This window comes from Streptococcus dentasini (genome assembly GCF_053206945.1).
In genome coordinates, this window is sequence record NZ_JBRUHS010000005.1 from 1 (window position 1) to 57,671 (window position 57,671).

Annotated in this window: 50 protein-coding genes, 1 tRNA gene, 1 other RNA gene and 2 pseudogenes (1 of these 54 running past the window's edge); 10 read left to right on the plus strand and 44 right to left on the minus strand. The window is 41.0% G+C overall.

Going from position 1 to position 57,671, the window contains the following annotated elements; translation table 11 throughout:
• A pseudogene (locus ACVR1G_RS05100) lies at positions 1–216 on the plus strand (IS982 family transposase); the annotation flags it as partial.
• A gap of 217 nt (positions 217–433) precedes the next feature.
• Here ACVR1G_RS05100 and ACVR1G_RS05105 read toward each other — a convergent pair.
• From ACVR1G_RS05105 to ACVR1G_RS05115, 3 genes are read right to left on the minus strand one after another with little or no spacing between them, the layout of a single operon-like run.
• The gene (locus tag ACVR1G_RS05105; protein WP_447452121.1) at positions 434–1,288 is read right to left on the minus strand and encodes an amino acid ABC transporter substrate-binding protein; all 855 of its coding nucleotides are present in this window, start codon (positions 1,286–1,288) and stop codon (positions 434–436) included.
• Positions 1,289–1,304: 16 nt separating this feature from the next.
• Positions 1,305–1,934 (minus strand): amino acid ABC transporter ATP-binding protein, encoded by a 630-nt coding sequence (locus tag ACVR1G_RS05110; RefSeq protein ID WP_447452122.1) that lies wholly within the window; start codon positions 1,932–1,934, stop codon positions 1,305–1,307.
• Between the two features lie 8 nt (positions 1,935–1,942).
• Positions 1,943–2,584 carry an amino acid ABC transporter permease gene (locus tag ACVR1G_RS05115; RefSeq protein ID WP_447452123.1) on the minus strand — a complete coding sequence of 214 codons (642 nt, stop codon included), beginning with the start codon at positions 2,582–2,584 and terminating at the stop codon, positions 1,943–1,945.
• A 227-nt stretch (positions 2,585–2,811) separates the two neighbouring features.
• On the opposite strand from ACVR1G_RS05115, the gene ACVR1G_RS05120 reads away from it, so the two are divergent.
• Positions 2,812–3,837: a S66 family peptidase gene (locus tag ACVR1G_RS05120; RefSeq protein ID WP_447452124.1), complete on the plus strand. Its 1,026-nt coding sequence runs from the start codon at positions 2,812–2,814 to the stop codon at positions 3,835–3,837.
• An 81-nt stretch (positions 3,838–3,918) separates the two neighbouring features.
• Here the strand turns inward: ACVR1G_RS05120 and ACVR1G_RS05125 are convergent, their stop codons facing one another.
• The 14 genes and pseudogenes from ACVR1G_RS05125 to ACVR1G_RS05190 all read right to left on the minus strand — a co-directional run bounded on the left by ACVR1G_RS05125 (position 3,919) and on the right by ACVR1G_RS05190 (position 23,175).
• Positions 3,919–4,251, minus strand: a complete 333-nt coding sequence (locus ACVR1G_RS05125; protein ID WP_447452125.1) for a zinc ribbon domain-containing protein YjdM — start codon at positions 4,249–4,251, stop codon at positions 3,919–3,921.
• Positions 4,252–4,326: 75 nt separating this feature from the next.
• Positions 4,327–4,545, minus strand: coding sequence for a hypothetical protein (locus tag ACVR1G_RS05130; protein ID WP_447452126.1), 219 nt, complete (start codon positions 4,543–4,545; stop codon positions 4,327–4,329).
• A 419-nt stretch (positions 4,546–4,964) separates the two neighbouring features.
• Positions 4,965–5,354 carry a hypothetical protein gene (locus ACVR1G_RS05135; protein ID WP_447452127.1) on the minus strand — a complete coding sequence of 130 codons (390 nt, stop codon included), beginning with the start codon at positions 5,352–5,354 and terminating at the stop codon, positions 4,965–4,967.
• A gap of 448 nt (positions 5,355–5,802) precedes the next feature.
• The gene (locus ACVR1G_RS05140; protein WP_447452128.1) at positions 5,803–7,113 is read right to left on the minus strand and encodes an McrC family protein; all 1,311 of its coding nucleotides are present in this window, start codon (positions 7,111–7,113) and stop codon (positions 5,803–5,805) included.
• Positions 7,097–8,749, minus strand: coding sequence for an McrB family protein (locus ACVR1G_RS05145; protein WP_447452129.1), 1,653 nt, complete (start codon positions 8,747–8,749; stop codon positions 7,097–7,099). Before ACVR1G_RS05145 ends, ACVR1G_RS05140 begins: the two co-directional genes overlap by 17 nt.
• 216 nt (positions 8,750–8,965) lie before the next feature.
• The gene (locus ACVR1G_RS05150) at positions 8,966–10,111 is read right to left on the minus strand and encodes a mannitol-1-phosphate 5-dehydrogenase (RefSeq protein WP_447452130.1); all 1,146 of its coding nucleotides are present in this window, start codon (positions 10,109–10,111) and stop codon (positions 8,966–8,968) included.
• Between the two features lie 17 nt (positions 10,112–10,128).
• The gene (locus tag ACVR1G_RS05155; RefSeq protein WP_447452131.1) at positions 10,129–10,566 is read right to left on the minus strand and encodes a PTS mannitol transporter subunit IIA; all 438 of its coding nucleotides are present in this window, start codon (positions 10,564–10,566) and stop codon (positions 10,129–10,131) included.
• 2 nt (positions 10,567–10,568) lie between these two features.
• Positions 10,569–12,518, minus strand: coding sequence for a BglG family transcription antiterminator (locus ACVR1G_RS05160; RefSeq protein ID WP_447452132.1), 1,950 nt, complete (start codon positions 12,516–12,518; stop codon positions 10,569–10,571).
• Between the two features lie 410 nt (positions 12,519–12,928).
• A pseudogene (locus tag ACVR1G_RS05165) lies at positions 12,929–14,438 on the minus strand (PTS mannitol transporter subunit IIBC); the annotation flags it as partial.
• Positions 14,439–14,586: 148 nt separating this feature from the next.
• Positions 14,587–16,398 (minus strand): glutamine--fructose-6-phosphate transaminase (isomerizing), encoded by a 1,812-nt coding sequence (gene glmS, locus ACVR1G_RS05170; RefSeq protein ID WP_447452133.1) that lies wholly within the window; start codon positions 16,396–16,398, stop codon positions 14,587–14,589.
• Positions 16,399–16,576: 178 nt separating this feature from the next.
• A complete protein-coding gene (lepB, locus tag ACVR1G_RS05175; RefSeq protein WP_447452134.1) occupies positions 16,577–17,137 on the minus strand; it encodes a signal peptidase I in 561 nt (186 codons plus the stop codon).
• A 264-nt stretch (positions 17,138–17,401) separates the two neighbouring features.
• Positions 17,402–18,904 carry a pyruvate kinase gene (gene pyk / locus ACVR1G_RS05180; protein WP_447452135.1) on the minus strand — a complete coding sequence of 501 codons (1,503 nt, stop codon included), beginning with the start codon at positions 18,902–18,904 and terminating at the stop codon, positions 17,402–17,404.
• 68 nt (positions 18,905–18,972) lie between these two features.
• Positions 18,973–19,986, minus strand: a complete 1,014-nt coding sequence (gene pfkA / locus ACVR1G_RS05185) for a 6-phosphofructokinase (RefSeq protein ID WP_447452136.1) — start codon at positions 19,984–19,986, stop codon at positions 18,973–18,975.
• 81 nt (positions 19,987–20,067) lie between these two features.
• Positions 20,068–23,175, minus strand: coding sequence for a DNA polymerase III subunit alpha (locus ACVR1G_RS05190; protein WP_447452137.1), 3,108 nt, complete (start codon positions 23,173–23,175; stop codon positions 20,068–20,070).
• A 179-nt stretch (positions 23,176–23,354) separates the two neighbouring features.
• Between ACVR1G_RS05190 and ACVR1G_RS05195 the strand changes: the two genes are divergently transcribed.
• The 3 genes from ACVR1G_RS05195 (at position 23,355) to ACVR1G_RS05205 (ending at position 25,314) form a co-directional block, all read left to right on the plus strand.
• On the plus strand, positions 23,355–23,729 hold the full coding sequence (locus ACVR1G_RS05195) for a GntR family transcriptional regulator (RefSeq protein ID WP_447452138.1): 375 nt from the start codon (positions 23,355–23,357) through the stop codon (positions 23,727–23,729).
• A 106-nt stretch (positions 23,730–23,835) separates the two neighbouring features.
• Positions 23,836–24,534, plus strand: a complete 699-nt coding sequence (locus ACVR1G_RS05200; RefSeq protein WP_447452139.1) for an ABC transporter ATP-binding protein — start codon at positions 23,836–23,838, stop codon at positions 24,532–24,534.
• Between the two features lie 9 nt (positions 24,535–24,543).
• The gene (locus ACVR1G_RS05205) at positions 24,544–25,314 is read left to right on the plus strand and encodes a hypothetical protein (RefSeq protein WP_447452140.1); all 771 of its coding nucleotides are present in this window, start codon (positions 24,544–24,546) and stop codon (positions 25,312–25,314) included.
• Positions 25,315–25,589: 275 nt separating this feature from the next.
• Here ACVR1G_RS05205 and ACVR1G_RS05210 read toward each other — a convergent pair whose 3' ends face one another.
• A complete protein-coding gene (locus ACVR1G_RS05210) occupies positions 25,590–26,228 on the minus strand; it encodes a DUF3862 domain-containing protein (RefSeq protein WP_447452141.1) in 639 nt (212 codons plus the stop codon).
• Between the two features lie 33 nt (positions 26,229–26,261).
• Positions 26,262–26,610, minus strand: a transfer-messenger RNA (tmRNA) gene (gene ssrA, locus ACVR1G_RS05215).
• A gap of 77 nt (positions 26,611–26,687) precedes the next feature.
• Here ssrA and ACVR1G_RS05220 point away from each other — a divergent pair.
• Positions 26,688–27,290, plus strand: coding sequence for a TVP38/TMEM64 family protein (locus ACVR1G_RS05220; protein ID WP_447452142.1), 603 nt, complete (start codon positions 26,688–26,690; stop codon positions 27,288–27,290).
• A gap of 48 nt (positions 27,291–27,338) precedes the next feature.
• Here ACVR1G_RS05220 and ACVR1G_RS05225 read toward each other — a convergent pair whose 3' ends face one another.
• The 12 genes from ACVR1G_RS05225 to eno all read right to left on the minus strand — a co-directional run bounded on the left by ACVR1G_RS05225 (position 27,339) and on the right by eno (position 44,727).
• Complete coding sequence (locus ACVR1G_RS05225; RefSeq protein ID WP_447452143.1) at positions 27,339–28,430, minus strand: glycerol dehydrogenase; 1,092 nt, start codon at positions 28,428–28,430, stop codon at positions 27,339–27,341.
• A 21-nt stretch (positions 28,431–28,451) separates the two neighbouring features.
• Entirely contained in the window at positions 28,452–29,120 is a 669-nt protein-coding gene (locus tag ACVR1G_RS05230; protein ID WP_447452144.1) for a fructose-6-phosphate aldolase, read from the minus strand.
• Positions 29,121–29,622: 502 nt separating this feature from the next.
• Positions 29,623–29,694: transfer RNA gene (locus ACVR1G_RS05235), tRNA-Arg, on the minus strand.
• A 161-nt stretch (positions 29,695–29,855) separates the two neighbouring features.
• Positions 29,856–31,208, minus strand: a complete 1,353-nt coding sequence (locus ACVR1G_RS05240) for an Nramp family divalent metal transporter (RefSeq protein WP_447452145.1) — start codon at positions 31,206–31,208, stop codon at positions 29,856–29,858.
• Positions 31,209–31,411: 203 nt separating this feature from the next.
• On the minus strand, positions 31,412–36,019 hold the full coding sequence (locus ACVR1G_RS05245) for a glycoside hydrolase family 70 protein (protein WP_447452146.1): 4,608 nt from the start codon (positions 36,017–36,019) through the stop codon (positions 31,412–31,414).
• 485 nt (positions 36,020–36,504) lie between these two features.
• Positions 36,505–37,098, minus strand: a complete 594-nt coding sequence (locus ACVR1G_RS05250) for a restriction endonuclease subunit S (RefSeq protein WP_447452147.1) — start codon at positions 37,096–37,098, stop codon at positions 36,505–36,507.
• 172 nt (positions 37,099–37,270) lie between these two features.
• Positions 37,271–37,762, minus strand: a complete 492-nt coding sequence (gene tpx / locus ACVR1G_RS05255) for a thiol peroxidase (protein WP_447452148.1) — start codon at positions 37,760–37,762, stop codon at positions 37,271–37,273.
• 85 nt (positions 37,763–37,847) lie between these two features.
• Positions 37,848–38,615 carry an HAD-IIB family hydrolase gene (locus ACVR1G_RS05260; protein WP_447452149.1) on the minus strand — a complete coding sequence of 256 codons (768 nt, stop codon included), beginning with the start codon at positions 38,613–38,615 and terminating at the stop codon, positions 37,848–37,850.
• Between the two features lie 77 nt (positions 38,616–38,692).
• Positions 38,693–39,625 (minus strand): CPBP family intramembrane glutamic endopeptidase, encoded by a 933-nt coding sequence (locus tag ACVR1G_RS05265; RefSeq protein ID WP_447452150.1) that lies wholly within the window; start codon positions 39,623–39,625, stop codon positions 38,693–38,695.
• Positions 39,626–39,987: 362 nt separating this feature from the next.
• Entirely contained in the window at positions 39,988–42,399 is a 2,412-nt protein-coding gene (locus ACVR1G_RS05270) for a flavocytochrome c (protein WP_447452151.1), read from the minus strand.
• 10 nt (positions 42,400–42,409) lie between these two features.
• Positions 42,410–43,009 (minus strand): NADPH-dependent FMN reductase, encoded by a 600-nt coding sequence (locus tag ACVR1G_RS05275; RefSeq protein WP_447452152.1) that lies wholly within the window; start codon positions 43,007–43,009, stop codon positions 42,410–42,412.
• Positions 43,010–43,425: 416 nt separating this feature from the next.
• Complete coding sequence (eno, locus tag ACVR1G_RS05280; protein WP_447452153.1) at positions 43,426–44,727, minus strand: surface-displayed alpha-enolase; 1,302 nt, start codon at positions 44,725–44,727, stop codon at positions 43,426–43,428.
• A 201-nt stretch (positions 44,728–44,928) separates the two neighbouring features.
• Here eno and ACVR1G_RS05285 point away from each other — a divergent pair, with 201 nt between their 5' ends.
• The 3 genes from ACVR1G_RS05285 (at position 44,929) to ACVR1G_RS05295 (ending at position 46,282) form a co-directional block, all read left to right on the plus strand.
• Positions 44,929–45,375 (plus strand): DUF1694 domain-containing protein, encoded by a 447-nt coding sequence (locus tag ACVR1G_RS05285; RefSeq protein ID WP_447452154.1) that lies wholly within the window; start codon positions 44,929–44,931, stop codon positions 45,373–45,375.
• A gap of 128 nt (positions 45,376–45,503) precedes the next feature.
• Positions 45,504–45,869, plus strand: coding sequence for a thioesterase family protein (locus ACVR1G_RS05290; protein ID WP_447452155.1), 366 nt, complete (start codon positions 45,504–45,506; stop codon positions 45,867–45,869).
• A gap of 11 nt (positions 45,870–45,880) precedes the next feature.
• A complete protein-coding gene (locus ACVR1G_RS05295; RefSeq protein WP_447452156.1) occupies positions 45,881–46,282 on the plus strand; it encodes a PaaI family thioesterase in 402 nt (133 codons plus the stop codon).
• Between the two features lie 249 nt (positions 46,283–46,531).
• On the opposite strand, the gene ACVR1G_RS05300 is transcribed toward ACVR1G_RS05295, so the two are convergent.
• From ACVR1G_RS05300 to ACVR1G_RS05330, 7 genes are all read right to left on the minus strand, one after another.
• Positions 46,532–47,251, minus strand: a complete 720-nt coding sequence (locus ACVR1G_RS05300) for a Sir2 family NAD-dependent protein deacetylase (protein WP_447452157.1) — start codon at positions 47,249–47,251, stop codon at positions 46,532–46,534.
• A gap of 307 nt (positions 47,252–47,558) precedes the next feature.
• On the minus strand, positions 47,559–47,879 hold the full coding sequence (locus ACVR1G_RS05305; RefSeq protein WP_447452158.1) for a hypothetical protein: 321 nt from the start codon (positions 47,877–47,879) through the stop codon (positions 47,559–47,561).
• A gap of 25 nt (positions 47,880–47,904) precedes the next feature.
• Positions 47,905–48,201, minus strand: coding sequence for a hypothetical protein (locus ACVR1G_RS05310; RefSeq protein ID WP_447452159.1), 297 nt, complete (start codon positions 48,199–48,201; stop codon positions 47,905–47,907).
• Positions 48,202–48,209: 8 nt separating this feature from the next.
• The gene (locus ACVR1G_RS05315; protein WP_447452160.1) at positions 48,210–49,514 is read right to left on the minus strand and encodes a hypothetical protein; all 1,305 of its coding nucleotides are present in this window, start codon (positions 49,512–49,514) and stop codon (positions 48,210–48,212) included.
• Complete coding sequence (locus ACVR1G_RS05320; protein ID WP_447452161.1) at positions 49,505–50,020, minus strand: hypothetical protein; 516 nt, start codon at positions 50,018–50,020, stop codon at positions 49,505–49,507. Before ACVR1G_RS05320 ends, ACVR1G_RS05315 begins: the two co-directional genes overlap by 10 nt.
• 241 nt (positions 50,021–50,261) lie before the next feature.
• Positions 50,262–51,119, minus strand: a complete 858-nt coding sequence (locus ACVR1G_RS05325) for a hypothetical protein (RefSeq protein WP_447452162.1) — start codon at positions 51,117–51,119, stop codon at positions 50,262–50,264.
• On the minus strand, positions 51,106–51,702 hold the full coding sequence (locus ACVR1G_RS05330; protein WP_447452163.1) for a hypothetical protein: 597 nt from the start codon (positions 51,700–51,702) through the stop codon (positions 51,106–51,108). Before ACVR1G_RS05330 ends, ACVR1G_RS05325 begins: the two co-directional genes overlap by 14 nt.
• Before the next feature lie 377 nt (positions 51,703–52,079).
• Here ACVR1G_RS05330 and ACVR1G_RS05335 point away from each other — a divergent pair, with 377 nt between their 5' ends.
• Entirely contained in the window at positions 52,080–52,280 is a 201-nt protein-coding gene (locus ACVR1G_RS05335) for a helix-turn-helix domain-containing protein (protein ID WP_447452164.1), read from the plus strand.
• A 93-nt stretch (positions 52,281–52,373) separates the two neighbouring features.
• On the opposite strand, the gene ACVR1G_RS05340 is transcribed toward ACVR1G_RS05335, so the two are convergent.
• From ACVR1G_RS05340 to lacD, 6 genes are all read right to left on the minus strand, one after another.
• On the minus strand, positions 52,374–52,643 hold the full coding sequence (locus ACVR1G_RS05340) for a DUF3884 family protein (protein WP_447452165.1): 270 nt from the start codon (positions 52,641–52,643) through the stop codon (positions 52,374–52,376).
• A 16-nt stretch (positions 52,644–52,659) separates the two neighbouring features.
• Positions 52,660–53,556, minus strand: coding sequence for an aldose 1-epimerase family protein (locus ACVR1G_RS05345; RefSeq protein WP_447452166.1), 897 nt, complete (start codon positions 53,554–53,556; stop codon positions 52,660–52,662).
• Between the two features lie 193 nt (positions 53,557–53,749).
• Positions 53,750–55,156 (minus strand): 6-phospho-beta-galactosidase, encoded by a 1,407-nt coding sequence (gene lacG / locus ACVR1G_RS05350; protein WP_447452167.1) that lies wholly within the window; start codon positions 55,154–55,156, stop codon positions 53,750–53,752.
• Between the two features lie 11 nt (positions 55,157–55,167).
• Complete coding sequence (locus tag ACVR1G_RS05355) at positions 55,168–56,874, minus strand: lactose-specific PTS transporter subunit EIIC (protein ID WP_447452168.1); 1,707 nt, start codon at positions 56,872–56,874, stop codon at positions 55,168–55,170.
• Positions 56,875–56,876: 2 nt separating this feature from the next.
• Positions 56,877–57,191: a PTS lactose transporter subunit IIA gene (gene lacF / locus ACVR1G_RS05360; RefSeq protein ID WP_447452169.1), complete on the minus strand. Its 315-nt coding sequence runs from the start codon at positions 57,189–57,191 to the stop codon at positions 56,877–56,879.
• Between the two features lie 24 nt (positions 57,192–57,215).
• On the minus strand, positions 57,216–57,671 hold the final stretch of the coding sequence (gene lacD, locus ACVR1G_RS05365; protein ID WP_447452170.1) for a tagatose-bisphosphate aldolase. It continues 525 nt past the right edge of the window; only the last 456 of its 981 coding nucleotides appear in the window; its start codon lies beyond the right edge, outside the window; the stop codon is at positions 57,216–57,218.

Sequence of the window (57,671 nt, forward strand, 5' to 3'; positions counted from 1 at the left end):
GGCTATCACCTTTGGACACCTTGGAGGGAGAATATGGCAGGTGCCAAAGACCATAATCATTGGAAGCTGATAGCTGAACGAAGAACTATTGAAACCAGATTTTCGTCACTTTGTCGTTTATTTGATATTGAAAGACCACTAGCTAGAAGTCTTACTGGAATGGAATTGTTTTTACAGCAAGCCTTCTTTGCACATAACTGCAGATATTTCAACTAGCACCACAGGTATCCAATATAAACCCCTATTATTCCAAAGTGGATTTGTCCACTACAGAAATTAGAGAGTCAAATAAAATCGCATGAAATCAGGTTTAAACCTGGAAATTCATGCGATTTTTATATAGTTTAAAAAATGAAAACAAGTTATTTGTTTTTCAGTGATCAAATGAATCAGAAAGTTCACTAATAATGATTGTCGTGGGACTGAAAGCAGCCTATCGAGCTTCGCTCTTTACTTGTTCTGTAGCAACATCGTCACCAAACCATTTGTGCGAAATCTTCTGGAATTCCCCTGTCCGATAGAGTTCAGTGAAGGCCTGATTAACCTTCTTGACCAGCTTTTTATCAGCCTTTCGAGCACCAACTGCAAAATTTTCAGCTTCATAGCCCGCTGGCATAATATTATAGTCTGCCAGCTTGCCTTCCTGCTCCAGATAGTAATTAGCATAGACACGATCAATCAAGAGAGCATCTATCCGTCCAGCATCAAGGTCAATTAAGGCTTGGGTAAAGGTGGAGTATTGTATAGCCTTCTGGTCTTTAACCTGATTTTTCAAAATATCGGGTTCTGCTGTGAAAGCATCATAACCTGAGGAACCAGCCTGAGCTCCCAGAGTTTTTCCAGACAGTTGCGTGAGGCTATTAATCTCAGAAGATTTTTTGGTTACAACAACCTGCTGGTTAATCATATAAGGTTCTGTAAATAAAACCGACTGCTTGCGCTCATCAGTCATGGAATAGCCATTCCAAATCAAATCAATTGTACCGTTTTTAAGCTCAGTCTCTTTCATATCCCAGTCAATAGCCTGCCACTCTACCTTAATCCCATACTTTTTGAAGACTGCATTAGCCAGATCAACATCAAAACCTGTGTAGGAACCATCTTTTTCCTCAAACCCCATAGGTACAAAGGTAGCATCAAATCCAATTTTGATCGTCTTCTCTCTGGTATATGTTGACCATTGATCAGTCTGGGTGGCAAAGTTCGACCTAGAACTGCAGGCACCGAGAGTTAGGACCGATAAGAGGACAAGTATCAAGAGAGAAAGGAAATATTTTGCTAATCTCATCTATATACTCCCTCTGCTATTTAGGATTTATGCTCAGAATATCGTCAGCAACATTCTGGGCGAACTGCATATCATGGGTAATCACGATTTGTGTGATGCCCAGCTCACGGTTCTGCAAGATCAATTTTTCTACTTCCTGGCGCAGCTCCGGATCCAAGGCTGAGGTTGGCTCATCATAACCAATGATTTTAGGGTCAATCATCATCGCACGCGCAAAGGCAACTCGCTGCTTTTGACCGCCAGACAAGGAGAAAGGGTAGGCATCCGCATGCTCCTCTAAGCCAAGTTTGGCTAAGAGTTCTCTAGCCTTCTTAACAGCTTCATCCTTGGAAGCCCCCATTGTTTTCGTCGGTGACAAAATCAAATTTTCTAATACTGTCAAATGTGGGAAAAGCTGAAAATCCTGAAAAACAAAACCGAGGATATTTTCTGACTCTAGATGATTCAAAGGTACTTCTTTTTCCTGATAGATGACCTGGCCCGAATCGATTTTCTCAAGTCCTGCCAGCATACGTAGCAGGGTCGTTTTACCACCGCCAGAGGGCCCAACAACAGCAAGAATTTTCCCTTCTTCTACATTGAGATTGAAATCCTTAAAAATTTGCTTATGGCCGAATTGTTTAGAAATATTCTTTAATGTTAACATACGACCTCCTATTTATAAAAATTAAATTTTTTCTCGATACGTTTAGACGCAAGGGTTACAAGCCCAACTAAGATGAGATAAATAGCCCCAGCAACAAACATAGGTGCTAAGGTCGCATCGCGGTTGGCCGCCGTTCGACTTTCCAAAAGCAGATCACCAACTCCCAGCACATAAACCAACGAGGAATCTTTCACAAGATTAATCACCTCATTAAAGACACTCGGCAGCACAATCTTAATAACCTGCGGCAAGATAATATAACGAATCGTCTGCAGTTGATTAAATTTTAAAACCTTAGCTGCCTCATACTGTCCCTTAGGAATGGCAGCAATACCGCCACGGAAAATTTCTGCAAAGTAAGCCGCGTAGTTAAGAGTGAAGGCTAAAATCGCTGCTGGTAGACGATCAAAGACAATCCCCACACTGGGCAGTACATAATAAACAAAAATAAGCTGCAATAAGAGGGGAGTTCCTCGCATGATCCATATATAAATGGTCAGCAGCCAATTCAAAGGCTTGAATTTCAACTGCATGAGAAAGGCCAGAACAATCCCCAGTGGAATGGATAAAATAATAACGATGCAGAAAACCTGCAGGGTAACCCAAGCACCATTTAAAAGGGCTGGGAGAATTTCCAAAACGTACGACATAAATGCTCCTAGTGAGTTGATATGCTTTATTATATCAAATTTTCAGACACTTTGAAATATTATTTATTTTTATTCATATAAAAATGAAAAAAATACATTTGTCTGCTTCTCTTTGGAATTTCCAAAATCACTTATCGGCAAAACACATCCATAGCCATTTTCATCCTTTCCTAGCAAAATTTACTATGCTATAATGCTGGTAATTTTAAAAAAAGGAGACACCCTTTATGGTTAAAAGGATCGGGATTGTCAGTCTGTCCAGCGGTATCCTCGGAGAGGACTTTATTAAGTTTGAAGTGGACTTAGGGGTTAAACGCTTGGAGCAGTTAGGAGTGGAGGTCGTGTTTTTAGACCATGCCCTCAAAGGTATTGACTATCTGCGGGAGAATCCTCAAGCCAGAGCTCAAGATCTGCTCACTGCTTTTAAAGACCCCGCCATTGATATGATTTTATGCGCTATTGGCGGTGATGATACCCACCGTCTCCTGCCTTATTTATTTGACCATAACGAACTGCAGCAAGCGCTCCAGCAGAAAATCTTTTTAGGCTTTTCCGACACCACTATGAATCACTTGATGTTACATAAGCTGGGACTCACGACCTTTTACGGTCAGGCTTTTTTGCCAGATATTTGCGAATTGGATCACGAGATGCTGCCCTACTCCTTTCATTACTTTAAAGAGCTGATCAAGACAGGCCGTATCTCAGAAATCAGACCCAGTGCTATCTGGTATGAGGAGCGGACAGATTTTAGTCCCAAGGCCTTAGGAACCAGTCGAATTATGCATAAAAATGAGGGCTTTGAGTTATTGAAGGGAAATCCCCGATTTGAAGGAGCCATCCTAGGCGGATGTTTGGAATCTCTCTATCAAATTTTTGATTCATCACGCTATGAAGACAGCAGTGCCCTCTGTCAGCGTTATCAGCTCTTCCCCAGTTTGAGTGATTGGCAGGGAAAAATTCTCCTGCTGGAATCTAGTGAAGAAAAACCTGAACCTGCCCTTTATCGTACCATGCTGGAAACATTAAAAGCTACTGGTATTTTTGAGGTTCTGAATGGTGTGATTGTCGGTAAGCCTATGGATGAGACCTACTATGATGACTATAAACAAATCCTGCTAGAAGTGATTGATACGGATATTTCCCTCCTCTACAATGTCAATGTCGGGCACGCTACCCCTAGAGCCATCATTCCTTTGGGTGTCCCAGCCAAAGTGGATGCGGCCGCATCTGTCATTAGCTTTCAATCATAGTAGAAGACGAGAGCGAATTTTTGTCGCTCTCGTTTTTTCAGTAAAAAAGCCCAAGGCCCTTGCCTTGAACTTTATAGGGATTTATATTTTTTTAACAAACTCTGACTTGAGTTTCATGGCTCCAAAGCCGTCAATCTTACAGTCAATATTGTGATCCCCTTCAACCAAGCGGATATTCTTAACGCGAGTTCCCTGCTTAATGTCCTTTGGAGCCCCTTTAACCTTGAGATCCTTGATAACCGTAACGGTATCGCCATCAGCAAGACGAACACCATTGCTATCAAGAACGACTAAGCCCTCTTCTTCAGCAGCTTCGTTTGGATCCCATTCATAGGCACATTCTGGGCAGACTAAGAGGATACCGTCCTCATAGACATACTCCGAGTTACATTTAGGGCAATTTGGTAAAGACATACATTTTTCCTTTTCTAAAAATACTTACTAAGCTATTTTACCTTAATTCTGATGACTGGGCAAGCTCGTTTTGAACTATGGGTAACTGCCAGAAATCCTCACAGGTAAGGGGCTGCTACTCTTTAGAATAGTTCTTTTCTTTAACGTATACTGTCTGCCATTGTTTTGTGTAGAGTTTATAGTTACTTGATAAGGCTCTTTGCTGCCATAGCCGTTTGTATAGGTTACCGCAAACTCTAGTCTAAGATCGCCAGACTGAGGAAAGTAATTTTCTTCTGGATATTCCAATTTCATAATGATAGAGCGATAACTCTCTTTTCCTTGACCGCTGTACTATCCCAACTTGAAGGGTTATATACTTGATTTTCTAGAAAGAGCCCTCAGCTTCCTCTTGGATCTTAAAATCCTAATTTCCCAACTACCTAATGATTTGCAGGTAGGCTAGTAGTCTTTATCTTTCTTATCAACACTCAGGTAGACATGTTTATCCAATTTGTCTGGATTAGGCAATAACACAAACGCAGGCTAGTATAGGAATGTGATACTCTTCTTTCCCCTATTGATTGACAATCTTATCAATATCCGTTTCTTTTACTGAAGTCCTCTGTCTATAAGAACTACTCCCTTTCAAACTCTGAAGTTCCTGATAAGTCCAAGTATAGGCTCTTGCTCCTTTAGTTAGGCCATACTGAAATTGTGCAGTCAGATCAAAACTATCTATTCATTATAAAAACAACTAACACGATTAAAAATGTGAACCCGATAGCTCCACCAAAGGCTAGTATGAGCCCTTTTTTAAAGCTTTTGGCGTCTATCTTTTCAGGCACTGGCTTTGGATCTCGGCCTGAAAAGATCGGAGAATTATTTTCCTTGCCCGTCGAAAAAGCTGATTCAAATTCATTATCCTCTTCCATGCTTGCTACCTTTCTCTTTAGTGGATATCTAATTTGCTGACCATTGTTATCAGACTGTGACAATATTTTTTCTATCCTACCTAAGGACTTTCTCTTTAGCCCTGAGATAATATCGACCATCTTCGCACTTGTTAAATTGCAGTTCTTGCTCGTAATAGCCATCGCCATCATTCCGGGGTAATCAACCATTAAGCTTGTGCTCTAGTTTAAAGCTACCCAATTTTGATAGGAACAGTGGTGAGGCTCTTTCCCATTTCCCACTGAAATTCTTTTTTGCAAGATAGAGAACATCTTCAACAGGGCAAACCATATAAACAAAAAAACAGACGGCAAATCCAGCAGCAACTCATATCTGGCTCAGGGGAACATCCAGTTTGGCACGGATTCTTTCAGACGAACTTAAATAATCTGTTTTACTAGTGTCAAAGGCCCTATCAGCATTCTTATCTTTGGTCCTTACTCCATGCCCTTATCTATCAGTTAGCAGTCACGTCGATTATAGCATTTTTTAAGCTGTGCTAAATTACAATTCTATTAAGTCCCATAGGATTAAAATTAAAGGACAGCAAAAAAGAGAACAGATTTTACTCTATCCTCTAATCTCATCAAGGTTAATGTATGACTATTCTAAAATTTCTTACCGATTACAATATAAATGACTTCGAAAGGCCTCTTCTGCTTCCTTCATGGCGCTAATGAAATCCTGATAGCTAGTGCAGCCTTGGGGAATGGCGAGGCCGAGTTTTTCGACATTTACTGAATATTCTCGTTTTTCTTTTCTGCCCTGTAAGAGTTGATATTGGGTCGGTTCTGATTTTTTCTTATCTGGAAAGAGATAAAATCCTACTTTGGCGTCAAAGCGATACATATAGGCTACTACCTGCAAATAATCTCGTCCATTGATATTATCCATAGGCTTATATTTAGCATCCGCAACAACTGGTGAACCTGATAAGGAGAGAAAGTCTGGATAAATTCTTCCATTTCCATTTTGAAATAAGGAATAGCCGCCTGTCCTGTTCTTATTTTGAGGATGTTCAAATTCAGGCAGCAAGGTCGCTAGATATTCTTCCCAGAGCCAGGCGACATCAAAGAGAAGGCCGTGGATTTTTTGATTGGATTGATCCAGTCCATGCTTTTCTTGACTCAAAATCATCAGGCAAAGCCGCTGCAAAGTCCGATACTCATGATAGTAAGTATGACGGATAGGTTTATTTTGATTTTCTCTGATAATCTTAGTCCTATCTGACAATCGATAACTAGGTGTTACCCGTACAATTTCAGCTATATTTTCCTTAACTGAAGATGAGCTAGACAAAAGCGCTCTGCCATTGGGAACAGTATGCTGAATAAAGGCAATGGTGTGGCGAACCAGCTGCATGAGGACATTATCAAAGGAAAATTCCCTAGTTGAATAAGCTATTTTTCCTGTAAAAGGTGTGTTCTGCTTAATATGTCGGGCAACTTCTATTGTCCCTTTGACATGACTGTCATTGTAGAAAAAGTGCTGGTATTCCTTATAAAGCCCCTTGCGCAAGGCTGCCTCAAGATATTTGGGAAAAAGATAGATTAAAAGCTGGTACCAGCTGTCTTCCTGAGACAGGCCGACATCAAGGCTAGTCAGATTGAGCTGTAGAACCTTTTGCAGCATGTAATGCAGAAAGTAATCATCATCTCCATTGGCAAAACGAGAATGAATGCTCAAGCGCTCCTCCCCACAGCCTAGAAAACCGATGATATTTTGCGTTTTAATCTGGTCATTGACTGTCTCCAGCACCTTGCCATCTTTTTCCAAATCAAGAGAATCCAGCAAATCATGCGGGAAAATAAAGAGATTGTCCTCTTTGGAAAGACTTTCCAGCCTTCTATCCGGCAATTTTTCTGACAGCTGAGGGTAAGAAGTTTCAAATTTAGACTTAACTACTGAATCATTATCCGTCAGTCTCATCTGACTCTTCCTTTTCTATTAAGTTGTAAGCATTTTTTAGCTCTTTCAGTTTTTCTACCTCATCATAGGAACCACGCAGATAGTCCTCTAAAAGCGGCTGCAAATAATCGAACCAAAGCTCAGCTGCAGTTACTTCTCCCTTATCTAGATCCATAAAGTAAGATGGACCGATTTGATAATGCCGCCCAAGTTCCTCATTACTTTCAATAGCAGCATTCAATCGACTTAATCTACCTTTAACCTCTTCATCACTAAGCATCTCATCCGCTCTATCCTCTGCCGTCACCTCGACAAACCTGAAACGTCGGCGCATGGCAAAATCAAAAGTATCAACAGAGCGATCAATATCATTCATGGTACCAATGATATAGACATTCTCAGGAATATAAAATTTCTCATCCGTTTCATGTAAATTAGCGTATTGGGTTGATACTGCACCATCCTTACCGCGATAACCCGGATCAATGGCGAAAAACAACTCTCCAAAAATCTTGGAAATTTCCCCACGATTGATTTCGTCGATGATGAAGACGAAGGTTTTATCAGTAGTTGTTGCCGTTGGTTTAATATAATCGACAAGACCATACTTTTCTTTCAAATGTTTAACAATAGCTTTACGATAATTGTCTAATCCCCCCTTTGGAACACCTGAATCACCTTTGTAGATATTATAGCATTGTGCTTTATTATAAAAGAGACTAGCAGAACCTTTCTCCATAACACCAGACATTTCATTACGCATATATGCTATAAGGTGCATTGGTTTCCCAGTTAACGTCGTAATGTCATAAGAACTATCCGCATCAACATCGTTTACTGCCTCAAAAAATTTGTCCCAAGCCTCATCAAAATTATCTTGTCCACCAGATTCAGTAGCTTTCTTCGCTCTCTTACAAAATTTCTTGAAAACACCATCCTTCAACTCAAAGCCAATTTGACCATCAGCACTTGAGACAGGACGCAGCCCTTCCACAAAATCTGTGTAATCATAGGATGGGTGAAATTGAACAAAGCCAATTTGGTCATCATTTCCCCCAGTCAGTTCCTCAGCAATCTGCTTGGCAAGGTAGGTTTTCCCAGTCCCCGGTGCACCGCGGAGGATGAGGTTTTTAGATTTTTTCAAAATCTGAGCGTATTTACTATCATAAATATAACTAGATAGTGGTTCCTCTACAACATTTTGTTCTTTTTTATTATCTTTCTTAAAACTCACAAATGTATCATAAAATTGTTTTAGGGCTGAATTAGGTTCTTGTTCTGAATCCAATTCTAAGTCTTTAACTAAGTATTGAATATTCAAATCAGTATCGTGTCCATCAGGATGCCATTTAGCAACTTTAAATCCAGTAACTTCAAAATTTTCAAATATAGTACGAATATTAATCCAAGTGTTTTTGATATTACTATATTCATATCCAAAATAGGGTAACTTATTACAGCCGCTTCCATTCTTAGGTCCATAGCCTCTATTGAACATCTCAATTTTATAGGGAATATCATCAATAGTTACTGCAGGATATATTTCAGTTACCCCTTCTAATTTTGTTCTCTTCCCTTCTCCCCCCTTAATATTAATGTTTGCCTGTTCTACAAATCTCTTAAGTAACTGTTTAAATTCCATATAACTATTGGACATATCAAATATTCCCTCTGGCTTTCTTCTAGCAAATTTTGCTGTTATATTTAAAAGTTTCTATCTTACTGGTAGGCTGACATAGCTCATTTTAGCAGCTCTTCTTTAATTATACACCAATTTCAGAAAATTTAATAATCAATCTTCAGAGCTATAAAAAACGCCACAAAAAAGCAAGCTACCAATTTAGCTTGCTTTTGACATGACTGCTATCTGTCTCTAGATTGAAGTGACTGCATTTTCAATCTCTTTAATGAGATCTTGATCGTTAAGGCCTGTGACTTGGGCAATAACTTCTGGCAGTGGTTTGCTAGCCAAGAGGTCTTGCAATTCAACAGATTGCGGGTCTTCTGGATCATTGTATTTGAAGACAAAGGCAACGGTTTTTAAAAGATTATCATAGGAAAGACCGCGCTCTTTCAATTCACGAATAGGGCGGATAAAGCGCTCATCAAAGCCCAGTTTACGAATTGGTGTGCGAGCAACACGGGTCACATCGTCGACAATATAAGGATTTTCAAAGCGAGAGATAATGACCTTATGATAATCAACCAAGGCTGTTTCATCAAAGCCCCATTTAGCTATCAAGAGACTGCGGATTTCTCCCAAAACTGCTTCGACATTGGCTTTAACGGTTTCGTTTTTAAGCGCTTCGAGGATTGTCTGGGCACCATAGAAAGCACCTGTATAGGCAGATGTGGCGTGACCAGAGTTGACGGAGAAGAGCTTGCGCTCAATGAAAGGTGTCAATTCTTCTTCATAATGAACACCGTCCAGTTTTAACGCCTTATTTTTCATGCGGCCTGTTTCAACAACCCATTCTCTGAAGGGCTCAACAACCACAAAGAGAGGATCTTCATGACTCTGAGCTGGAACAATGCGGTCGACAGCAGCATTAGGGAAGCCCACATACTCTCTAGCATAGGCTAAGCCTGCTTCAGACAGGTATTTTTGAACTTCCACCCAGAGAAATTCGGACCCGCCAATCATATTTTCACAAGCTAAAACATCAATAACTTGCTCCTTGCCTGCTGCTTGGCGTGCTTCAATTCCCTTAGCAATCAATTCAGCAATAAGAGGCAGGATATTGGGACCAATCGCAGTGGTAATAATATCCGCCTGTGTGATGGCTGCGACAACAGCCTCTGGATCTTGAGCATTATTAATGCCGCTGACGCCTGAAACAGCGATATGGCGCTGTCCGTCCTCAGCAATTTCAATCTCATAACTGTGGCGCTCATTGAGGGCGTTGATAATGGCTTCATTAACATCAACAAAGGTGATATCAAAATTATTTTCAAATAAAACTTGGCCGATAAAACCGCGACCGATATTTCCGGCACCAAAGTGTACTGCATTTTTCATGTTTAAACCTCTTTTCCTCACTCAACACTATTTAATAGCCCAATGATAGCCTCTTCTGATTGCGCATCTGCTAGTTTAACAACATTGTCAACATCTGCACAGAAAATCGAAATCTTTTGAATCATCTCCAAGTGCTCATCACCGATACCTGCAATGCCAAATAGAACTGTAGCCACCTGCTTGTCATTCTCTGTCCCAAAATTAACACCTTTAGGCACTTGAACGACTGTAATACCGGACTTGAGAACTTCCTTTTTAGCATCATCCGTTCCATGTGGAATGGCGATAAAATTCCCCATGTAGACCGATAACTCTTGGTCACGGCGTACCATAGCATCGATATAGTCGGGATTAACATAGCCGCCATCAGCCAATACTTGACCGCAGTAACGAATGGCTTCTTCCTTATCATTAAAGTGCTGATTGAGTTTAATCAGTGTTTTTTCAAATTCCATAGTTAATTCTCCAAATCCTTGATGGTTTCTGTAAAAATCTTATTTAATAATTGATAGATAATCTCCTGATTACCAGTTTTGTAAATTTCTGTGTAGAGATGATTCTCAATGATAGATTGACCAATAGCTGACATCAATCTTTTGGTCTCAAGACTACTGTTTTCCTCGGTCAGCATGACTAGCAGCCGACTAACATTTTCCATTTCATGGTTCATTGACTGAACCTCAATCGTTTGGGTTAGGCTATAAACCATGAACTGACTTTTTTCCACCGCACGGGATTGCGTATGCAAAAGAGCTAGGCCCGTCTCTGGAATGGCAAAGGGGCTAAGCTCAAAACGTTTGAGCAATTTCTCTGTCAAATAAACGGTATCAGATATTGCTGTTAGATCAGCAATGGTCTCGGCCACAGTTTCTTCAAAAGAAGAGCTGTTATCCAAGCGACGCAGCTGAAAATGTTCCAATAAACTCTGGCTGGCCTCTAAATAAGCCTGCAGATCTGTTTTCCCAACAATTTCGATGCTGCGCTCCCGCTGCTGATTTCGGCGCAGCTGTACTGCCTGTAACTGCTCCTGTAGGTGCAGGATTTCAGCTGTATTGGGATAAGTTGAAATCGTATCGACACCTTGACTATCTATAGGACTTGTTGACAAAATGTAATCGTAATGTTCCAAATCTTCTTGGGAGAACTCATCCAGATGTTTTATCTGTACTGACTGAACAAAAGGGGCTACTGACTTTATTTTTGTAACCAAAAGCTCGACAGCTAAGGGACGTTGGTTAGTCAGCATTAAAACCTGAATAGGATAAATATCTGGACTTCGCCGAATACTTGACGCAAAATGCAGAGTAATCAATTCATATTCTGCTTCATTCTGAATATAGGCAGGAAATAAATCCTGAACGACCAAACGGATGATTCGATGAAGAAACTCATTTTGGTAAGCAATTACATGGGCCGTTGAAGACATCGACCGATCAGGAAAAAGATAAGGAATAGCCAAGCTCAAAAGTATATGATGAAAGAGAAATTTAAACAGCGTTTTATCCTTAATAAAGTTAATCTTTGTAAAAGATGAAACCTTATCAATCAAGTTAGTAACACTGTAAAAATACTGACTGTCGAAATTCTCAACATAGAGAGGATTCTCCTGACGCTTGATATAGAGCTCATCCAACTGACTGGCCCAATAGAGAATATCGTTCGTGCCATAGGCTTGAGCTGTCAGCCTAGCATAGCTGGTAAACAGTTCCTGAGACAACTCCAAAGCCTGTTTACTGACATGAAGAACGGTCTGAGGCTGACCAAAAAATTTCGACAGGGCCAGAAGACTAGTGAAAAACTGCAGGAGCTTGGGATCCATCTCTGGCACAAAAGATTGACAGTCTCGAAAGGTTTTTTTAGCCTCTTTAATCCTTTCTTGCAGTCTATCTGGAACATTGATTTTACCAGCTTTAAAATCAGCAGTTGAGACCATGTTGGTCAACAGCACTGCTAATAAATAGCGACGTTGCTCTGTAGTGACTTCCAATCGGTAGCCTTGCTTACGATCAAGCCTAGCATCGAAATCAGCTAGACGCTGGCTGATTTCATTGACGTCTTGAATAATCGTCACATTGCTAACCATGAAACGTTCTTGAAAATAAGCATTAGTCAGGGGAGTATCAGATAATAGTAAGTCTAGACAAATCAAGTTGAGACGCTCACTGCGGCTGTAATCCTCCATGCTATAGAGAGCGCTGAGCTTTGATATATCACCAGATAAACCGTACTTTTTGCGATCTTTAGCCAGGACAATATCAATTTGACTAAGGCTCTCAGTCAAATCAGCAAGGGTTCGATAAGCCGTCCGCTGCGATACATCTAAAATTTTTTGAATATCATCTACCGAAAGCTTTCCTATTTCTAGGAAAGCCTTAATCAATTTTTCTTCACGTTTGGTAAATATCATAGCCTCATTATACACTATTCTAGGATACCAAGTTTGCTGAAACTATTTGTGCATACGCGCGACCATCTTGTCATATTCAGGTGTTGTCACTAAACTGTCAACAATCAAGAATTGGGCGTGCGGCGCGAAGTGCTGGGCATCAGATTGATTAGCGATGGTTGTCACAATAAGGATATTCTTGGCATTGAAATTACCAAGTTGATCGTTAGCGACTTTAGATACTGGGATACCAATGTCGTGGTTCTTAAAGATTAGCTCCAGCGTAGCCTGCCCCATCGTTGCTGAACCTTCAGCTGTGCCATGAGCAAAGACGACTTCGTCAATATAGTTTAAATCAACATCTTCACTAGCTTCTTCGCCTACTTGATCGGCAGTTTCAGCACTCGCTTGCCCTTCACCTGCCAGCAGACCGACAATCTCGTCGTATTTAGGCGTTGCTAAGAAATTATCAACGGTGACATGGACAGCACTCGGTGTGCGCTCCGCTGCACGCGCTGCTAATTCTTCCTGTGTAACGATCAAGGTGTGATCCGTATCGGTTAAGTTAGAAATAGCCTTATTGGTAACTGGGATATCTAAGCCAGTCTTTTTTACCTTATCGCGCAGGATTGAAGCCCCCATAGCCGAACTTCCCATACCCGCATCACAGGCAAAAATAATTTGCTTAACATTATATGTCGTAATCTCCGTTGAATTTGATAGCGGTTGCTCTTCAGACTGACCCTTTGACTCTGCTTTTGCTGCTTGAGTTGCAGCCTGTGCATCCTCAAGCGAAGCTCCTTCAGATTTATCAGCTTTCAGAATAACAGCTCCAACAAGGAAAGAAACAACCGTCGCAACTAGAACACCACCCAAGACGGCTAAATGCGGACCTACACCTTTAGGGGCCATCAGCATAATGGCAATGATGGAACCAGGAGACGCAGGGGATTTAAGACCGGCATCTAAGAGCTGGAAGGTAAAAGTACCTGACACACCACCCGCAATAACAGCCAAGAACATGGCTGGTTTCATCATCACATATGGGAAGTAGATTTCATGGATACCGCCAAAGAAGTGGATAATCATTGCCCCCCATGATGAAGATTTGGCAGATCCCTTACCAAATAGAGCATAGGCAATAAGGATACCCAAACCAGGCCCAGGATTGGCTTCAAGAAGGAAGAAGACAGATTTACCAACTTCTGCTACTTGTTCGGTACCAAGCGGGGTAAAGATACCATGGTTAAGGGCATTATTGAGGAAGAGGATTTTAGCTGGTTCGATAATCACATTGGCCAGTGGCAACAAATGAACGTCCACAATGGCTTGAACCCCTTGACCAACCCATTCTGTCAACGTAGCAACAACCGGACCAACACCAAAGTAGGCCACTAACATCAAGCCAAAGCCGATGAGACCAGCAGAGAAATTGTTCACCAACATTTCAAAGCCAGTTTTGACCTTGGGTTGAACAATTTCGTCAAATTTCTTGATGCACCAAGCACCCAGAGGTCCCATAATCATTGCCCCGACAATCATGGTAACATTAGGTTTACCATTTGCTAAGATCTCTTGGTACTTAGCCACAAACTCACTAGCAGACATAGTGCTTGGATCCAAGGCACTGATGAGGCTGTTAACCATCAAGCTACCTTGTGTACCTGTAATAGCACCAAAGGTAGCGATAGCCCCAACAACACCGCCGCGGTGTTCGTAAATATTTTTACCACCTGTAAATCCAATCAAAATTGGAATTAGATACACCAACATAGGGCTGACGATCAGATTGAGCTGTGGATTTGGCAAATAGCCATCCGGAATAAACAAGGCTGTCAAAACACCCCAAGCAATTAAGGCTGGAATGTTTGGCATAACCATATTAGAAAGTGCAGTTCCTAACTTTTGGATTCTGACCTTCAAAGAATTACCTTCATTCATGGATAAATCCTCCTTTTTCTATAAGTCTATTATAAGAAAATTTTTTTTGCCACGACACTCAAATTTTGGCAAAAAAAAATTGTCAAAAATCCATAAAAAAGACCTAGCCCTCACAGGAAGGGCCAGATCCTTAAATAGTAACTTGTCTTTATTCCACCGTTACAGCTTTAGCAAGATTACGCGGTTTATCAACATCAAGACCACGTTGCAAAGATGCATAGTAGGCAATCAGCTGCGTTGGGATAACCATAGAAATGCTAGCGAGATAAGGATGAACCTTATTGACAATGATATCATCGCTATCTGTGTCTAATCCCTCTTCAACGACAGTCAAGACACTAGCTCCGCGTGCTGCAACCTCTTGAATGTTACCGCGCGTATGAGCTGCAATTTTTTCGTTAGAAGACATCAAGGCTAAGACTGGAACACCATCTTCGATCAAAGAAATCGTACCGTGCTTCAGCTCACCAGCTGCAAATCCTTCACACTGGATATAAGAAATTTCCTTAAGTTTTAAAGAAGCTTCCATAGCCACATAGTAGTCATTACCGCGGCCAATATAGAAAGCATTGCGGCTTGTTGGCAAAAGTTTAGAAACTTTTTCTGAAATCATATCTTTTTCAGACAAAGTTGATTCAATAGACTGAGCTACGATAGATAATTCGTGTACCAAATCAAATTCCAGAGCTTCCTTTTTACCATTTGCTTCACCGACAGCTTTGGCTAAGAAAGCAAGCGCTGCGATTTGGGCTGTGTAAGCCTTGGTAGAGGCAACCGCAATTTCAGGCCCTGCATGAAGAAGCATAGTATACGTGGCTTCACGCGATAAAGTGGAGCCCGGTACATTTGTTATAGTTAAGCTTGGGATACCAGCTGCATTAGCCTTAACCAGAACCTGACGGCTATCAGCTGTTTCACCTGACTGACTGAGCAAAACAAACATTGGTTTCTTACTCAGGAGCGGCATATTGTAACCCCATTCTGATGCGACACCCAGCTCTACGGGTGTATCTGTCAACTGTTCGAACATAGATTTAGCTGCAAAACCGGCATTGTAGGATGTTCCCGCTGCTAAAATATAGATACGGTCAGCTTCTTGGACAGACTTAACAATCGCTGGATCAACCGTCATATTGCCATCAGCATCCGCATAAGTATTGATGAGCTTACGCATGACCGTAGGCTGCTCATCGATTTCCTTAAGCATATAGAAAGGATAAGTCCCTTTACCAATATCTGACAAGTCTAACTCTGCTGTATAGCTAGCACGTTCCTGTACTTTACCATCGTAATCTTGCACCTGAACACTGTCAGCTTTAACAATAACCAATTCCTTATCATGAATTTCCATGAATTGATTAGTTTCACGAATCATAGCCATAGCATCGGAACAGACCATATTGTAACCATCACCAAGGCCGATCAAAAGCGGTGATTTATTTTTAGCCACGTAGATTGTACCTGCATCTTGAGCATCCATAAGGGCGAAAGCATAAGATCCTTCAATGATAGAGAGAGCTTTTTTAAAAGCAGAGAGAAGGTCGAGGTCATCTTCCTCAACAAATTTTCCAATCAGGTGCACAGCAATTTCGGTGTCCGTCTGCCCCTTAAAATCATGATCAGCTAAATAAGTATTTTTAATCTCTAAATAGTTTTCAATCACACCGTTATGCACCAAAGTGAAACGTCCTGTTTGTGATTGATGAGGGTGAGCATTGACTTCGCTCGCAGGTCCATGGGTCGCCCAGCGAGTATGTCCAATACCGGCTCTACCAAGGGTATCACCGACCTTATCAGCTAATTCTGCAATACGGCCGACAGCCTTGATTAGATGGTTAGTCTGCCCATCTGTGACATAGACACCTGCCGAATCATATCCACGGTATTCTAATTTTTCCAGACCTTGAATTAAAATATCTGTCGCCTGACTATTTCCGACAACACCGACAATTCCACACATACACACCAGTCGGCAGCCAACGGGCTGCCTCTCCTTTTCTTATTTCGTTTTAAATTGGTATAGTTTACCCTTTACTACCAACGACGATAAACACAGTATATTCAAATATTTCCGTTTTGTCAAGAGAAAAATTGGTATAGTTCAATTGTAAAAACCATAAAAAAAGCAGCCTGCTAGGCTACTCAACAGTCACAAAACCAAAATCACTTAGAGGCCAGACCCTAAAGGAAACTACCCCCTTAATTTGCTCTTTCTTGATAAAACCAAATTTGCGGCTGTCATTTTTATTTTGACGGTTATCATTCAAGATTAAATAAGCATCTTTAGGAATCTTAGACACACTGGCCTTATGGCTAATAGTCTGGGTAGTAAAGTCATCAGTAAAATACTGACCAGGCTGTGCCTGTTTTACAAAAGCCGTTTTCTCATCCTTTAAATAGCTTTCATGATTTATCTTATGATTGATATAAAGGACATCGTCCATGGAGGTGACCTCTTGGCCCGACTTAGCAACAATTCGACCTAAATATTCCTTGCCCTTGACCTTATAAACGACAAAATCCTTAACAAGAGGAGTTCTCCGTGTCGCAACTGTTACCAAATCTCCCTTTTTAAGATAGCTATTATCTGTCTCGCTTGTGATCTTAAAAGTCGAAAATACAAAGACACGTAGGAGAATAACAACTAAAATAGCTAATAATAGGATAATGATATTTCTAATCAGATCTCGTCTAACCATAGAAACTCCTTTCAATCCTTTACATTATACCATGTCTTATCTAAATAAGAAAGGTCAGCCGCCTAACAATTATATGTGGACAGGCACAAGACGATGACAATTTAAAAACATAAGTATTCCAAACTTTAATTTTATCTAGTAAAAATTATCCAAGTTAATGATTGATTTCTAAGCAGCTACAAAAATTAGATATCTCCATCCTCGTTTCAAATTATAATAAAAAGAGATAAGCCAGAGCTCACCTCTTAATTACTTTTTGCTACCTTATTTAACAGTGCGAACACGCATCGTGTTAGTACCACCTGTTCCAACAGGAACACCTGCAACAATGACGATGTCATCACCCGACTCAACAAGACCAGACTTCACTGCTTCGCGTTCAGCAACTTCAAACATGTCATCAGTAGATGAAGGTTTATCTGTCACAACTGGAATGACACCCCAGTTAAGCATCAATGATTTTTGTGTTTTCTCATCAAAGGTCACCGCCAAAATATCAGCTTCTGGACGGTATTTAGAAATCAAACGAGCTGTGTTACCTGATTCTGTCAAAGCAACAACTAGTTTAATATTCATTGAGCTTGTTGCATCTTTAACAGCTGAAGCAACAACTTCTGTCTTAGTAGAGCGTTCAAACTTAGATGAATCCAGACGGCCGTACTCACTAAGAAGCGTTTGAGCATTCTTATCAATCGTAGCCATGGTACGAACAGATTCACGTGGATATTTACCATTAGCTGACTCACCAGAAAGCATTGTCGCATCTGTACCATCGATAACAGCATTGAAAACGTCAGATACTTCTGAGCGAGTCGCACGTGGCTTATCAGTCATTGTTTCCAGCATATTTGTTGCTGTAACAACAATCTTACCAGCGGTATTGACCTTAGTGATGATCATTTTTTGGTAAACTGGAACCATTTCAAATGGAACTTCAATACCCATGTCACCACGCGCAATCATGATACCATCAGCAGCATCGATGATTTCATCGATATTGTCGATACCTTGTTGGTTTTCAATTTTCGCTAACAATTTCACGTTTCCATTTCCTGTTTCCTCACAGATGGCACGTACTTCGTTAACATCTTTTGCAGTACGTACAAATGAAATCGCGATAAAGTTAAGGCCTTGTTCCAAGCCAAAGCGAATGTCAGCGTTGTCACGCTCAGCAAGTGCTGGGAAAGGAATCTTAGTGTAAGGAATATTTACACCTTTTTGCTTAGCGATGATACCATCGTTTTCAACCTCAACCTCAAATTCACGAGTAGCAGCATCTTTACCCACAACACGAAGACCAAGTTTACCATCGTCGACAAGAATTTGCTTACCAACCTCAACATCATCAAAAATATCAAGGGCACCAGCAACATTCAAGGCAATAACATCTTTAGTCGATTGGATGCCCTGTTTAGTTGCGACACGAAGTTTATCACCTGTTTTATAAGAGTATTCTTTTGCGTCATCTGCAAACAATTCTGTACGGATTTCAGGTCCTTTCGTATCAAGCAGGAAACCAACCTTTTGACCAGCGATTTCTTCTGCTTTACGAACGACTTCCATACGTTCCCCTTGCTCTGCGTGGTCACCGTGCGAGAAGTTGAAGCGGAAAACATTAGCACCTTCATTGATCAGGTTAGCAATGTTTTGTGCTGAGGCTTCATGATCAAGGCTTTCACCCCAATAGCCATCATCACCGAATTTTTTACCACCACGGATCTCTACCGCAGGACCAAGTGTTGCAACGATTTTTACGCGTTTATTCATGATAAGTATGAACTCCCTCTATTTTTTATCCCTTTTGGGATAGGATTAACTAGGTTTAAAATAATAAATTAATAAGTCAGGTTACGAGCTAAATCAGCAAAGTCAAGACGTGCCTTATGCGGATTGTTAACAATAATATCTCCGTTATCAGCTAGACTGAATAAAGCTCCTTCTTCTGCTGTACCTAGAATTGGACTTTCAACCAATTCTTCATTGTGGATACCAACAGCCAGTCCACCGCGACCCGCTTTAAGCAAATCAACCGCATGGGCACCCATCCAAGAAGCAAGAACACGGTCACGAGCAGTTGGAGAACCACCGCGAACAATGTGTCCGAGATTAGTAGCACGCAAGTCGCTGACATCACCAGCTTCTTTCATCTTAGCAGCAAACTCTTCAGCGCTCATAACACCTTCAGCTAAGACAATAATATGACGTCTCTTGCCTTTATTTTCATAACCGTCTTTGACCTTGGCTACGACCTCTTTGATATCGTACTTCTCTTCAGGAACGATAATTTGATCGGCACCGGCAGCAATTCCTGACCAGAGAGCGATATCACCGGCATTACGTCCCATAACCTCAACAACAAAGGTACGACCGTGGCTGTAGGATGTATCTCGGAGCTTGTCCAAAGCCTCAGTCGCAGTCGCAACTGCTGTATCAAACCCAATTGTATAATCAGTGCCGACGATATCGTTATCAATAGTCCCTGGTAGACCAACTGCTGGAAAACCATGTTCTGTCAAGCGCATAGCGCCATGATAAGAACCGTCACCACCAACAACGACGACACCTTCGATACCATGTTTTTTTAATTGCTCAATTCCTTTTAACTGCCCTTCAAGAGTGGCAAATTCAGGGTAACGAGCTGACTGAAGAAAGGTCCCACCACGATTAATAATATTGGTAACACCGTGGACATCAAATTGGAAGATGTCACCTTCGACCATGCCAGCATAGCCGCGGTTGATTCCGAAGACTTCCATGCCTTCAGCAATTGCTTTACGAACAACTGCACGGACAGCAGCGTTCATACCAGGTGCGTCACCGCCACTGGTTAAAACAGCAATACGTTTCATTCTACCTGATACTCCTTTTTTATTTTTAACTCTCTAATTATAGCACATTCGATTTTAAAATGCTTCTATTTCAGAAGTTTTTTAATGATAAATCGTTTTCATAACAAAGCTTGTAAGCTCTTCTTGTAATTTTTCTGATTTGGCTACAAAGAGCTTTTGGCTCTGTAATGTCTGATTACTATCTTGATAATGCAGGACAACAGGAATCTGTCCTGGGTATGCTCGAAGAGTCTCTGCGACTTGCTGATCATGGTCATGGTTAGCCAACTGAATCCAAAATTTCTCAGCTACAGCTGGTGCTAGACTCTGTAAAATTAGCTGCAGGCGATTATCCCGTTCCTGTACTTTACCAGTCATGTAAAGGATGTCCCCTTCTTTGAGGTAAGTCTGCCATTGGGTAAAGCTCTCTGGAAAAACAGTCACATCCAACTTCTGCTTTGTATCTGTTAAGGTAACAAAAGCCATTTGCTCCCCCTTGGACTTAGTGCGAATAATTCGCACAGCCTCTATCTGTCCTAAAACCCGAGCCTGTGTATTGACAAGCAATTCCTCAAACGGAATGAAGGTTCCTTGTAGTTCTTGGGCAAGAGTTATCAAAGGGTGGGGACTGATACCTACTCCCAGCCATTGCATCTCCATATTATATTTTTGACTCGCGCTATAGTCCTCAATATCGCTCCAGTTGTAGGAAGAATCAGCAAAAAGGCTGCCGAGTTCATTAACAAAAGTAAAGAGATGTTCTAAGTTTTCCTCGATTTTACGGCGGTTGGGTTCAAATTGATCAAACAGTCCAATCTGAACTAAGGGAGCTATGAGATCTATTTTCTGGTAATTTTTTGGCAGCTTGGTTAGGAAATCTTCTACAGATACAAATGGGCGATTATCAATAATCCAATACCCTAAATCTCTTGGGAAACCTTTGAGATTTTTGAGTCCCATATAAATAGCACCATTTGAAATTTTATCGGTATAGGGAACTGTATTAATTGATAGCTTACCAACCTTAAAATCAGCCTGTAGCGCATCGGTTATATAGTCACTGCTGGAGTAATTGAGCATAACATCGTAAAAAATCGATGGATAATGCGCTTTGAAATAAGCCAATTGAAAGGCTAAAGCAGAATAGGCAAAAGCATGACTGCGATTGAAACCGTACCCTGCAAACTTGGCCATGCGTTCAAAAAGCTCTTTAGCTGTTTCACGGTTGCGACCTAGAGCTTTAGCCCCTTGCATAAAATCTACTTGCATTTTCTGCATCTCAGCAGCATTTTTCTTGGACATGGCTCGACGCAGCAAATCTGCTTTTCCCAGCGTAAATCCTGCGAAAATCTGAGCAATCTGCATAACCTGCTCTTGATAAAGCATGATACCGTAAGTGTCTTCTAAAATCGGAGCTACTAGTGGATCGATAAGATCAACCTCTTCTTGACCATATTTACGTTTGATAAAATTTTCGGTATAGTCGCTGGCCCCCGGCCGATTAAGACTAGTCGTCGCTACTATTTCCTCAAACTTTGTCGGTTTAATTCGACGCAATAGGTTGATAGCCCCAGCTTGTTCAAACTGGAAAATACCCTTGGTGCGCCCAGCAGCAAAGAGAGCTAGCGTTTGGGGATCCTCTAAGTTAATATCCTGGATACGGATGTGAATATCCTTTTCCTCAGCTAATTTCTCAGCCATACGCTGGACAAAAGTTAGGTTGCGTAGGCCCAGAAAATCCATCTTTAGGAGCCCGTTAGCTTCAACACTTCCAGCATCATATTGGGTGACCATCATATCCTCTCCAGCCTTTAAGGGAATATGTTCTGTCAGATCGTCGTCACTCATTACAATCCCTGCCGCGTGAATTGAGGTTTGACGGGGCTGACCTTCTATCCTCTTGGCAATGGCAAAGGCCTTCTGGTACTCCACCTTACTGTTAATAATCTGCCGGAAAGACATATTTTTTTCATAAACTGACGTGAGGTTATCCCGAAAGCCTATCTTACGCGTGATATTGGTCAATTCAAATTCTGCGGCACCAAAACGCTTAAAAACATCGCGAATAGCTTGCTTGGCTCCAAAGGTTGAAAAGGTAACAATCTGGGCTGAGTGACGGCTGCCATATCGATCACGGACATAGTGGAGGAATTCGCTGCGGTAGATATCCGGTAGATCAATATCAATATCAGGCATACTGTAACGTTCCTCATTTAGAAAGCGTTCAAAAAGGAGGTTGTTTTTGACGGGGTCAATCCCTGTAATATCTAAGGCAAAGGCAACGAGACTGCCAGCCGCTGAACCGCGCCCCATTCCCATATAATAATGACGACTGCGTCCAAAGCGCAGCAAGTCCCAGACAATCAAGAAATAATCATCGAAGCCCATCTTATGGATAATTCCTAATTCCTTATCCAGACGTTCTTGATAAACTGGAGCAGTTAGATTCTTGTCTTTTAAGCCTTGTTCGGAACGTTCGCGCAACTCCTCTGACGCTTTCTGGTTACGATTAAATCGAGGAAGCTTGAGTTCATGGTCAAAATGATAACTGACGCCTGCTAAGAGCTCATCCAGATTTGTTAAACTTTCAGGAAAGCGCTCCTGAAACAATTCTTCCATAGTTTCACGAGGATAGAGGTGCTGCTGGGCTGCTGGCGGTGCTACATCTTTCAAGGGTAGATTATCGCGAATAGCATGCAAAACCTGCAAAGTTTCTCGATCATCATCAGAAAAATAACGAACCGTGTGTAAGGGTAATAGCTTTTTGCCATAGGAACGCCTAGGGCTGTCAGAGCTTACACCGATGTAATAGTCAAAGGGCAGTTCTAATTGCTCCAGATCTTCTCTGTAAGGCAGTAATACAGCGAGGCCCGATAGGTAAGAAGAAAGATCTTCTACCTGCAGGCCATCACTCATTTTTAAAGTCGAGAGTTTTAATAAATTTTTATAGCCTTCAGTATCTAAAGCAAGCAGCTGTATACTCAGAGATTTTTCATCGCCTCTAGGAAAAAGTAATTCTAAACCAATAACTGCCTGCAGTCCCTGTTTTTGGGCTTCTATCGCAAAATGGTAGGCGCCATAAAGGTTATCTTGATCCATAATACCGAGGTGACTATATCCCATTTCCTTTGCCGTTTGAATATAGGTCTGTAAATCAACTAGACTGTCCATAAAACTATAAACTGTTTTAGTATCTAGGGGTGCAAACATGGAGCAATCCTTTCTTTGAAATAAACTTACTACTATTATACTATGAATAAAAGCTTTTTTCTTCCTCAAGCTTTAAATGGGGACTATACAAGCCTAGGTCATCATTACGACTTGAAATTTATCTCAAAATGCTGTATCATTTATCTATCACAACTATAATATTGGGAAGGGAGAATTTGATGGCTTGGACATTTGACGAGAAATCACCTATCTATTTACAAATTGCAAAAATCATCAAAATCAAGATTATTAGTCAAGAAATCAAGCAAGGCGAACAACTGCCAACGGTTCGTGACTATGCTGAAGAAGCCGGTGTTAATCCAAACACTATGCAGCGGGCCTTCACGGAACTAGAACGCGAAGGAATGGTTTTTTCACGACGAACAGCAGGACGCTTTGTCACTGAAGATACTGCACTGATCGAAGAAAAGCGTTTGGGGTTAGCCAAGGACGAAATCGCCAATTTCGTTTCTAACATAGAAAACATTGGCTTTTCTGGTAAACAAATCTTAGATGAGACAGCTGACTATATGGCAAATAGTACGAAGCAGTAAAGAATTAGAGGTTAGGCTGTTTATTGGCCTGTCTTTCACAGTGTTAAATGGATTAAAGGTCTTAAAATAGGACATAGGCATATTTGCTTAGCAATGGAGACAAATAATGGAAAAATTATTACAACTACACCATGTCTCAAAATCTTACGGCAATCATCAGGCACTGAGGGATGTGAATTTAACCATCTCCAGCGGTAAAATCGTAGGACTTTTGGGACCAAACGGCAGCGGCAAGACGACCCTGATCAAACTGATCAACGGTTTATTGAAGCAATCCAGTGGCGATATCGTCATAGATGGTTTTCGTCCATCAGTGGAAACCAAGAAAATTATTGCTTACCTACCTGATACTAGCTATCTCAACGAAAATATGACAGTCAGTCAGGCATTAGACTTCTTTCAAGATTTTTATCGAGATTTTAATCGCGAAAAAGCCGAACATCTCTTGGTTGATCTTAATATTGAAGCCAGAGAAAAGCTCAAAAATCTCTCAAAAGGGAATAAAGAGAAGGTTCAGCTGATTCTAGTCATGAGTCGACAGGCTAAACTTTATATTCTAGACGAACCCATCGGCGGGGTAGATCCAGCAGCACGGGATTATATCCTGCGTACTATCATTAATAACTATTCGGAAGACGCATCTGTTATTATCTCCACCCACTTGATCGCCGATGTCGAACAGGTTTTAGATGACATTATCTTCCTTAAAGAAGGGCAAGTCATTCTTGATGGCAACAGTGATGACATTCGTTTTGAACACGGTAAATCTATCGATGCCCTCTTTAGAGACATGTTCCATAATTAGGAGGTTTTCATGTTTGGAAAATTAGTAAAATATGAATTTAAAGCTATTGGAAACTGGTATCTTGGTTTAAATGCCCTCATCCTCTTAGCAAGTCTGATTTTTGCACCTTACAGTGCCTTTCTTGAGAGACATCAGGATATTGTAAAGGATAGCAACGTGCTTTTCATTTTATTTATATTTTTGAGCATAGCTCTTGTTATTATGATTATCACTCAGTCAATTGCTACTCTGATCTTAATTATCCGCCGCTTTTATTCAAATATGTTTGGCCGCGAAGGCTATCTGACTTTAACTCTACCAGTCAGTCGACACCAGCTTATTTCATCAAAATTGTTGGTTGCGATAGCTTTGACTTTAGGCAATTACATTGTCATTGCCCTAGGTGCTGGGATTTTGTGGCTATTTAATCAGCATGAGGTTGGCATTATTGTTAAGAGCATTTTAGCTGAACTGTCACAATCGGAAATAACAAATGGCGGTCTCTGGGTACTTTCGACCTTTATCAACCTCGTCACTAGTACTTTACTTATTTTTGCCTCTATTGCTATTGGACAGCTATTTCGCAATCACCGAATCCTAATGGCCTTTGTCAGCTATTTCGGTATCGAATTTAGTTTGAGCATCATAGGTACTTTGATCCGGACAGGTGTGGGAGTGCAAAATACATTTGAAAATTTCCGCACAACGATAGTGATTGGTATGATTGCTAATATTTTCTTAGCTATACTCTGGTATCTACTCACCCATTATATTACCACCCATAAACTTGATATCCAATAATTTTACCGATAAAAACATGTTCCTCTTAAAAGAGTTGGTTTGTTTTCTAGTTTATGTCTGAGCTCGTGAAAAAACGCTCCACCGGAGCTGACTCGCTTTCCTCATTTTTAAGCTCGTGAAAAAACGCTCCACCGGAGCTGACTCGCTTTCCTCATTTTTAAGCTCGTGAAAAAACGCTCCACCGGAGCGTTTTTTTCATCTAAGTTTGTCTGTAAATAGTATAAAAGCTTTTGAGATTAGATATAGGAAGGAAAATAAGCCTTCCCACACTTCTGTTATTCGGTTGAACCTAGTCCCGATTGTTCTTTTTCTGTTAATTTACCATTGGTAAAGTTAATAATCATCTGGCCTTGCTTCTGTCCCTTAGCCAATTTGAGATTGCTAGACCAAACAGCTTGAAGTTCTGTTTGATCCGATGAAGCAGCCTCAGACAAGCTGTCAGGTGCGCCGTATTTTGCGACCATATCGGCATAAGCTAAACCATCTTTTAAATTATTATAGTCCTTAGCTGAAAAATTGGTTTCACGTTTATAGGAATAACCCTTAATAGAACGTACCAAGGCACTATCGTTGAAGAGCTTCACTTCAACGCTGACATCATCAAAAGTCCAAGTGTAGACCTCCAAGGTAATATTACCTGAGCTTGGTTTTTCCTGCTTGTGACTGGTCGGTTCACCAAAATACTTTTTGAGCTGGGATAAATTAGTTCCTCCAGCAAAATCATTATCAGCCTTACCAAGGCTTACCTTATCAAAATTTTTACGCACATTATCATGATTATCACTGCTTTGTAAAGTACTAGAGGAAAGTGATAAAGACGATGAACTAGTCGTTTTCTTATCGTTGTCCTTGTGACAAGCCACCAATAGAATGGCTGCTAATAAGGCCATCAATCCTACTGCTACTTTTTTCATTATCAACACCCTTTCTCTTTCCCAACCAGTTTGATATGGAGCCGGTGGGAGTCGAACCCACGTCCAAACATCTGCCAACATATTTGTCTACAACCATAGGTTATGTCTTAATTTAACCAAGAGACGACACATAACTCAAGTCCTCACTTAGCGAGCCTATAAATCTCTTTTTAATCAGCTAGGCTATGATTAAACGTAGCTTGCTGTTAATGAAACCTTCTGACGAACACAAGCAATCCGCTAGAAGATTACGAGAGCTGGTGTTTAGGCAGCTACTGCGTAAGAATTTGTATTTTTTGCAGTTATATTTAACTGAGCGTTAACGGCGCCACCCGAGTTGCAAAATATATCGCATAATGCCTGTCGAATCCGTAACGACCCCTAAAAACATCACTTTGGCAATTATAACAAATCCGCTAAAAAATAGCAAAAATATATATTTTGGGGTATAATCAGATTATGTATAAGTTTGCCAAAAAAGCCATAGAGTGGCTGGGGATTGCTATCCTAATTATCAGTGCTATTTTAGTCATTTGGTTGTTTAAAGATGGGACGCTGAGTGATTTCGATGCATTTAAAAACTGGGTCTCTCAGTACAAGGTTCTCTCCCCACTGATTTTTATTTTAATTCAGATTATACAAGTAGTGCTCCCTATCATTCCCGGCGGGGTTACTACTATCGTTGGATTTGCTGTATTTGGTTTTTGGCAGGGACTCCTTTATAATTCTATAGGTATCATCATTGGCAGTATCATTCTTTTTTCTCTCGTCCAACACTTCGGTCGTAAATTTATCTTACTCTTCACTAAAGAAGAAACTTTTAAAAGATACGAAGCCAAGCTGGAAAGTCCAGGTTATGAACGCCTTTTTATCCTATGTATGCTTTCGCCCGTTTCACCAGCGGATCTGATGGTCATGGTAACTGGCTTGACCAATATGTCTCTAAAAAAATTTTCTATTATCATGCTTATAACGAAGCCTATCTCTGTTATCGGCTATAATCTCATTTGGGAACTAGGAGGCAAATGGGCTTACTACCTCTTTGGCTTTACTAAAAAATAAAAGAATCGTGGCCTTAATTAACACGATTCTTTTATAATGGTCATTTATTTAGGTCATGGAGTGAACATAAGTATCCACAGCAAGCAAAGCATCAGCCACATTGGTAGCTGTAATAGCAAATGGCATCTGATGGATAGTTTCTGTATCAATTGTTGCTTGTTCGCCAACTCTAAGCAGATCCTCATAGGAGGCTTGTCCTAAATACATCTCTTCTAGGGTTGTTGGCATGCCAATAGCTTGGTAAAAATGAATATATTTATTAATTTCTTCTTCCGATCGATTTTCCAAGAAAAGCTGTGTTAATGTTCCATAGGCAACTTTTTCCCCGTGAGTAAGATGATGAATATCACCTTCTAAAGCTGTAAAACCATTATGAATAGCATGCGCAGCAGCTAGTCCACCACTTTCAAATCCAAGTCCGCTAAGTAAAGTATTTGCCTCAACCACATTTTCAAGAGCCTTTGTGACCACCTGGGCCTCACAGCTCGCCAGTGCTTTAAGTCCGTCTGCAAATAATGTTTCCTCGCAAGCCTGAGCAATGGCTAGCCCAGCCAAAGTTTGACTTGCACCCGCCATGGTTTCACCATTTTTTTGCATGACTGCTCGCGCCTCTACCCAAGTAGCTAGCCCATCTGCAATCCCTGAAGCAAGCAGCCTGACAGGCGATCTGCTGATTACTCTGGTATCTACTAGGACCAAGTCTGGATTTTTTGAGTAGAAAATATATTTTTCAAAGGCCCCTTCGTCTGTATAAATAACCGACAGCGCCGAAGTCGGAGCATCTGTGGAGGCAACCGTAGGAGCAATAATAACTGGTAAATCTAATAGATCTGCAATGGCCTTGGCGCTGTCTATTGTCTTACCACCACCGAGACCAATGATTAGATTGCTCTGATCCTCTTTTGCAATAGCAACGACACGATTAATTTCATTTTCAGATGCTTCGCCATTAAAACTAATCCGAGTAGTCAAAATACCGCAGCCTCGCAAGTGCGACTCCCACTCCTCCCCAATAATTTCATAAACACGGTCATCACAGAGCAAAATTGGCCTATTTCCTAGTTCTAAAATGATTTTATCGTTCCCAAACAAAGCATTTTCACCTTGAATATAACGAGATGGACTTGCAAAAATTTTCATAATGCCCTCCTTTTTTCTATTCTAAATATAGTTACGCCCTTGTGTTTCCTTCCAATCAGCTGTAAAATCATCAACCGCTTTTTGGATTGATGGGTTCTCCAAACCAGATTCATATACTGCTCCACTAGCTGTTACAGCGTGAGCACCGGCTGTTAATGCCTTATTCATCTGGGCAACATTTTTGAAACTAGCAGCCAAAATCTTAGTTGAGCTACCTTTATTTTGAATAGCTTGTACCAGTTGGGTAATCACTATTTCAGAATCCGTATTAAGGTTCTCCATTCTATTATAATAAGGTGCCAGATAATCAGCGTCGGCTTCAATTGCTAAAAGTCCTTGAAAAAGGCTATAAATAGCTGTTGCTGTGATATTGAATCCCTGTTTTTTTAGCTCTTTCATCGCTGCTAATCCTGCAGCAGAGACAGGAATTTTAATATAAAGATTACCCCCCAACTCATTTCTGAGCTTATGAGCATCCTTAATAATGCCCTTGACATCAGCTGCTACAACCTGTGCATGAAAACTAGATTTTTCACCGATAATTTCACGAATTTTTCGAGCCTGTTCAAAGAAGTCAATATTGCCTTCTTTTTTGACAATTGAAGGATTTGACGTTACGCCAGCTAGAGGTAAAATAGCTGCCCATTTTTCAATTTCTTTTAAATTTACAGTATCAAGCATAAATTCCATTGAAATTCTCCTTTAAACGGTAGCCATAATATTAAATCATGTATCTTCGATAAGACCTTATAAAGCTAACTGATTTTGCAGCACATAAAAGGATAACAACCACCAATGAAGTGGTACTGAAAGCACCAAAAATTTGAAAAGCTAAAAAATATCTTACCTGTAGACTGATTGCTACAGTCACAAATAAAACTATCCTAATCAAGGGTACCATAACACATAACTATTACAGTTTATTTGAGTTAGTATTTCAATTACATTTCGATGTTAAATCGCTTAGCACGTTACCCCAATCGCTAACCATTTTTGATACCCAGGGTCTCCATGATGACCTTATTGGACTTGCCTGCCTTCTTCATGTCGATACAGGCTAACTTGGTTTCTAACGCATACGCTTTTTTGACCATAACAAAACACTCCTGTTTCTAGTTTACTAGATTTCAACAGGAGTGTTTTTCTTGTGTCTCATTTTATGGGGCTAGTACCCTGTTAGCTGAAGGTTTTATCCATCCTGAGGGAATCGAACCCCCATCTCAAGAACCGGAATCTTACGTGATATCCATTACACTAAGGATGGCGACGCTTAATATTATACCACGACAAAACAAAAGTTGCCATAGGAAAATAACAATCCGGTGGAAAACAAACTCGAACTCTCTAATTTCTGAAATCAGGGGACCTTAAGTAACAAGTGAGGAAAAGAGAAATCAGTAGACAGAGTCCTGATTTTCCTCGTTTTTATAGTAAGTCAATAATCAATTTTAAATTCAAAACAGTCAGCAAGCTTGCAATCAAATAAGCCGTTACCATATTCCATCTAGCGTTGCTATAGCCTCCCATCAGCTTTCGACTAGATGTGAAATAAATCAGAGGAAAGATCGAAAAAGGCAGAGCAAGAGACAAAAAAACTTGAGAGTAAACAATCAGCTGATCCAGCACCTTCTCTTGACCACCCCAAATCAGCGTTGCTAGCATTACAGGTAAAAGAGCCAATAAACGTGTCAATAACCTAATAGCCCATTGCGGTAAGCGAAGATTTAAAAAACCTTCCATAACAATTTGTCCGGTTAGAGTTCCTGTAATCGTTGAATTTTGCCCGCTCGCTAGGAGAGCTACAGCAAAAAGGGTGGACAACAAACCACTGGCAACACTGCCAGCGATAGTTGGGTCTGCAAGCGCATTGTACATCTGTGTAAAGGCACTAATCTTGCTGGCATGACCATAGAATAGGGAAGCTCCCAAAACTAAAAGTAAGGAATTAACAACAAAAGCTAAGCTCAGCTGAATATTAGAATCCCAAGTCATAAAGCGAATTGCCCGACGAATAGCCATTGGATTATCATAATCAACCCGCCTTGTCTGCGAAATAGATGAGTGGAGATAGAGGTTGTGCGGCATTACTGTCGCCCCGATAATCCCTAAGGCCAAGGTCAGCTTGGTATGGGCACCGACCTGATGAACGTCAAAAATTGAAGGACTGGGAACAAAGCCCTTAAATATACCAGTGATGCTTGGATGCGAAATAAGCGTTAAATAAGCAAAAATAAGTAGAATGGTCAAAATCAAAGTCGATACAATCGCTTCGATCTTACGAAAACCCAGCTTCATCAATGACAGAAGCAAAAAGACATCCAAAATCGTTGTAAAAATAGCAACCATCAAGGGCCAGCCAAATAAAAGATGCAGGGCAATTCCAGAACCGATGACTTCTGCTAAATCAGTCGCCATTAGAGCTAACTCAATGATAACAAAAAGACCATAACGCAGCCATTTGGGCAGATGGGCCGCTGTCGCCTGAGCCAAGTCCTGACGTGTCACAATACCTAACTTTCCGGCCATCTGTTGCAACTGCATGGCCATCAAGGACGAAATCAAAACAATAGATAGAAGCAAATACTTATAGCTGGCTCCACCCACAACACTTGTGATCCAATTGCCAGGATCCATATAGCCGACTGCCACTAGAGCACCCGGACCAATGAAAGCACGTAAGCTTTGCCAAAAAGAAGCGCTTTCAGGAACATCGACACTTTGGTTAACCTCATCGAGTGAGCGCTTTTCCGCTGAGTTTGGACTATGATGCGTTTTCAAAAGAGAACCTCTTTTCTAACTATTCAACTAGATTCATTATAGCACATATCAGCACAGCCAGCGATTTGAACAAATATTCCCTCTCATAAGAAAAACACAATAATTTGTAGGCATAAAAAAGGGCCTAGGACAAAAGTCCCAGTACCCTTTATAGCAATCGTTTTTTGCCATTTCACTCTTCGTTTCGTTAGCTGCACATAGTGTTAGACAGCAGCTCCGTCAGCTCCGAAGTAATACCAACGGCCATCCACTCTGACATAACGATTTTTAACACGTTCACCAGAAACTGCATCATAGTAGTATCTACGACCATTAATCGTAACCATAATACCCTTGGCTTGCTGACCTGTAGTTGGATCAAAATACAATTCTTGATTATTGATCTTCTGTTCTCCCTTAACAGCTACACCATTAGCATCATAATAGTACCATTGATTTGAGTTAGCGGCAGATTCAGCAAAAGCATTTGTGACTAAAGATCCTGAGTCAGCATCATAGTGACGACGGCTGCCATCAGCAGCTACAACGCTGATTCCCTTAGCTTGTTTACCAGTCGCTTCATCAAAATAGAGCCTTTGACCATTGATACTTTGTGCTCCTTTGACGACATGGCCATCAGCATCAGCATAGTACCAAGCATTGTCACCTGTCGTGAAGAACTCAGCAGTCTTTCGATCACCTGAATTAGCGTCATAGTAAGCAATTTGACCGTCCTGATCCGTCACAAAATCACCCTTAACCTGGATGCCTGAATCTGGATGGAAGTAAAGTGTCTGACCATTAACAGCCAATTGCCCTTTGGCCTGTTTGCCAGTCGCTTCATCAAAGTAATACCAGTTACCATCCATATTGCGGAAACCCTTGGCAACATAGCCATTATCATCAGCATAGTACCAGTCATCACCGATTGAGAAGAAATCTTTGACTAATTTGGCACCTGAGTTAAGATCATAATAACGCTGTCTGCCATTAGCATCTGTAAGGAAGCCCTTAGTTTGAGCTCCTGTTGTCTCATCGAAATGAAGCACAACGCCATTGATGGTCACTTCACCCTTAGCAGCTATACCATGCTCATCGAAATAATACCAGTTATTATCAACCTTAGCAAAATCATTCTTAATCATATTACCAGAATTTTCTGCGAAATAGCGAATGTTACCATCTTCATCAGTGATCATCTTGCCCTTAGCTTGGTAACCGTCTTGATCGAAGTAATAGGTAGCACCCTCAATCGTTTTAAGACCTGTGGCCATCACATTGTTTGCATCGATGTAGCGATACACTAGGTTGTTGGGATCTGCTGGATCTACAGATGAGTACCAATTTGGTCCAGTAAATAGCATACCTGTCTTACCGTAGTAATGACGATCGCCTTTCTCATCTTGATAGATCGTGTCACGCAACTGAACACCATTTGACAGGAAGAAGTAAGTCTTGCCATTATCTGCTTTATAAGATCCTGTTACCATATAGCCATCTTTATCAAAGTAATAGTAATGACCGCCCTCATAAACGAAGGAGGATACCGCCTTATTGCCAGATGTAGAGCGGTAAGTCATACCTTTACCATCAAAGTAGAAACCAGTTTGTGCACTCGTATCTCCTGTCAGAGCGGCTGGCAAGAAGTCACCCTTGTCATTAACAGTAAAGTATTTGCCAGTTGCATCATCACTGAGGACATATCCAGCACCCTTTTTAAGAATGTTAGTTCCATTGAAATACTTAGCTTCCCAAGTCTTAATTTTTGTTGACGTATCAAGTTTTTGTCCATTAGAAATCATCGGAACTTCGAACATGCTTGGGTATTTAGCCTTGAGCTCATCTAAGAATTCACCACCGTACTGTGCTTGGTAATCCTTACCACTACTCTTAGTATTAGCGGCATATAATGAGTGATCAATCTCAGCGTCAACAACTTCTTTACCGTAACTATCAATACGTGTAGCTGTCACAATTTCTTCACCTGGTAATGAATAAACTTGGTCCGGTACCCAATCGGCAATTGCTTGGATCCCTGCAGCATGGAGAGCCTTAAGCGCATTGGCCAAATCTTCCTTAGAACCATATTTATTATTTTGGCTCATAGCTAGGTCATAGCGGTCATCAAAAGCATAGCCATTTTTAATAATGGAATCAATGAAGGTGCCGTCATCTGTTGATACGTACTGCGGTGCCATTTCAAAGGAAGTCACACCCCAAGCCTTAAAGAGATCAGCATTTTCAGCAATTCGCTTATTGGTATATTCAGAATCATTAGTAGCAAAGTCTTGGAAATTTGAGAAACCTTCATAGATCAGCTGTGAATCCAGAGCTGCTGAGGTCTTGTAGGTTAAGTCATCTGAACTCTTGGCTTCTTCACTAGCTGCTACACGAATATCCTGATTAGCCTGTGCCCCAACCGGTACCCAAACAGCCAGATAGCCGCTCATATCAACTGTTGAATAACCTTTGATATCATCAGCTGTAAAGGTCAAGTTCCCATTTTCATCTGTATATTTAACCAGATTAGTATCAGCATCAGTCAAGTAAGATTTGACACCATCCTGCGTACCTAACAGCAGAGGGCGATAGGCCTGATTAGCATGGACTTGTCCCACATTAACGGTAACCGTATCGTTAGCTGCTAAGGACAGGTTAGGATTATTGCTCACCAAGGTTACCATACCCGACGTACGACTAAGATCTGTTCCCTGACTATCATCAGCCGTCATAATATCTTGACCGAAGCGGACAGATGTTAAAACTTCTTGGCCAGAGTCAGTCTTGGCAACATTCATAGCTTGACCACCAGATACGTAGGCAATACGAGCCCGCATCAAGGTATCAATAGCATCAAAGTAAGGCGATTTAGTAGCCATATACTGGCCATCATCTGTATACAAATCACCATAATAAACCCGAGGCACAGATTCCATATTGCTCAATAAGAGGGCATAGGCGGCTGGAATATTATAATGGGTATAGGTCTTTTCAACCTTGTTCATGTCTTCATTGTAAATTTTGAAGGCCTCTTTGAGCTGGTCCAAGGTAAAGGTATAACCATCCGTTGTTGTATCAATTTCCTTAGCGATAATCTTGGCAATAATCGTTTGTACCTCACTGTCGTGAGCCCGTACAAAGGAATAATTAGCGATTGTATCGCCATAAGCCGAGTCGTTGCGGCGTTCCTTATTCAGCGTATCGGTAATCAAGCTTTCCAATCCCTGCCGCTGATCAAGCTGTCTTGTTAAGGTTGACAGAGCAGCTAGACGAGAATAGTTATCAATAGAGATAGCAGCGCCGTTCGTATCAATATTATATTGATTATCGTTATAACTCCATGCTTCAAGGATGGAAATATGTGCTAAAGCATCAGCTTCTGATTTATTGACGCCGTAATATTCTTGGAAGTAATTGGTATAGACCTGAAGGAGGTCGGCATTGACATTATCAACCGCATCAACCCGTACACCATCAAAGTTAGCTTGGTCATCACCCATGACAATCGAGCCCCAGTTCATCAAATAATGCAGCTGGTTGAGCATTTCTGCTTGAACTACCGGATTTGAATTATCCACATCATTGGACAGCAAGAATTCGTAACCACCAATTGGGTTACTGTCAGCGAAATAACGCTGCTGACCAGTTTGTGTAGTTGGAGTGCGATTGAGCAAACGATAATCCGAATTGGCCCACGGTGTTAGATCACTATTATTGTAGAGCAAAGCACCATGTTGCAGATGGTCGTTGCGGTTAAGATTTTCCGAGTCAACATTCCACTTCGACTGCTGGGTTACGAAAGCCTTAATAGCCGAGCGAAGCCACTCTGTATTGTTCTCAGCTGTGATACGCTGCTCAATCTTCGTCTGAATAAGCTGAGCTGCTTTATTAAGGGCAACTTGAGAAGTTTCGGTCGTGAAGTTTTCATTATCTGAACCAAGGTAATCCGACATATAATTCAGATAAGCTACCTGCGTGTCCTTATCAGGCCACCAGCTCATCAGAACTGGACGTAAATCATCCGCTGTCGAAGCTTCCCAAGTTTGACCATTGCGCAAGATTGATTCTGGGCGATACCAGCTGTTAGCTGTCAAATAGCCATCAACCAATTCAAAACTCTCAGCATTAGAATTGTAAGCCTTATTATGAGCTGTAAAATCATCAACCAAATTGGTTAATCCTTGTGAGAATGAGTAGGTTGATGTGCTGGAAAGCGCACCAGTATCAGCGTCAAAGTAAAGCATTTGACCATTGACTGTGATGGCAAAATTCTTCTTATAGCTGCCATCTGGCTGAACATAATAGTAATTCCCATCGATCTGCTTAACATTATCAAGAGACATAGCCGCCTCTTTTTCCTGATTAGTCAGATCGGCTGCTTGAGCTGGGGCAGTTTCCACTGCAGCCACATCACGGCGCTCGACCCTGACTCCGTCGGAAGCTGGAGCCTGCTCTTGCCCAGCAGCTTGATTGGCAGCCTCTTGCCTTGGTGCTGTTTCTTGATCCACTGGGGTTTCAGTCGTTTCCTCTGAAGACCGTGCACTACCCGCTGCAGGAACTTCGGTACTTTCTTCAGCAGGAACACTAGATTCAGCTGGAACTTCAGTATTTGCATCGTCAGAGGAAGCTGAATCTGAAGCTACAGCTTCCGTCTCCTGACTACCGTCATCTGCTGCAGCGACCTGTTCGCTAGCTGTCGCTTCATCTGCCGATACATGGCTATCACCGACAGAACCCATACCAATGATGCTAAGCAAACCAATAGTGGCCACAGCTATAGTTACCCACTGTTTTTTAACCTTGTGTAGTTTATAACGTAGTTTTTTTTCCATTAGGACTGCTCCTTCAAGCCTTAGGCTTTAAATTATTTAGTTAAATGTACTGAGAACCAGCACTCCCTTAACCGCCAAACATGATAGCATTTTTACTTTACAAACCTACTATTTCTGATGTCATTTTCTTTGTTAATTATTTCAACTCAGTAACATTGCAATCCCTTGTCATTCATGGCATTTCCAAGACTTTGGTTTCCATTTTCTGCAAAAAACAATGTATTTCTGAAAACGATTTTACATGAAATTCTTTTCCTTAATTAGGCCCAAAAATCATGACAAGATCTCGCAGACGATCACACCATAAAGAGTCGAGCACCGAAGCTGGCTTCAAAGAAAAGCTGAATATACTTGAGGTATTCCCGAGTTGGCTTTAGTCAACAACACTCAAGCAATACCAGCAACCATTGATTAAATATTTTCCCTACCTATTAGAGGCTTTAAAGAGAGACGAAAAAAGCCCCAAGTTTGAGGCTTCTTCCTAACTAATAAAGATTTTTTTCCACTTCTTGCTTAACATACTCCCACTCCTGCTGGGCTCTAGCCAATTTGCGCTGATAGTCTGCTAAACCTTGGTTAGCATATTGAACAAGATAGTTTTGCTTGACAGGCGGTAACTTAGGAATTGGTATTTCCAATAGCTGAGCTGTTGAAATATTAAGAATTCCCTTACCGTGGTCTGCAGTTGCCAAGAGTTCTTGACCCAGATCCGATTCTAAAAAGAGCTTCAAATAAAAACCACTAATCTCCCCAATCGGACGTAAAACTGTAATATTTGAAGAAGCAACGATAGGATAATCCTGTTCTTCAAACACAGCTACCTTTTTAACCGTCCCTTTAGAAGCTACCAAAACATCACCAGTTTCTAAAAGATACTTGGGCAACTTGTCCTTTGATTCTTGAAAGGTTTTAAGCTGACTGTAGTCAATACCAAATTCTGTCATGTCAGATAAATTGATGTAGCTAATCTCCCCTGGCTCTGCTTTACTAGAGACGGCCTTCCCTTTAAAAGCACGCACTACCTGACCAAGAGGCACTTTTACGATCTGATTGGCAAGATATCCTTCTATCAACGCCATATGCATTCTCTCCTTCTCCTCTTATTTATCCATATCTGGTCCTGTAGCCAATATGGAAATCGCAATATACCTGCTCTATCATACCCTAATTTCTTAAGAAAATCAAAAGAATATGCAAAAGAACCCCTATAAATGCCCATTTTGGGGCTATTAAAGGGGTTTTAATTTATCTTTATAAAGCCTTGAGCGCTGCGATCGCTGCCTCATAGTCAGGCTCTGAATTAACGTTCTCCAAATACTCTGTATAGCGCACTGTATTGGTTTCATCCAAAACCAGCACAGCCCGTGCTAAAAGGTGCCATTCTTCCATTAGCAGCCCATAAGCCTTGGCAAAGCTATTATCATAGTAATCCGACAGCATGATAACATCCTCCAAATCTTGCGCACCGCACCAACGCTCTTGGGCAAAGGGGAGATCTGCCGATACTGTAATCACAAGAGTATCAGGCCTTGCAGCCAAGTCTCGGTTAAACGTCCGTGTCTGAGTAGAACAAAGACCTGTATCAATTGAAGGAACGATACTGATGACCTTTTTCTCTTGAAAATCAGATAAATGCTTTTTAGTCAAATCTGTCGCTGTTAAGGTAAAATCATGTGCTATATCCCCTACTTGCAACTGTTTAGCTTTATCAACCTTTACAGGTTTTCCTAAAAATGTTGGCATATTGCTCCCTACTTTCTAGCCATCCATCAACGGCACCTACATGGTAACGCTTTTTTTAGGAGATTGCCAAGATTTTGACTATAAATTATTTGCCTTGAAAGGCTTGAAAGAGTTCAAGAATCTTATCGGCAATCGCTTGGTTATCAGCTTCAACTTGATCATCAGCGTAAGTCTTTAGATAAGTAAAACTACCGACTTGGACACCGTAGAGAGCCTCCTTGAACATCTCAATGTCATTTTTATCATTTCCAAAAGCTATGAAGGGCTCCTCATCAAGAATTTCCAAGATAGTCGAAGCCTTGCTAACTTGGTTAGGATTAAGATAAAGGCATTTTTCTTGTTCATGGTAAAAGAGCTCCAGTTTATCGGTGGACTTGATCTGATATGAGATATCAGCCACTAATTCTTCGTGATTACCCATATAGATAACCATTTTAATAGGATGTTCCAGCTCTTCCGCTGCTATCTTATTAGCTAGACTCAGGGGGTCAACCAAATTGATAAAAGGAATATGCTCCTCATTGCCCGTTGCATAATTAAAAGAATTATCAACAAAATATGGCAAATTGTAAGTACGGCAATAACTGAGAGCCTCACGATAGACTTCCGTATCCAAATTGTACTCCAGCACTAGCTGGCCTTGATTGTAGACCAGCCCTCCATTCAAGCCGATAACGCGCTCCTTGGCCAGCTCCTCACCTAGCATATCAACGGAATCCCGATACGACCTAGCTGACGCAAAAACGACAGTATGTCCAAAATCTTTGGCTTTACCAAGTACTGCTTTGATTTTACTATCTATACTAAACCCATCAAAAGACAGGGTACCGTCCAAATCAAAAATAAAATGCATCGCACATCTCCTATTCTTACGCACTTCCCTACGATTATAACAAAAAACTAGGCCGAAACCTAGATTTTATTGGACATTTATGACGCTACTGTTACTTTTTTGCGAATTTTTAAATAGAGAAAGAGGCAAACTAAGGATAGCACGAATACCGTCAAAATACTTCCCTCTACACCAAAAGCACCACCACTCAAATATGAAGCTCCTTTTAACTTCAACTGAATAATAGATGATGGCAAGGCAGCTGTGCCGGAAACTGGAATACCAAAAACAGAACCTTGAAAGCAATTCCACGCCGCATGAAATCCAAAGACTCCCCAGATATTGCCCTCCCAAACGACATAGAGGCACATCATGAGACCAAATAATATGACCACTAAGAGAGAAAGGATGGTTACATGAGCATTTGGCAGATGTAATAAGCCAAACAGAAGCGAAGCTACCATGACGGCCGTAAACTTCCGATGGTGGCTAGCCACTGCTGGCATTAACCAGCCTCTAGTCAAGAGTTCCTCAGCTCCACTCTGAACTTGCCAAGCAAGTATATATAATAATAGGAATCCTAGGCTTTTAGCTGAGATATTAATTTTTTCCAACTCGACCATTCCAAAAAGGCTCAATAAAACCACCATAATACTAAAAAGCCCTGCACCGATCAACCACCCCTTAGCCAGTTCTCTACCTGCCTTCCTCTTAAACAGACCCAGCGAGGAAATAGGGCGCTTCTCCACCCATTTTACCCAACCAAAGACAGCAAGATAAATGCCCCAGAAGGCAAACAGTCCAATTAAGGTAGAAACATCTGTTGAAAATGGTAGACTGGTTTGTATTTCTCCAGACGGACTAGGAGTCGGAAAACCATGTCTAAGATAATAAATCAAAGTAATAGGCACTAGGCTAAGACCACCTATCAGGACACCTAAAAACAAGAGCATCAGGGCTATAAGAATCAGTAATATAATTGACTTCGGTATCTTACCTTTTGCCGTTTCGGTAAAAAGATTAGTTTTCATTTCATGGCCTCCTTTTCATCAGATACTAAGTCGCTCAAATTATCCAACGGATAATTTGAAATTGGAATTAAGCTTGCAAAGCAAACATCAATGGGCGACTCAAAAGACAATAGAAAAGTTGACACAGTGGCTGAGGGTAAGACTAAGTCGGCTAAGCCAATAAGTCTTACCCCTGCACAGTAGGTACTTTAGCACCAATGAACCACTGCTGATTGAAGGTCTTTAGGGCGTACTCGCATTTTCCGATATTCCTTAAAAGTCCCATTGGACCTTTTAATCCTTACAAGCGATAGCGGCGAGTGTGCTGAGCGCCATTAATCTTATTTCTAATTTCAAAAGGCTCTCTTTTTATTTTGTAATATTTAGCACCACTCATCTACTGCAGTTTGACCAGCAATACGGCCAAAAGTAAAAATGTCAGTCAAGGAGTTGCCACCCAAACGATTACCAGCATGAAGACCGCCAGCTACTTCTCCTGCTGCATAGAGGCCTGAGATAACACGACCTTGTCGGCTGATAACATGGACTTGGGTATCAATTTTCAGACCACCCATGGTATGGTGAACTGCCGGTTTTCTAGGAGTTGCATAGAAAGGTGCTTTTTCACATTTAAGATCAAAGCTGCCTTTATTGAATTCAGGATCATAACCGCTATCAACATAACGATTGTAATTCGTAATAGTTTCAACCAAAACTTTCGGATCAATAGCAATTTGCTCTGCTAACTCTTCTAGAGTATCGGCACGATAGAGCGTGCCTGCTGTCACCTGTGCTTCAATTTTTTCATCACTAGTGTTGTAAGCTGTTTGTTTGATATTATCGTCCGCAATCAGATAGAATAACCCACCATTATCAATAGCCGCTTGCGATAATTTATCACGACTGCCATATTCATCAACAAAGCGTTTGCCTTTCCTATTAACCATGATAAAGTTTGCAGGCGGTACCTGCAGGCCGGAAAAGAGAGCGCCAGTTTCCGGATCTGATACAGGCATCATCTGAGTAAAGCCCATGCCAACAAGATCAGCTCCAACACTTTGTCCAAGGATGATGCCATCTCCCGTAATAGCTGGTGAATTAGACGTTCTGATGTCATCATCAATTTCTGTCCAGTAAGTATTGTATTTTTGCAGCATCTTTGTGTTAGCACCGAACCCGCCAGAAGCTAGGACTACCGCCTTAGCATGGACTGTAATTTTTTGACCATTGCGACCAGTACCAATAATACCACGAACAATGCCATCCTCGACAATTAATTCTTTGACTGGGGCATCGGTCAGGATAGTTCCACCATTGTCTCGCACATATTTATCCAATACAGAGATATAAGCATAGCCCATGGGGACTTTCGGCTTGTGACCGCGACGCCACAGGGCTCCAACCGGCATAGTGACTTCATTACGGTCAAACTCTAAACCGATATCCTCCAGCCACTTAACAGATTCGAGAGCCTGTTCTGTCAAAATTTTAACAAGGTCATAATCACCGTGAATTTCATTACCCTGCAGATCTATTCGCTTACCGCCAATGTAGGTTTGGATACGGTAGAGCAAATTTGAATCGAACAGATAATCTGGATTTTTAAGATAGCTTGCCAGTTCTAACTTCAAAGCACGGAAATCTTCCAGATACTCTGGGTCAATATCACCTTCATCAGTATCATAAAGATTTTTTAGATTTTGGGCTTCTCCAGGATGGGCTGAAAAGCTATTTTGCCACTCAGGCCAAGGCGCATTGATTGGGCCACCTGCACGGACAGTATTACCTCCCAATGCTGGGAATTTTTCAACAACAATAGCAGTCTTACCCTCTTGTAGAACAGCGGCTGCCGCCGCTAAACCTGCACCACCGCCACCAACAACTGCAACATCAACTATATATTCTTTATCGTTCTTGTCTAAAGCAGATGGTGCCTTTGGACGTTTCCGCAATACATCGGGATTCCCCCCTGCCAATTTGACAGCACGGGCAACTCCATCCAAAACGCCATTGCTGGTTACCGAAGCACCAGAAACGGCATCTACATTAAGCGTCTGCCCTTCCAAAATTTCATTTGGAATACGAGTAAAAACGATGTCTGCAATTCCAGAAGATTCTCCAGAACTATCAATATCAATTTTTTCAATTTTCTCATCGGAGAGAGTGACAGCCATCGGCAACTTGCCATTATGTCCTTGCGTTGTTACTTGGTAGGTTCCCGGTTCAAAGCGAATTTCTTCTGGAAGATTAAGCTGATTAGCCACAGCTACGAAACGCAGGAAACGCCAAAAACAGCTATCTAAAAAATCCACCGTCCGCTCGTCTCTTAAGTTTCCTTCACTATCAAAAGCCTTGTGAGCAAAGCCAAGCAAGAATTCACTGCCAGGCATAACGCTAGCATTAACACCAGGAGCATCCAAAATTTGACGTAAATGCAACTGAGCCCGAGATGATCCTTGTTCCGTATAAGAGGCACCTACAATCATAACAGGTTTTCCATCAAGCGGATGAATATTAAAGGACAGCCATTCAAGCAAACTATTCAAACTTGACGGGATCGTATGGTTGTGCTCCGGTGTTGCAATAATAACTCCTTCAGCCTCAGAAATCTTTTGATTAAAACTTTGGATAAGAGGCGATTCCGTCTGATCATCTGTTTCATTAAACATCGGAATATCTGTGATTTCTAAAATTTCAATGTCAGCTTGTCTTGCAAAATGCTTGACCATAAACTGCAATAGTTTCCGATTGTAAGAAGTTTTTGCATTGGTACCTGTGATAGCTACTAATTTCATAACATTTCTCCTACTCTTTGACATCCCAAACAAAAGCTCTTTTGCGTTCAGTATCAGTTTCCTTAACTAACTGGTTTGTTAAAGTGACAAAGCTCTGAAATTCATCAAAAACATCTTCCAACTCAGCTAGCTTTTCAGGATTGTTGAACTGACCGCCATCTAAAACCTGCTCAGAATTGCCCAAAAGGAATTCATTTCCTGGCATGACACGAGCCTTTAATTCCGGAGCATTAAGAATTTGGCGTAAATGCGCCTGTGCACGTGATGTTCCCAGATTTCCGAGCGAAGCCCCTACAATCATCGTCGGTTTATTAATCAAACTACGACTAGTATAAGCGATCCACTCCAAAACAGAAGAAAGGGGGGCTGGTACGGTATGGTCGTACTCTGGAGTTGCAATAATCACTCCTTCAGCAGCCGCAATTTTTTGGCTGAAAGCAGCAACTGAATCAGGAACTGCTTTATTTTCCGGTTCATTAAAAGCTGGTAAATCCTTGATTTCCAGCACCTCAATATCAGCTTGGTCAGTAAAATATCTAGCCATAAATTGCAATAGCTTTCGATTGGTTGAACGATTTGAATTCGTCCCCACAATAGCAACCAGTTTCATATTGTTCCTCCTAGTAATCATTAAGATATTAAGCCACCCGAATAATCCAGTGGATAATTCGAAATTGGAAATTGAGCTTGCAAAGAAAAATAAGAAAGACATGACTTTTTAAACTACTGCTCCTGTCAGAGCTACCTTGCTTTTTTTTAACTTTTTCCAAGCTTAGTTTTGATCTTTTAACCTAATCTTACTCTTTGTTCCCTCTTTTTGCAAGCGCTTTTAAAACAATCAATAGGCCTTTAGGCAGTACCGCCAGATTACTAGATAGAATACTTGAACAAAAATAGCAGTTTTAAACTTAGGAGCTGCCGCTAGCAAGACAGACAGTTTTCAGTTTATCTATAAAAACAAGAAAAAGCTACTAGAATCTCTCCTAGCAGCTTTAGGGATAATGCTATCAACCTAATAATAGAACCTTATTTTTTAAGGTTATAGAATGAGTTGATACCCTTGTATTGAGCAACTTCACCAAGTTGATCTTCAATGCGAAGCAATTGGTTGTACTTAGCCATACGGTCAGTACGTGACAATGAACCTGTCTTGATTTGACCAGCGTTCGTTGCAACTGCGATATCAGCGATTGTTGAATCTTCTGTTTCACCTGAACGGTGTGATACAACAGCAGTGTAGCCAGCTTCTTTCGCCATTTCGATAGCTTCGAATGTTTCAGTCAAAGTACCGATTTGGTTAACCTTGATAAGGATTGAGTTAGCAGCACCTTCCTTGATACCACGCGCAAGGTAGTCAGTGTTTGTAACGAAGAAATCGTCACCAACCAATTGAACACGGCCACCGAGACGTTCCGTAAGAGCTTTCCAACCTTCCCAGTCATTTTCATCCATACCATCTTCGATAGTGATAATTGGGTATTTGTTTACCAGCTCTTCAAGATAGTCAATTTGCTCTGCAGCAGTACGTTTCGCACCAGTTTCGCCTTCGAATTTAGTGTAGTCGTAAACACCATTTTCGTAGAATTCAGAAGAAGCACAGTCAAAACCAAGCATAATTCCGTTTTCACCAGCTTCGTAACCAGCTGCTTCAATAGCCTTAAGGATAGTCTCTACACCATCTTCAATGCCATCAAAGCGAGGAGCAAATCCACCTTCGTCACCAACAGCTGTCTCAAGACCACGTTCTTTAAGGATTTTCTTAAGAGCATGGAAGACTTCTGCACCCCAGCGAAGACCTTCTTTAAATGTTGGTGCACCAACTGGCATAATCATGAATTCTTGGAAAGCGATTGGAGCGTCTGAGTGAGAACCACCATTGATGATGTTCATCATTGGAGTTGGTAATACTTTCGTATTGAATCCACCAAGGTAGCTGTAAAGAGGCACTTCGAGGTAGTCAGCCGCAGCGCGTGCAGCAGCGATTGACACACCAAGGATAGCGTTTGCACCCAATTTACCTTTGTTTGGAGTACCATCAAGAGCAATCATAGCACGGTCGATAGCTTGTTGATCGCGCACATCGTAACCGATGATAGCTTCTGCAATGATGTTGTTTACGTTGTCAACAGCTTTTTGAGTTCCAAGTCCGCTGTAGCGAGATTTGTCACCGTCACGAAGCTCAACAGCTTCGTGTTCACCAGTAGAAGCTCCTGAAGGAACCATTCCACGTCCAAAAGCACCTGATTCAGTGTAAACTTCTACTTCAAGTGTTGGGTTACCGCGTGAGTCAAGGACTTCGCGTGCGTAAACATCAGTAATAATTGACATTACAATACTCTCCTTATGAGTTTAATTTTTTTACACCCTCATCATAACACAATCCTTGTTAATAAGCAAACAAGAACCAAACTCAGATTAATGATTTTGACATTATAAATAATATTATAAGTCGTGCTTTATCCCAGTTTCTTTTCCTATTTATCTCTTCCAACAATCTTGTGGTAAAATGGTGATAAGAGAGGTAATACTATGGACAATTTAGAAAAGAAATTGAGGACCGCGGCCTCCGGTGAAACTAGGATAAATCCTGATGAAATGAGGCAGTACTTAGGAACATTCAGGGAGCGAATCTTACTGACAGTTGACAAAAATATGGGCAATCGCGATGATGTTAAGACAGCTTTCCCAAAGATTTTAGCCAGTCTCAAATCCCAGTACAGTACGGTTAAAGTTAAGTCCTGCCCCAATCTTACCCAAAGCAACCAGCTGCTCTATATGAAGATGGCTCAAGAGGCTGGAGTTAGTTTTACTAATGTTAATGAGAAAGGGATACACCCTTTTGATCTTATCGTTCATACGGACAAAGCTGTCAATCAGGAAGAAACGGATATTTTTAAAGTCTTCTCCTCCTACTTTGAAACCAAGCAAGCAGCTCCAGACGCAAGTAAAGGGTTCTGGAAAAGGTTGTTTAAATAGGCTAGGAACTGTTATCAACAGATCAAGAAATTTTTAGATAAGCTGAACGAACTTCTCCTTGCCTTAATCACTTTCTATTCTGGTCAATCTTATTGCACCCTTATTTATGAATACAAGAAGGGACTATTATGACAATATTTAAGCACACTTACATGACAAATGAGCAGCACTCCGCCAAGGTCCTTGGCTCAGGATCTCTGAATGTTCTAGCAACACCAGCTCTCGTGGCATTTATGGAAAATGCTTCCTGCCTAGCAATTGCGCACCTTTTGCCTAAGGAGCAGACAACTGTAGGAACAGCTATTGATGTTCAGCATTTGGCTGCTAGCAAAATAGGTGACAAGGTCACGGTCTTTGTTAAACACTACCAGGTAAAGGGTCGTCATTTTGAATTTGATATTGAAGCTTATGTAGAGGAAAAATTGATTGGCAAGTCCAAACATCAGCGCGTCGCTATCGATGCCCAACAATTTTTAAACCATTTGAATCATTAAGGAAGATAAATATGACAACCGAGCACTACTTACATGAAATTAAAATTTTTGAGAATGGTACCATTGACACATTTGAATTTGGTCATGTTGTGATTAAGACTGAAATTGTCAGCTCTTCTCTTAACTACTACGGCCACGCGCACGGTGGCTATTTATTTGCCATGTGTGACCAAATCAGCGGCCTAGTCTCCATTTCGACAGGTTTTGATGCGGTGACTCTGCAATCAAGTATCAACTACCTAAAGTCAGGGAATTTAGGGGACAAGCTAACTATTGAAGGTAGCTGCATTCATAACGGCAGAACCACCAAAGTCATCGATGTCACCATTAATAATCAAGATAGGGAACTCGTGGCCAAGGCTAGTTTTACCATGTACGTAACTGGCCAGCATAAGGAAGAAACAATCCAGTAGGAAGTGTGTGATCAACCACAGTCAGTTTGAGATTAGGACAATGACAACCGAGTACTATCTGACTAAAAAAGCGCCTTTTAAGCGCTCCTATTATTAATAGACTTGTTCGGTAACCAAAACTGGTATAAACTCATGAAAACCGCATACGAAAGATCCTAGTCCTAAACTTTACTCCGAACATTTAAAATGGTTAAGCTAAGTTGATTTGTAGTATTACCAATTATGAAATGCCTTAGTTTTCGAACAAGTCTAATCTTCAAAAAAATCTCTAAAATCTTCCTGAATAAATGGGATATCGGGGTGGCTCCTTGCCACCTCATTTTTTTCCTTATCCAGCCAAATAATTTTTGCAGGATCTTGTTGCAGAACGAGGCCTGCCAAATGGTAGACTTCCAAAGTTGACCCAATTACAATGATCAGATCACTGAACTGAGTCCAACGAGCTGCCAAGGCTAAATTGTCAGGATCAATGGCATCACCATAGAGGACAATTTCCGTGTCAACATGATCTGCTAGAATAGCCATAGGATCACTGGTTAGCAGGGCGTGGATATGTCTTATGATAGCTTGATCATCCCGCAAATCAATTTCTTGAAAACAGCTTTGGCAAATCCCTATGTCGGCTTTGCCATGAAATTCAATAATATCCCTTGAACCGGCCCGACGGTGAAGGCCATCAATATTTTGTGTCAGAACAGGAACCGCCTGCTTAGCTATCCAACGGTGAACCTTGTTAGGCTCCAATCTTTGTAAAAATTGTTGCTTATGCCACTGCCAGAACTCTCTAGGATAAGCTTGGAAAAAGGGACGTGATAAAATTTCACGGGCCTGAAAATAACGCTCATGGAGCTTCGTTCCCTTCATGGTGGTATAGTCAGGGACTCCAGATAGAGTCGAGACACCTGCACCCGTTACAACGAGAGGGTTCTGAGCTAACTGGATACGTTTTTCGAGGTCTTTTTGGTTCATAGCTGCCTCCTATCTTTTAGTTTTATTATATTACGAAACGAAAGCCTTAGCGTTTTCAGGCCACAGTCACACTTAAAGGGCTATGGAATCTATCTCAGATATTGCCAATGGATAGCTTTAAAAAAAGTTTGATACCTAAACTCTAGCTACGAGTACAGGAAAAACGAACAAAGATAGAATTTTAATCACTTGAAATTTATCATTGTTCGTTTTTATATGGTATACCTTATAAAATAAGAGCTGATTATTTCTAATAAGAATATTTTCGCTTCAGGCTCAGTGACACGCTACCAATCATTCTTGACGCCTACCACAAATCGCGGTTGTAAAAGGCCGCTCTTTGTCTAAATACTCTCTCTTCCCCGTTTCTCATCTCCATTAGTTCCTGTCCTTTAAGTTGGAGCTGCTGGCAAAACTCATTGAGATTGCTTTCTAATTCAGCGATATAGGACTTAACCTTCTTGTCTTCGGACAGCCGTTTCTGAGCATCCAGCAGAATATCTTGGTGAGCTTCAAAGGTCTGTCTCGCTTCCATTTGTATATCGGACAGCTGTTGATCAGCTCCACTGTAGGCGTTCATACGTCCCGCGTATGCTTCCGCTAATTCATCAAAACTCATGTTAGACATCTCTCTTACCTCCTTATCAAATTCATTAACGACTAACAGGATTGGTAAAGTGAGGTTCGGGTAAACTGGCGACCTGATTCTTAGCAGCATCGGCTGCCTGTCCCTGAAGAGCCGCCTCCAAACTAGACCTGACTTTAGAAGCAATCTTGGATTTCATCTTTGTTCCCAGAGTTTCTAAATCAGCTTTTAGTTCCTCACCAATCTCTTGGATCTCTGCCTTGGCTGTTAAGACCAGGGCTTTTATCATGATACGTTCTTGTTCTTTTTGGAACTCCTCCTGCGCTTTAGCTAAAGCGGTCATCTCTTCTTCTAAGCTTGCCATCTTCTCTCCTATAGCAGTTTAATCTGTTGAGCGTCTTCCCTATCAGTCTCTTCAATACGGTCGGCCGCAGTCGTCAGATTTTCTGATAACTGTGTGACCTTAGAGGCAAACTGGTGGGCTTGAGTCTCATTCTCCGCTTCAACCCCAGACTGCCAGACTTGCCCAAGGGAGAGCTCCGATAACAGGGCTTCAACTTCTCCAGCGGGCAGTGTCTTAGCAATCTCAAGAGCCTGTGTACGAGTACGCTCGATAATCTTCTCAATTTTTTCTTTAGCTTCTTCCTGTTTCTTCGTTACCTTTTTCTTCTGAGCCTGAACATCTTCTTTGATTTCACTGGCCAGAGAGGTCAAAAGCTCCTTCTTCAGGAGGATTTTCTCAGAGCCGGAGACAGAGGCAAGGCGCTTGGTCAAGACACTGACGCTGGCATTTTTCATCTTGCTCTTATCTACTGAAAGGTTTTGGTTAGCTTTGCTTTTCTTAGCTTTGACCTTGCGCTTCTTCTTAAAAGAACCATAGGTATCGTTGTACTCATCTAGATAATCCTGAGTACTCTTAAAGGGATTATGGTCATGCTTGGCTTGGTACTTGGCGACCTTTTTGGCCTGCTCCTTAGTCATGCCAGAACAGAATTGATGATGCTTGACGTACCAATTCACATCAGGACCGTTGCCTTTGATATGAGCATAAGCAAAATCATGGTCACTTATGGGATTGAGGTCATGTTTACCTTCAACAACCACCTTTTTACCATAAGGAATTTTTCCACCTTTATTGAGCCAAGTTAGATCTTTACCAGAATCAGTATAGATAGTGGCATGTTTATCCAAATACCTTTTATCTTCCTCGGTAATATCTCCATTATCATAAGCTGCTTGAGCTCCCCAGTCCGCAAAATTGGTGACTTTATCCACTTTATGGTCGGCAGCTACTTTAGCAACAGCAGGACCAGACTGACTGTAGCCAGACATGTTAGTGATTTCACCGCCGTGGTTATCAACCTTCTTTTCGGTCTCATTATAAAACTTTTCAACATCATCATACTGGGGTGTCATTCCACCAAAAGCTTGAATCGCATTACCTGTTGAGTCATTGATTCCAGGCTGGGTACCATAGACAGCTATTGAGGTTTGTTCGTAATCTACCGAACCATCTTTGTTTACTGGAGCTACTGCAACAGCTTGGGTGGTGCCTGTAGAAGTATTTACTATCTCATATTCTTGACCTCCAACTTTTCTTCTTGCACCTTTAGAGAGTTCACACCAATCTTGAGTAACTCCCTGTAAGTCTTGCATATTTTCATCTGTTAATGCCATTTGGTATAATCTCCTTCTTTAATTTCTGTATTGTAAACAATCTCAACAGAAGGGCTTCCCTTATCTGATTTTTTAATACCTTTTAATTGCCTGTCACCAACCAGCGCTTCAATATTCTCGTCAATAGTAGAGTGAGATTTTAATTTAGCGAATTTAGGTAATGTTTGATATTCTGATACATCGTAGGTCTTATCTGCATCAAAATCTTCTAATTCAATAATTTCTTCATCTGTAGCACCATCCCGATTTAACTCTAAGCCATCATGGAGCCCATAGTCCATAAACCCATTGTTTCCGATCATTCGACCTAGATAAGCTCTATTGCCATTCTCATCGTAAATTACTGGTACAATACGACCGTTTTGCATTCCACCTCGTCTGATAAAAATAGGTGAAAACTCAATCTTTTTCACACCTGAATAATGCTCTGTAATATAAGTCGCAATCTGTTCCTCGTACAGCCTAAATCCATGCTGGTAAAGCTGTTTCGCTTTTTGCTTTTCCATATAATAGCGTCCTCCTATTATTCCGATAATTAAAACAATCACACTAATAAAACCACCCAACACAAGCCATAAAGCCTTGTGTCTTGTTTTACCTCTTGCCATAAAACACCGCCTTTATGTTATTTTACAAATGAACTAGGGCTAGTTCCCTTATAAGATAACATAAAATTAAAGATTCGTTAAGAATATTATTATAAGTAGTCTTTCGCTCCCTTGTAGTGCCTGAGCAGGTCTTTAAAGTCTAGCTTGTTATCGAACTTATGCTTGAGACCCAGTGAAGTTGTCGAGGTTGGCTTAGCTTTGACCTTGCGCTTCTTCTTAAAAGAACCATGGCGACCTTTTTGGCCTGCTCCTTAGTCATGCCAGAACAGAATTGGTGGTGCTTGACGTACCAATTCACATCAGGACCATTGCCTTTGATATGAAAAAATCCAACCTTATGGCTGCTTCCCTCAGCAGCTATTCTTTTGCCATATCCTATTTCGCCACCGTTACCATCCCCCATAACAATATTTTTACCAGTATCAGTGTAGACATGGCAATGTTTATTTAGGTGCTTCAGTTCTTCTTTTGAAAAATAACCACTATCGACAGCACCTTTACCTCCCCAAGGTTGAAAATTAACAATTTTGCCAATATGGTGGTTAGCACCTACCTTAGCCGCTGCAGGTCCTGCTTGGCTATGACCTGATATCGCTGTGACTTTACCGCCATGAGCAGCTGCAATATCCATAGTCTCAGAAGTAAAATTGTCCACCGCTTCAGTTTGTTGAGTTAACTCAAATCTGCTGTGAAATAAAGCATTCCCCAAAGAGGATGGATTACTTGGTTGCGTTCCACCAACAGTAATTGTCACATTATCGTAATCGATGTTGTGCCCATTTTTATCACATGGTGCTACTGCCAAAGCTTGCGTATTGTCATTGGGCTGCCCATTGATGTCCTCATTATTCGTATGGTTAACCACCATGTAATGTTGTCCATCAATTTCTAATGGTTGTTCACCATTAACAATGGCTTGCTGTTTAGGATTATCACTCTCTAATAAGGGTCTTGTTTTATCTTGAACACCTTGAATCTGTTCATCAGTCATTACCATACTTTAATATCCCTCCATATTTTAAATTATAGACAATTTGAACTTCAGGGCTTCCTTTTTTATCCTTGGTCACACCTTTTATTGAACCTCCTTTTTTAAACATTTCAATATTAAAATCGATAGATTCAGAAGTTTTTAACTTAGCTTTATCAGGCAAAGACTCATAGTCCGATACGTCTATCTCTTTATCCTTGTCAATATCTTCTAGATAAATAATTGGTTTCCCATCTACACCATATTCTAATGCATATAATCCTTCACTGGTTCCGTATTCACCATTAACACCGTTATCAATTACCTGACGGTCACCATACTTATCGGTAATAATTATTTTTACAAATGTATACGAATCTTCATATTCCTTTATATCTGTAAATTCTACCTTCTTAACACCAGAATAATTTTCTTTAATATAGACAGCTATCTGTTCTTCCAAAAGGCGAAATCCACGCTTATATAATTCTTCTTCTCGTTTTTTATCCATATAATATTTACCTCCTATGATTCCAAAGACTAGGATTCCCAAGCTAATTATAATACCTAATCCTATCCATATTTTTTTATTTCTTTTCTCTGTTTCCATGGAGCACCTCCTTATGTTATTTTACAAATGAACTAAGAGTAGTTTTCTTATAGAAAAACATAAAGTTAAAAGATCATTAACCTCTCATAATCTGCCCAAACTCCTCAATCCGCAAAATTTGCAAAGGGAACTCTAAAAGCCAAAATTTTATCATTTAAAATGATGTCCCATCAGTATTCTTAAGTAGTTATGATATCTAAAACGAGAATTTTCGGAAGTAGTTATAATTTTTTTGATAACAGGCCATCTCGATAGAATAGAAACGAATTACTCCTTTGCTGAAAGTAATTCGTTTTAATTATAGTCAAAGAGTTGACTATAGTCAACACAATAAGTGTGTTATCTTACACCTATCATAGTCGTTAGGAGGTGTAAGCGTGATTTCATATCGGCCATTTTATGAGACCTTATTTAAAAGATCAATGACTGAATATGAATTGATTGTCAAATATGGAATCAGTGCTAACACCATCCACAGAATGAAAAAGGGTGAAGCCATTACGACCAAAACCCTAGATAATTTATGTTTAGCTCTTGAGGCACCTGTTGAAGACATCATTGAGTATATTCCTGATTAGAAGAAAAGAAACAGGCAGATTTTCCCTACTTTGGGTATAAATCTACCTGTTTTTTATGTTTTATATTAATTTGCTGACTTTTATTTTCCTTTATCATTTTGAAAAGGAAAGATGGTCTTGGCTAAAGATTACCTGATCTTCAGTTAGACTCGTGAGGGTTAGAAATTTTTTCTTAAACTCTTCTAGAGATTCATCGGAATGGCAGTACCACTCCTCACCGCTGGTAATATACCATTTGGCAAGGGATTTGATTTCCTTGGTCACTTGAGGAATATGAGACTTATCTTTAAAAGTAATCAGGTAAACTATTTCAAAAGCAGCTGCTATAGATTTATTTCGCAAAGCTTTTAAAGATTCTAACATAATAGGTACCTGCTTTCTAAAGGATACTAATGCTAAATGACTTGCAATCAGTTTGCTTGGGTTCAACCAAACTAACATTGCGCTTATCCTCAAAATAATCAGACTCGTCTAAGGATGTTGATAGTCCGCTCCACGGTTCAAGAGCGATGAAAGGACTTTGGTTGACAGTAGACCAGAGCACCAGATAAGGAAAATCCGGAAAATCTAATCGAACGCCTTTGTGATGTTTACGAGAACATAAAGTGACACTGCGAGACTGAAGTCGATCCAGAGTCAGTGCATCACGGAAGAATAGACGATAATCCAAGTCAAGCTTTTTCTGATGATTTAAAAAGAGGAGTCGGTCATTGAGATCTAGCAGTCCCGTATCTGGAAATGAACGCGGAATTGTGCAAGTTTCTTCCTCTTCAAATTCAAGATAATAATCGTCATATCTGTCAGTTTCCAGCAGGGGACAGTTGAAGCCTGGATGACCGCCAATAAAATAGGGTAAAGTTTTGTCTGTTTCTTCATTAGCTACCTGATAGGTCGTTTGAATTCTTTTACCTGATAAACAGTACGTAATGCTCAAATGAAAATGATAAGGATAGGCTCTCAGCATTTTTTCTGTCGGCCTTATCGAAAAGGTAACAGTATCATCAGAGATTTCATCCACCGTGAAGTATTCCTTGCGAACCAATCCATGTCTAGGGATACTGCCCGTAAAATGCGGGCGGTTTGCTGGTTTGTAAACCGTCCAATTCATTCGTAAGCTGCCGCAGATAGGGAAGAGTACCGGAGCTTGAGAACTCCAGTATTCAGGATTCCCCTGCCATAAATATTCAAGCCCATCCTTGTCCTTGATTGATGTCAGAGCAGCGCCAAACTCTGATAATTGAACGGCCAATTCGTCATTTTTTAATGTAATCGTCATGATGGTCCTCACTTAGCTTATATTTTCAATCAAAACAAGACAAGAGCCCCAATTAAACACTGTGACTCTTGTCTGGCTACGGTCTTTTCTGAAATTGAGAAAAGGGTTAGGTTATATTATTAGGTGGAGATTTCAATTAATAAATGGAGAATATTTGAAAGTTACAAGATAGAAAACCAATAAGATATACTGATTAGTCAATTTGTTGGGTTTGAGCTAACTTTTTATACCAGTGCGCACTCTTTTTAGGGTAGCGCTCCTGCGTATCAAAATCAACATAGAAAAGACCATAGCGTTTCTCATAGCCATTGGACCATGAGAAAACATCCATCAAGGACCAGATGAAGTAGCCTTTGACATTGGCACCATCAGCAATGGCATCCGCAAGAACCTCCAAGTGCTTCTTAACATAGTCAATGCGAGCATCATCATAAACGGTATGGTCGATAAATTCATCTTTGTAACCAAGACCATTTTCGGTGATATAGATCTTTTTATAATTAGGATAATCTTTTTTCACGCGCATGATCTGATCATAGAGACCCTGCGGGTAAATAATCCAGTCCCAATCTGTTTTTGGAATATGGGTTGGCGTTTCTCTGCGGCCGACACCTTTAATTTGGTATTTAGAGCTGCCTTTTTCGCCTTTACCATTATGAATAATTTCCGTTTCGCCATCAAAAGCCTGCATCCAATCGCTCATATAGTAATTAATGCCCAAGAAGTCATTCAGGTCCTTGGCAGCCTTAAGAGCTGCAAAATCGTCATCGCGCAGATCCAGCTCCCCACCGTTGACAGCTAAGATATGGTTGACTCCTTCTATGGTTTTATCCGAGTACTCCCCCAGATAAGTGGCATCAAGGATAAATTTATTGTGGATGATATCTTCTAGCTCCGCGGCACGCACATCAGCTGGGTTAGACGGATCGTAAGGATACTTGGTTGGTAAGGCGTGTACGACACCGATTTCACCGGAATAACCGCCGTCTTTGAAAAGTTTAACCGCACGAGCATGCGAGACCATCATATTGTGATGAGATTGGAAAACCTTGGCCAAATCATACCTAATACCCGGCGGAAATTTTCCTACCAGATACTGACCGTCACCAATGGGACCGATTTCATTGAAGGTTGTCCAGTAGTTAACCTCAGGAAACTCTTTAAAACAGAACTCTGCGTAATCAACAAAGTGATCCATATTTTCCCGATTGAGGAAGTCTCCATTAGCATGGAGGGCTGCTGGCGTATCAAAATGGTGCAAGGTCACAAAAGGTTCAACATGACGCTTATGGCATTCGGCAAAGAGCTTGTGATAGAACTCAACTCCCTTAGGATTAACGTCTCCAAAGCCTGTCGGAAAAATCCGCGACCAGGCAATAGAAATGCGGATACCATTGACGCCAAATTCTTCGGCCAATTTCAAGTCAACAGGATATTTGTGGTAAAAATCGCTGGCAGGTTCTGCGGTGTACCAATAATTATCTTCCAGATATTTGTCCCAAGCAACAGGACCCTTACCTTCTCCTTTGGTGACCCCTTCTGCTTGATAAGCAGCAGTTGCACCACCAAAGATAAAGTCTTTAGGTAATGTTTTAGTCATTTTATGACCTCTCAATCTTTAAATTGCTCTTTCACAAAGGCCAGAGCTCCCTGACCATCACGCGTCAGCTTGATGTATTGAGCTCCCTCAGTCTTAGCTAATTTAATACCAAGTTTGTCTGTTTCAGCCTTCATATCATCGTAGTTAGAGGCCACTTGCGGTGCCAGAATAACTAACTGATACTGCGGCAGAATTTCACGGTGGGCTCCGTAGCTGCCAGCAGCTGCTTTAACAGGTGCTCCATATTCTGCTGCTGCCTTATTGAGAGCATTAGCTAAGAGACCGCTGGTCCCACCACCAGCACATAAAACTAAGACATTTGTTTGTTCGGTGATTGTGCTATCTGCCGCTTCTTCTGTAGCACCGGCATTTTCAAGAATAGCATCTGCTTTTTTAGTATCAAAGTTAGCGGCAACTTTTTCTTTGAGGGCATCAGAAGTTGACTGACCTGAGGCTTCTTCTGCCAAGATCTGTTCATCATAGACCTTAACAAATGGATAGTAGATGGCAACATCGACCACAATTAGAAGGGCGGCAAGGATAAAGGATAGAATTTGGAAATTCGTTCCCAAAACCAAACCAAGAGGCGCTGGTGTTACCCAAGGCAGATTGGAAGTAAAACTGTTCATTCCCAAAGTATCCACAAAGAATTTAAAGAGCCAAACATTGACAATCGGTGTTAAAATGAATGGAATAAAGAAAACTGGGTTGAGGACAAGAGGCGCACCAAACAAGATCGGTTCATTAACCCCAAAGAAAGTAGGTACGACAGAAGCCTGTCCGATAGCCTTGTTACGTTTTGACTTAGTCAACCACATGAACATGAAAGGAACAACAAGTGTCGCACCTGTACCACCCATGGTAACGATAAACATCTGTGTGCCTGAAGTCAGGATCTTATCCGCATGCTCACCAGCGCGCAGGAGGTTGAGGTTAACTTCTGCATTAGCATAAGTGATAGCTGCAATAGCCGGTTCAACAATAGAAGGACCGTGAATACCGACAAACCAGAAGAAGGCAAAAGCTCCAAAGATAAAGGTAATTCCGACATAACCATCCGCAGCTGAGAACAAAGGTGCTAAGAGAGTTCCGATTGATTCGGCAACATTAACCCCCAGGAACTGCTGAACAAGCAGCTGAAGAGCATAAAGAACAACAACTGACAAGGTGAATGGAATCAAATCTTTAAAGACTTGGGAAATATTAGGTGGTACCTCCTCAGGCATATGAATGGTCACATTATTTTTGACACAGACCTTGTAAATGTTAACCGTGATAAAGGCTGCGATAAAAGCTGTCAGCAACCCCTTTGTTCCCATAAAAGCACTTAGGAAGCCGCCTTCTTTGGCAGGTTCTGCCGCCATGATAAGAAATCCAACCATAGAGGCCAACATCGTTGAGATAAAGTTCATCTGATTGGTATCTTCTAGCTGACGATTCATAGAATCTGTCAAAGCCTTGGCTGTTGTTCCTGCAACAAAGAAACCAAGAATACCCATAGAATAGTTATAGGGCGTCATCAAAAGATTTTCAATCTCTTTACTCCAATGAAACCCCCAAGAATTTGGAACGTAGGCAATTAGGATAAAGATACTGGAAAATAAGATAACCGGCATACCAGCAATAAAGCCGTCACGAATAGCACGCAGATAGATATTCCGGGAAATCTTTTCAAAGAAAGGTTTTCCTTTCTCAATCTGAGCAATCAATGTGTTCATAATTAACTCCCTCTTCTATACAGTTCAATTAGGTGCTTCATCAAATCTTTCAGCAAGATGGTTGTCATCAAATGATCTTGACCATGCATCAATGTGACACTTAGCTCAATAGCATCTCCTTGCGCTTCTTTCGTTAAAAGACTTGTCTGAGCGTTATGCGCATCGGCAATACAGCTTTCTGCCGCTGATACTAGTTCATCAGCCTTAGAATAGTCTCCCAGCTGGGCTGCATTTAGAGCTTCAAGTAATTTTGAACGTGCATCCCCAGCGTAAGCCACAATTTCAAACCCCAGTAGAGTTGCTTCTTCTCTGTTCATGGTAGTTCCTCCTTTTCAAAAACATTAAACTTTTGTTTTCCATGATGTTGCTGTCTCTTGCAGCACTTTATTGAGTTCATCAATATTGTGGAACCCTGTTGTCCGCAACCATTCACGAGCAGCCTCTTCTCCCTTTTCGATGTAATCTTTGACACTGCCTGCCCAAGTAGCACGGCCGCAGAGAACGCCATTGAAATTGGCTCCTGAATCATGGGCAAAGACAAGCGTATCTTGGAACAATTTAGCAGAAACACCGGCACTTAAATAGATATAAGGCAGATTGGTTGCTTGGTCCTGCTGTTTAAAGAAAGCTGCCGCCTCTGCTTTGCTATAGATAACTTCTCCATCACCAAAACCTTCAACATAATTCATATTAACAGGAACTTCAACCTTGAGAACATCAATGTTAAAGCGTGGATCTGAGAAAACCTTCATCGCTTCAATAACCTTATGAGGTTTAACTTTAGCATACTCAGGACT

Bases quoted from the DNA above. Each gene is read 5' to 3' on its own strand.
- ACVR1G_RS05145 (WP_447452129.1), bottom strand. From the start codon at position 8,749: ATGTCCAATAGTTATATGGAATTTAAACAGTTACTTAAGAGATTTGTA.
- ACVR1G_RS05300 (WP_447452157.1), bottom strand. From the start codon at position 47,251: ATGAACCAAAAAGACCTCGAAAAACGTATCCAGTTAGCTCAGAACCCT.
- ACVR1G_RS05310 (WP_447452159.1), bottom strand. From the start codon at position 48,201: ATGGCAAGCTTAGAAGAAGAGATGACCGCTTTAGCTAAAGCGCAGGAG.
- tpx (WP_447452148.1), bottom strand. From the start codon at position 37,762: ATGCCAACATTTTTAGGAAAACCTGTAAAGGTTGATAAAGCTAAACAG.
- ACVR1G_RS05155 (WP_447452131.1), bottom strand. From the start codon at position 10,566: ATGGAATTTGAAAAAACACTGATTAAACTCAATCAGCACTTTAATGAT.
- ACVR1G_RS05220 (WP_447452142.1), top strand. From the start codon at position 26,688: ATGTATAAGTTTGCCAAAAAAGCCATAGAGTGGCTGGGGATTGCTATC.
- ACVR1G_RS05130 (WP_447452126.1), bottom strand. From the start codon at position 4,545: ATGAAATTGGAATATCCAGAAGAAAATTACTTTCCTCAGTCTGGCGAT.
- ACVR1G_RS05260 (WP_447452149.1), bottom strand. From the start codon at position 38,615: ATGCATTTTATTTTTGATTTGGACGGTACCCTGTCTTTTGATGGGTTT.
- ACVR1G_RS05225 (WP_447452143.1), bottom strand. From the start codon at position 28,430: ATGAAAATTTTTGCAAGTCCATCTCGTTATATTCAAGGTGAAAATGCT.
- ACVR1G_RS05330 (WP_447452163.1), bottom strand. From the start codon at position 51,702: ATGGAAACAGAGAAAAGAAATAAAAAAATATGGATAGGATTAGGTATT.
- ACVR1G_RS05135 (WP_447452127.1), bottom strand. From the start codon at position 5,354: ATGGTTGATTACCCCGGAATGATGGCGATGGCTATTACGAGCAAGAAC.
- ACVR1G_RS05205 (WP_447452140.1), top strand. From the start codon at position 24,544: ATGTTTGGAAAATTAGTAAAATATGAATTTAAAGCTATTGGAAACTGG.
- eno (WP_447452153.1), bottom strand. From the start codon at position 44,727: ATGTCAATTATTACTGATGTTTACGCACGCGAAGTCCTTGACTCACGC.
- ACVR1G_RS05210 (WP_447452141.1), bottom strand. From the start codon at position 26,228: ATGAAAAAAGTAGCAGTAGGATTGATGGCCTTATTAGCAGCCATTCTA.
- ACVR1G_RS05190 (WP_447452137.1), bottom strand. From the start codon at position 23,175: ATGTTTGCACCCCTAGATACTAAAACAGTTTATAGTTTTATGGACAGT.
- ACVR1G_RS05315 (WP_447452160.1), bottom strand. From the start codon at position 49,514: ATGGCATTAACAGATGAAAATATGCAAGACTTACAGGGAGTTACTCAA.
- ACVR1G_RS05140 (WP_447452128.1), bottom strand. From the start codon at position 7,113: ATGAGACTGACGGATAATGATTCAGTAGTTAAGTCTAAATTTGAAACT.
- ACVR1G_RS05325 (WP_447452162.1), bottom strand. From the start codon at position 51,119: ATGGTAATGACTGATGAACAGATTCAAGGTGTTCAAGATAAAACAAGA.
- lacF (WP_447452169.1), bottom strand. From the start codon at position 57,191: ATGAACAGAGAAGAAGCAACTCTACTGGGGTTTGAAATTGTGGCTTAC.
- ACVR1G_RS05270 (WP_447452151.1), bottom strand. From the start codon at position 42,399: ATGAAATTAGTAGCTATCACAGGTACCAATGCAAAAACTTCTTACAAT.
- ACVR1G_RS05105 (WP_447452121.1), bottom strand. From the start codon at position 1,288: ATGAGATTAGCAAAATATTTCCTTTCTCTCTTGATACTTGTCCTCTTA.
- ACVR1G_RS05345 (WP_447452166.1), bottom strand. From the start codon at position 53,556: ATGACGATTACATTAAAAAATGACGAATTGGCCGTTCAATTATCAGAG.
- lepB (WP_447452134.1), bottom strand. From the start codon at position 17,137: ATGGTTAGACGAGATCTGATTAGAAATATCATTATCCTATTATTAGCT.
- ACVR1G_RS05120 (WP_447452124.1), top strand. From the start codon at position 2,812: ATGGTTAAAAGGATCGGGATTGTCAGTCTGTCCAGCGGTATCCTCGGA.
- ACVR1G_RS05150 (WP_447452130.1), bottom strand. From the start codon at position 10,111: ATGAAAAATGCAGTACACTTTGGTGCCGGAAATATCGGTCGCGGTTTT.
- glmS (WP_447452133.1), bottom strand. From the start codon at position 16,398: ATGTGTGGAATTGTCGGTGTTGTCGGAAATAGTCAGGCGACAGATATT.
- ACVR1G_RS05355 (WP_447452168.1), bottom strand. From the start codon at position 56,874: ATGAACACATTGATTGCTCAGATTGAGAAAGGAAAACCTTTCTTTGAA.
- pfkA (WP_447452136.1), bottom strand. From the start codon at position 19,986: ATGAAACGTATTGCTGTTTTAACCAGTGGCGGTGACGCACCTGGTATG.
- ACVR1G_RS05195 (WP_447452138.1), top strand. From the start codon at position 23,355: ATGGCTTGGACATTTGACGAGAAATCACCTATCTATTTACAAATTGCA.
- ACVR1G_RS05110 (WP_447452122.1), bottom strand. From the start codon at position 1,934: ATGTTAACATTAAAGAATATTTCTAAACAATTCGGCCATAAGCAAATT.
- ACVR1G_RS05245 (WP_447452146.1), bottom strand. From the start codon at position 36,019: ATGGAAAAAAAACTACGTTATAAACTACACAAGGTTAAAAAACAGTGG.
- ACVR1G_RS05200 (WP_447452139.1), top strand. From the start codon at position 23,836: ATGGAAAAATTATTACAACTACACCATGTCTCAAAATCTTACGGCAAT.
- ACVR1G_RS05305 (WP_447452158.1), bottom strand. From the start codon at position 47,879: ATGTCTAACATGAGTTTTGATGAATTAGCGGAAGCATACGCGGGACGT.
- ACVR1G_RS05115 (WP_447452123.1), bottom strand. From the start codon at position 2,584: ATGTCGTACGTTTTGGAAATTCTCCCAGCCCTTTTAAATGGTGCTTGG.
- ACVR1G_RS05230 (WP_447452144.1), bottom strand. From the start codon at position 29,120: ATGGAATTTATGCTTGATACTGTAAATTTAAAAGAAATTGAAAAATGG.
- pyk (WP_447452135.1), bottom strand. From the start codon at position 18,904: ATGAATAAACGCGTAAAAATCGTTGCAACACTTGGTCCTGCGGTAGAG.
- ACVR1G_RS05295 (WP_447452156.1), top strand. From the start codon at position 45,881: ATGACAACCGAGCACTACTTACATGAAATTAAAATTTTTGAGAATGGT.
- ACVR1G_RS05285 (WP_447452154.1), top strand. From the start codon at position 44,929: ATGGACAATTTAGAAAAGAAATTGAGGACCGCGGCCTCCGGTGAAACT.
- ACVR1G_RS05125 (WP_447452125.1), bottom strand. From the start codon at position 4,251: ATGTCTTTACCAAATTGCCCTAAATGTAACTCGGAGTATGTCTATGAG.
- ACVR1G_RS05320 (WP_447452161.1), bottom strand. From the start codon at position 50,020: ATGGAAAAGCAAAAAGCGAAACAGCTTTACCAGCATGGATTTAGGCTG.
- lacG (WP_447452167.1), bottom strand. From the start codon at position 55,156: ATGACTAAAACATTACCTAAAGACTTTATCTTTGGTGGTGCAACTGCT.
- ACVR1G_RS05290 (WP_447452155.1), top strand. From the start codon at position 45,504: ATGACAATATTTAAGCACACTTACATGACAAATGAGCAGCACTCCGCC.
- ACVR1G_RS05340 (WP_447452165.1), bottom strand. From the start codon at position 52,643: ATGTTAGAATCTTTAAAAGCTTTGCGAAATAAATCTATAGCAGCTGCT.
- ACVR1G_RS05250 (WP_447452147.1), bottom strand. From the start codon at position 37,098: ATGGCGTTGATAGAAGGATATCTTGCCAATCAGATCGTAAAAGTGCCT.
- ACVR1G_RS05275 (WP_447452152.1), bottom strand. From the start codon at position 43,009: ATGAAACTGGTTGCTATTGTGGGGACGAATTCAAATCGTTCAACCAAT.
- ACVR1G_RS05160 (WP_447452132.1), bottom strand. From the start codon at position 12,518: ATGATATTTACCAAACGTGAAGAAAAATTGATTAAGGCTTTCCTAGAA.
- ACVR1G_RS05265 (WP_447452150.1), bottom strand. From the start codon at position 39,625: ATGAAAACTAATCTTTTTACCGAAACGGCAAAAGGTAAGATACCGAAG.